Below are 55973 nucleotides of genomic sequence, written 5' to 3' on the forward strand. Positions count from 1 at the left end.
CCTTCCCGCCCCGCCGCTCCCTGCCGCAAGGCGCCTCTGCCGGCCCTGCCGGCACCCCGCGCAACTATCGCGGAGATCACTCTAAACCTTTGCCTTGCCCGGTCGATAACCCAAGCAACGGAGGCACTCTACGCCCTGCAAAGCAGGCCGCCAACGTTACGGCACTAGCCGGAATGCCCAAAACTTTGCATATAGGAGTCGTACCATGGCGCAAGTCATTAACACCAATTCGTTGTCTCTGATGACTCAGAACAACATGAATGCTTCGCAATCGTCGCTGAACACGGCGATCCAGCGCCTGTCGTCGGGCCTGCGCATCAACAGCGCCAAGGACGACGCCGCTGGTCAGGCGATTGCGAACCGCTTCACCGCGAACATCCGCGGCCTGACGCAAGCCCAGCGTAATGCCAACGACGGCATCTCGCTGGCGCAAACGACGGAAGGTGCGCTGACCGAAGTCAACAACAACCTGCAACGTATCCGTGAACTGAGCGTGCAGGCTGCCAACGGTTCGAACTCGGCTTCGGACCTGAAGTCGATCCAGGATGAAATCACGCAGCGCCTGGCAGAAGTCGACCGCACCTCGCAACAGACGGACTTCAACGGCGTGAAGGTGCTGTCCTCCAGCGCCAAGCCACTGACGGTCCAGGTTGGTGCCAACGACAGCGAAACCATCACCATCGGCCTGAAGCAGATCGATTCCAGCACGCTGGGCCTGACCGGCTTCACCGTCGCCAAAAATAACCTGAACGTCAGCAACGCCATTACTACCGTTTCGGCAGGCAGCGGCGCCCCCGTCAACGTTGACCTCTCCGCCGCAGCCACCTCCCTGGGCGTGAACGCTGCCGACCTGTCGCTGCACAATGTAAGTGGCGGCAGCAACTACGTGGTCAAGAGTGGCCAAGATTACTATGCTGCCTCGATCAACAAGACCAACGGCGCCGTTTCGCTGAACAAGGTGGACATCAATGTAGCCGACGCCGCCAACGGCAACGCAGCGGGCTCGAACGTAACCGGCATGCTGGTCAAGGTCGGTGCTGACTCCCTCGGTGCTGCCACCGGTTACATCACGATCCAGAACAAAAACTACGCAGTCGCCGTCGGCGCTCTGACCGACGGTGGCAGTGCCGGCACGACCAGCAGTCAGACTGGTACCACCATCAACCTGAGCCAGAACGGCGCCACCGCCGCCACCGCCCAGTTCACCGGCGTGGCAAGCGCCAACCCGCTCTCCAAGCTGGACGCCGCACTGAAGATCGTGGACGACCTGCGCAGCTCACTGGGTGCCGTGCAGAACCGCTTCGACTCGACCATCTCGAACCTGGGCACCACCATCACCAACCTGTCCTCCTCGCGCTCGCGCATCCAGGACGCGGACTACGCAACGGAAGTGTCGAACATGACCCGCGCGAATATCCTGCAACAGGCTGGTACCTCGGTGCTGGCGCAAGCGAACCAGACCACGCAAAACGTGCTGTCGCTGCTGCGCTAATTCGCCACAACCTTCCGCAGCAAAGCCGGGCCTGTAGGCCCGGCTTTGCTGCCGGAGTGCTACGCAAGCAGGCCGCTGCTTGCCTAGCGCTTCCAGTTTTTGCGACGAGACCTGACATGGCTACTTCCGCTGCTGCCTTTCCTGCCCTGACTCGCACATTGAGTGGTGAGACTTCCCAGCCACCTGCGCGATCGGCGCCGGCGACGGCTGCCCGAGATGGCCAAGTCCAGGCGGCGCCGGCGCTGGCAACGTTGCCGGCGGCAACGACCGACGCCATCAAGGAACTCAGCGAGGCGCTGCAATCCACTTCGATCAGCCTGCAGTTCAAGATCGACGAGGACTCACACAAGGTCATCACCAATGTCGTGGACCGCGACACCGGCGAGCTGATCCGCCAGATGCCGTCCGAGGAAATGATGCGGGTCGCGCGCGCCATGAACAAATTGCAGGGCCTGCTGGTCGAGCAGACTGCATGAACAAGCAAGTAGAACATTCCTGAACTAGAGCAGACAGCGAGGTATCTGATATGGCATCCGTCTCTTCCATCGGCATCGGCTCCGGCCTTGACCTGTCTGGTCTGCTCGACAAGCTGGCCACCGCCGAGAGCACGCCGCTGACGATGATCAAGAACCGGCAGACAGCCTACCAGGCAAAGCTGTCGGCCTATGGCACCGTAAAGAGCGTCCTGTCGGCGTACCAGGCGGCGGCCAAGAAGCTGGCGGACGTCATCACCTTCGGCGCGGTCAAAGCGACTGCCGGTTCAACCGATGTGCTGACCGTCAGTGCCGCGACAACCGCCATGACCGGCAGCTATTCGGTCAACGTCACCGGACTGGCCCAGGCGCAGTCTCTGGTGGGCGCAGGCCAAGCCAGCCAGACCACGGCGATCGGCACCGGCACGCTGACATTCGACTTCGGCAATGTGACTGGCTATGACAACGACCCTGCCTCGCCCACCTACGGCACCTATGTCAACCCCGCCTTCACCCCCACCGCCGGCTCCACCAAGACCGTTACCATCGACAGCAGCAACAATACGCTGCAGGGTATCCGCGACACCATCAACAAGGCCAATATTGGCGTGAGTGCCAGCATCGTCAACGACGGCAGCGGCACGCCTTACCGCCTAGTGGTAACGTCCAGTGCGACCGGTGAAGCGTCGACCATGCGAATTACCGGCTCGTCTCCCGCGATACAGAATCTGCTCGGCTACGATCCGGCGTCGACTAACCAGCCCAGCGGCGTAAGGGAGACGGTGCGCGCCACCAACGCCAATCTGAGCATCAACGGCATTGCCGTGACCAACGCCAGCAACACCGTCACCGATGCTGCGCAGGGCGTGACCATGACGCTCAACAAAGTAGGTAGCAGCAGCTTGACCGTTACACGCGATACCGACTCGATCAAGACGGCCATACAGGCCTTCGTCACCGCTTACAACAATCTGCAAAGCTCCGCCAGGCAGCTCACCGCCTTCGATACCGATGCACAGACCAATGCCGCCCTCACCGGCGACGGCGTGCTACGCAATATCCAGATCCGTCTACGCGGCATTCTGAATACGCCACAGGGCGGCAGCACCGGCCTGACCACGCTGTCGCAGATCGGGGTGTCGTTCCAGAAGGACGGCACCATGTCGGTAGACGACAGCAAGCTGAGCACGGCGCTGAAGGACAATCTGATCGGCGTGACGCAATTGTTCGGCGGCGACGGCACTACCGGAGGCTATGGGCGGCAGATCTCAGACGCCATTGACGGTTTCAACGCGACCGACGGTGCATTGAAATCCGCCACCGATGGCGTGACGAAGACTTTGAAGGACCTGGCGAACGACTACACCTCGACCGAAGACCGTGTTAACGCCACGATCGAACGTTATCGCACCCAGTTCACGCAGCTCGACCTGCTGGTCGCGCAGATGAACTCGACCAGTAGCTATCTGACGCAGCAATTTAACGCCCTGAGCAACTCGACCAAGAAGTAAACGAATATCCCTAAACAAGGTCCAACCATGTACGCACGCCAAGCCGCAAATGCCTATGCGCAGGTCGGGGCACAGACTGGCGCTATGAGCGCAAGCCCCCACAAGCTGATCGTCATGCTCTACGACGGCGCACGCTCGGCCATCGCTCAGGCCCGCTTCCACCTTGAATCGGGCAATGTGCAGGACAAGGGCAAGTCCATTTCCAAGGCCATCGAGATCATCGACAACGGCCTGCGCGCCGTGCTGGACCACGGAGCAGGCGGCGACATCGCGGCCAGCCTCGAGCAACTCTATGACTATATGTCGCGGCGTCTGTTGCAGGCCAACCTGCGTAACGATGTGGCCTTGCTTAACGAGGTCGACCAACTGCTCGAAGGCCTCGCTTCGGCCTGGGTCCAGATCGGTGACCCTACACAGCCCGCTGCCGCTCCGCAAATGGCTCTGGTGGAGAGCTAAGATGCATACCAAAAGCCCAATCCTGCGCTGCTACGAAGAGCTGGAGCTGCTGACCGAGCAAATGCTGGAAATCGTCCAGGCTGGCAACTGGGATGCCATGGAGGAACTCCAGGAGGTCTACGCCGCGCAGGTAGACTGCTTGCGCCGGATGGACCACAGTGCGCCGATCTCCGAGAGCGAACTGACCTGCCGTTATCAGCGGCTGGAGCGCATCCTCGCCTCCGACGCCGCCATTCGCAACCTGCTGACGCCGGAGTGGACCCGCCTGGGCATGCTGTTGGGCAATGCCCGCCGCCAACAGGAACTGGGGCACATCTACGGCATGCGGCCTGAATAGCGCTGCGCCCCCGTCAACCCAGATAACGTCTCCGCCTGCCATGACCGGCATCACCGTCTCGCCGGACCCTTCCCTGTTGCGTGGCGCCGATCCGCAAGGCTTGCGCAACGCGCTATCGGTTTCCAAGCTGGCGGCCATGCTGCCGACCGCCGACCTGGCCCAAAGCGGCGCACAGACCGCCAACGGCATGGCCGTGCAAGGACACGGCGTTAGCCCGATGGCCAGCTCTGGCGCCCGGCCTGACCACCCGGCCTTGACCGGCTCGACCCGCGAGACCTTGAGCTTTGCCGCGCGCGCAATTCTCGATGTGCTCGAGCGGCCAGACGCTCCGGCACCGCGCGCCACCGTGCCGTTGCTGCCCTCACCGCCGGCGGCCACGGCTGGCTTGCGCACTGCCTTGGAGGCGGTGGTCGGACAGAGCGGACTATTCTATGAAAGCCACCTGGCTGAATGGGTGAGAGGAGCGAGATCGCTCGTGGAGCTCCTCAAGGAACCGCAAGCCACGATACGATCGGCTACCAACAGACCGGGTGCTGCCGCAGCGCCGCCACCGCAGCATGCCACCGTCTTCAGCCCGGCGGCGCAGGCGCCGCTACCCTTGCTGCCGGCTACTGCCAAACTGGTTGACACGGGCATCAAGAAGGCGGTGGATCACGACCAAGACTTGCCTTCTCCTCCTCAGTCGCGGTTTCCCGGAATCGGGGAGGACCAACCGGCCGCGCCGCCTGCCATCTCGCGCGCCACGTCCGCCACGCAGCCCCATGCACGTGGGTCTATGCTCCCCAGCCAGGCGGCGCAAGCCTATGAGGCAGTGGCCAGGGAGGCTGAGCACCCGGTGGTTCAAGACTCACGGGTAAATCTCCGCGCAGCCTCGCACGTGAGCGACGACAGCCGGGAGCCATCCACGCATGCCGGCGGTGCAGGCCCCATCATGCACCCCGCCAGCGAGGGCATAGTGCGCCAGCAACTCGAACTGTTGGCCACCCAGCAGTTCCGCTGGGCAGGTGAAGCTTGGGCCGGCGTGCCGATGGCCTGGGAAATCCAGCGCGACTGCGAACGTAGCGGCGCCGGCATCGCGGAATGCCCGGAGGGCGCGTGGACCACGCGCCTGCTGTTGAGCCTGCCGGAACTCGGCCCGGTAGAGGCAAGCCTGACGCTGAACGGCACAGGACTGGAGGCACGCCTGCTCTCACCCGACCGCGCCATCGTCTCGCGCATGAACGCGGCGCGCTCAGCGCTCTCGGGCAACCTTGCCGCCAACGGCATCGTGCTGATGCGGTTGGCGGTCGATACCGGCGAGCCCGCGTGGCCAGGAGCGCAGCCTTGAGCGGCAACGGACCTGACGCGCCGCGTGGCACTGCCGTGGCGCTGCGCTACGAGAGCGACAGGGCGGCCCCGCGCGTCGTTGCCAAGGGCTATGGCGTAGTTGCTGAGTCGATCGTCGCGCGCGCGCAGGAAGCCGGCGTCTATGTGCATGGCTCGCCGGCGCTGGTGGGCCTGCTGATGCAGGTGGACCTCGATTCGCAGATCCCGCCGCAGCTCTATGTGGCGGTGGCCGAACTGCTGGCGTGGCTGTATAACCTCGACGCCGGAGACGGCACTGCATAGCAGGATGTAGTGGCGCCAAGCGGCCGCGTGCCGATGGTATCGCTGAATTGACGCCATTTTTGTTCTGTGTTCGCTCGTTGCCTACCGACGCGGCGAGGCTATCGTAATGGCGTTTCCCCTCCTGTCCGCTAGTTCAAGTCGGCCAACCGGGGAGCGCCCCGACCACTCAGTCGCCCAAAATTCATGCAACGTCAGCAACCCGCCTCCAAGGCGCAGCATTTGATCCGCAAGGCAAGCGCCAGCTACCAGACGGGCAACTATGCCGATGCCATCAAGGCCGCGCGCAACGCCGAGAAGCTCGACCCCAAAGCCTGCCACGCCTACTATTGGCGTGGCATCGCCACGCTCCAGCTAGGCGACGTCAACGGGGCCCTCGATCTCGTGCAGGAGGCACTAGCGAGATTTCCCGGAAACTTCGACGTCCTCTCGCTTAAGAGCCAAGTCTTCCTCGCAATGGGGAACTACCAGGAAGCCGCCGAGGTGCTAAGGACTTGCCTGGATATCCGGGACGACTACGTCGAGGGATGGGTCAACTATTCCGCGGCGCTGTTTAATCTGCAGCAATACTCAGCGGCGCAGGACGCCGCGGCGCGCGCCATTGCCTGGTCGCCCGACAATGTTGCTGCTTTGGGCAACTCGGCAAATAGCCTGAAAGAGATAGGGCGTGTTCCCGAGGCCATCGCGGCGTTGCGACGCGCATGCGGTTTGATTCCGGCGCATCACGTCAACCGCACCTCGCTACTGTTCGTCTTGCTATGCGACGAAAAGACCTCGGCAACTGACTTGCTCATCGAAGCCAAATCCTATGCCAAGGTTCTAGAGAGCACCGCGACTCACCGCCGTGTGACGCCGGCAACGTCCGGCGGCCGTATCCGCATAGGACTAATGTCCAATGACTTGAAACGGCACTCCTGTGCCTACTTCATCCTGCCGTTCATCGCCAATCTGGATCGCAGCCGCTTCGAGGTCATACTGTTCTGTCTTAACCGGCAGCGTGACGACATAACGCGGCGCCTCAGCCAGTACGCAGAGCACTTTATCGATATCGCCGGATTCACGGCTATCCAAGTCGCCCAAGCCGTGCACAAAGCCATGCCTGACGTACTGATTGATGTTGGCGGCTACACTGGCGTGTCTCCGCTGCAGTTCATGGCCCACCGCCTTGCCCCAATCCAGATGACTTGGCTGGGCTACCCGGGCAGCACCGGCATGAAGTCGATCGACTACCGCATCAGTGACTGGTGCGGCGACCCCGAGGGTTATGAAGCGCACTACACCGAGACCCTGCTCCGCGCGCCGGGCTCGTTCTGCACCTATTCCCCGTTGGTGGCCCGTCCTCTCGAGGCCTATGGCCCGACTTACCGGGTGCATGAGACTCCTGCCCTCGAAGCGGGCTATATCACCTTCGGCTCCTGCAACAACCTCGGAAAGATCACGGACAAGACTTTACGCATGTGGAGTGCCGTACTTGCCCGCTGCCCGCGCAGCAGGCTCCTTGTGGAGGCGATTGGCGTGGACAATGAATCCGTGCGCGACACGCTGCTGGCCCGCATGGAAAATGCAGGCATTGAAGCGCAGCGGGTCCAGTTTATTGCACGCGACAGCAAGAATCAGTACCTGACCTACAACAATATCGATATCGCCCTCGACACCGCCCCGCTGACCGGCGGCACCACCACTTGCGACGCTTTGTGGATGGGTGTTCCAGTGATAACCCTGGCTGGCCGCGCCTTCCATGAACGGCTCACCGCAACGGTGCTGCATCCGGCCGGGCTCGACTTCCTGATCTGCGATAGCGAAGCGGCTTACGTGGAGACCGCTGTCCAATTAGCGAGCGACATCGCCCGGCTTAGCGAACTCAGAATGTCGCTGCGCCCATGCCTGGAACAAAGCAGCATGTTCGATGCGGCCAGCTTTGCCCGCTGGTTCGAGCAACAAACTACCGCGCTCGTACAGCAGTACCGAACGCCGGAGGTAGTGGACAAATTGTCTACCGATGGCATTTTCTTTGCCGGTGAATGGTACTCCCACGCAGCTATCGCCATCGCGATTACTTCCTTACTGGAGAATCGCCTGTATGACGAATTGTGCGGGTTATTGGAGAACATTTCGGCGAAATGGAACAAGCACTGGCTGGTCGCCTATGCGTTGGCAGAAATGAGCTATCTGAACGGCGACAAAGTGGTGTCGCTCGAGTTACTGATAGAAGCCGCCGGCCTACGCAGGTACTCCCTGCAGCTATACCGACTCCTTAGCGCCAGGCTGGACGAATGCCAGGTCGAGAAGGATTTTCTTGCCAATTTGCTACAGGAGCAATTCGGCATCGACCTGGCTTATCTGGATCAATTGCCGATACCCACACTGCTCGAGATAGTGGGCATCCAGGCAGAAGCGGGGCCCGCATGAAAGCCGTTATTCTGGCGGGCGGCCTTGGCACCCGCATATCTGAAGAGTCGCATCTCCGCCCGAAGCCGATGATCGAGATCGGCGGCAAGCCAATCCTTTGGCACATCATGAAGATGTATTCCTTCCATGGCGTGAACGACTTCATCATCTGCCTGGGCTACAAGGGATACGCCATCAAAGAATATTTTGCCAACTATTTCCTGCACATGTCCGATGTCACCTTTGACATGAAGGAAAACACCATGTGCGTGCACCGCCGCAAAGCTGAGCCCTGGCGTGTCACGCTGGTGGATACCGGTGATGACACCATGACAGGCGGGCGGATAAAACGGATCGCCGACTATCTTGAATCCAAGGAGCCGTTCTGCTTGACCTACGGCGACGGTGTTTCCGATATCGATATTAGCGCCGAGATCGCGTTCCATCGCGCACATGGCAATCTGGCCACGGTCGCCGCAGTGCAGCCGCCGGGACGCTACGGCGCGCTTGAACGCGAATCGACCTATGTAAATGGATTCAGCGAGAAGCCGCGTGGCGACGGCGGGTGGATCAATGGCGGCTTCTTTGTGCTGCAGCCGGATGTCATCGAGCTGGTCGACGATGACTTCGCCAGTTGGGAAGACAAACCCATGCGCGAACTGGCCCGCCGTGGCCAGCTCATGGCTTACGAGCACCGCGGCTTCTGGCAACCCATGGACACGCTGCGGGAGAAGAACCTGCTGGAAGATCTCTGGCAAGCAGGAAAGGCACCCTGGAAATCGTGGTAATGGACAACCTCTCCTGCTATGCGGCGTGTCCGGTCTTCCTGACCGGCAACACCGGCTTCAAAGGCTCGTGGCTGACGCTTTGGCTGGCACGCCTCGGTGCGCATGTCACCGGCTATGCGCTCGCCCCCGGCGGCGGACCACAGCTATATTCGCTTGCTCGCATCGGCGAAGAACTGCGCCGGCAGCATCTGTCCGACATTCGCGACCTGGGATCGCTGCGGGAGGCAATGCAGGCAGCGCAGCCCGAAATTGTCTTTCATCTGGCCGCACAGCCACTTGTGCGCGCGAGCTTTCGCGACCCCGTCGATACCTGGTCAACCAATTTGATGGGAACGGTGAACCTTCTCGAGGCCGTGCGCTGCTGCCCTTCCGTCAAGGCGGTGCTAGTGGTCACCACGGACAAATGCTACGCAAACCGGGAATGGGCCTGGGGCTACCGGGAATCGGACCGCTTAGGAGGGCACGATCCCTACAGCGCGAGCAAGGCCGCGACCGAGCTTGTCGCCCACAGTTATCGCCAGGCCTTCCTAGCCGAACGCGGCGTCCTCCTCGCCACTGCGCGGGCGGGCAATGTGATCGGCGGCGGCGACTGGTCGGAAGACCGGCTGATCCCGGATGCGGCGCGCGCCGCCGCGGCGGGGACCGCCTTGCTAGTACGCAATCCACTGGCCACGCGCCCCTGGCAGCACGTGCTGGAATCGTTGCACGGATACCTGCAGCTTGGCGCCCGCCTGCTTGTCGGTGATGCGAGGGCTGCGCAGGCCTTCAACTTTGGACCCGAAACGACCGACAACCTTCCCGTTTCCCAGGTGCTGGATAGCCTGTGCCACCATTGGCCCGAGTTGCAATGGCAGGCCGATCCTGGCCACGAGGACGGCAGGCAACACGAGGCACGCTTGCTGTACCTTGATTCGGCGCTAGCGCGCCAGGCACTATCATGGCGCCCGGTATGGACGCTGGAGCAGGCTCTGGCTGCGACTGCGCAGTGGTACCGCGCTGTGCAGCGCGCCCCCCGGCAGGCCCGAACTGCCACGGAACAACAACTGGATGCATTCACCGCATGAGCGCCGATCTTCTACACGGCCCAATCTGCCGTTCCTGCGGGTTGCAGCTGGAACATAGCTTCGCCGACCTTGGCTTATCTCCCGTTTCCAATGCATTCATCCGACCGGAGAACGCCAACCGAAGCGAACTCTTCCACCCTTTGCATGCCATGGTTTGCCACCATTGCTGGCTAGTGCAATTGAGGGATGTCACCGGCGCGGGAGACCATTTTCACGGCGATTATGCCTACCTCTCTTCCTACTCGACATCCTGGCTAGCACATGCCAAGCATTATGTGGAGCAGATCACGGCACGTCTGCAACTGAGCGCAGCGAGCAAAGTCATAGAGCTCGCCAGCAATGACGGCTACTTGCTGCAGTACTTCGTGCGCGCCGGCATCCCTTGCCTTGGCATCGAGCCGTCGGGCAATACCGCCGCCGCGGCCCGCGAGAAGGGAGTCGCCAGCCGCGAAGTGTTCTTTGGGCGCGACTGCGCGCGAGCGCTGCGCGACGAGGGCTGGTGCGTCGATCTGTTACTGGGCAATAACGTGCTCGCCCATGTGCCGGATATCAACGACTTCGTCGGCGGCATGCCCTACGTACTGAAGGAAGAAGGTGTAATCACACTGGAATTTCCGCATTTGCTGCACCTGATCGAGCAGACCCAGTTCGACACCCTCTACCACGAGCACTTCTCTTATCTCTCACTTACCGCGCTGCTTCCGGTGTTCGCACGTGCCAGCCTGCGTGTCTTCGACGTCGAGCACCTTACCACGCACGGCGGGAGTTTGCGCATTTATGCTTGCCACAGCAGCGCAAGCCACCGCGCCACCGCCGCGGTGGCCGGCTGTCTGGTAGACGAACGCAATGCAGGCTTAAGTTCGCTGCGCCGCTATGCCGAGTTCGCCGAGCAGGTTCGCGAGACCAAGCGCACGTTGCTCTCCTTTCTCACCTCGGCACGCCGCGCCGGTAGGCGCGTAGTGGCCTATGGCGCGCCGGCCAAGGGCAACACCCTGCTCAACTATTGCGGTATCCGCACCGATTTCATCGAATACACCGTGGACCGCAATCCCCAGAAGCAAGGCAAGCTGTTACCGGGTACGCGCATCCCGGTGTATGCGCCCGAGAAGATCGCCGAGGACTGCCCCGACTATGTGTTGATCCTGCCGTGGAATCTGCGCGACGAGATCATGGCGGAGATGGCACACGTTCGTCAGTGGGGCGGCCGCTTCGTGATTCCGATACCAGAGGTGCAGGTTGTATGAAGTTTAGCGAAACCCGGTTGCCCGGAGTCTATCTGGTGGATATCGTTCCGCACGAGGACGAGCGCGGGTTCTTCGCTCGCAGTTGGTGCGCCGACGAATGGCTGGCACAGGGACTCAACCCGTGCCTGGCTCAATGCAATATTTCCCTCAACCGGCACCGAGGCACCCTGCGCGGCATGCACTTCCAGACTGTGCCGCACCAGGAAGCCAAGCTGGTGCGGGTAACGCGCGGCACCATCTGGGATGTGGCGCTCGACATGCGGCCGGCCTCGCTCACCTTCGGCCAGTGGGAAGTCTTTGAGCTTAGCGCAGATGGCCATCGCGCTCTGTACCTGGGAGAAGGGGTGGCTCATGGCTTTCAGACCCTGGTAGACGACACGGAAGTGTTCTATCAGATGAGCACGCCCTACCAAGCCGATGCCAGCCGCGGCGTGCGCTGGGATGACCCGCGCTTCGGCATCGCGTGGCCGCTGCCACAGCCAATCATGAGCGAGCGCGACCGGTCCTACCCGTTATGGTCGGCGCTTCAGGAGAAAAACTGATATGCATCGATTCCATCCCGCGGCACGTATCTCGGCCTTGTGCGACATCGAGGACTCGCAACGAGGCAATAGCGTCACCATCGGCGCCTACAGCACGGTAGACTCCTTCGTCAAGATCAAGTTCGCTGGGGGCGAAGGTAATGTCGAGATTGGCGAGCACTGCTACCTCAATTCAGGCTGTGTGCTCTATTCTGGCAACGGCATCAAGCTCGGCAATCACGTCGCGGTGGCGGCCAACTGCACATTCGCGCCGGTCAATCACGCCTATCGCGATCGCGAGCGCTTAATTGCCGAGCAGCGCTTCGCCCCAAGCAAAGGCGGCATCCTGATTGAAGACGATGTCTGGATCGGGGCCAATTGCGTACTCCTCGACGGAACCACTATCCGCCGCGGCTGCGTGATCGGCGCAGGTTCGCTGGTACGAGGCGAATTGTCAGCTTATTCGATTCACGCCGGCAACCCCTTGCGGCAGGTCGGGAATCGTCAATGAGGTTCACCGTGCTGGGCGCGAGTGGCTATATCGGCCGCCACTTGCAAGCCAAGCTCGATGCCGACGGCCATCAATGCTTCTGCCCCCCACGCGGCAGCGAGCGCATCCTTGCCGATCCGCTTGGGCACGTGATCTACTGTGTGGGCCTGACCGCCGATTTCCGCAGCCGACCCGGCGACGCCATGGAAGCGCATGTCGGCCTGTTGGGCACCATCTTGCGCAAGGCGAGCTTCGACAGCCTCCTCTATCTCTCGACCACACGGGTATATCTGGGTGCCGGCCACGGTCACGAGGATGGCCCGCTGACGGTGTGCCCCAACACGCCGGACGATCTCTACAACCTGAGCAAGCTGGCCGGCGAGGCCCTGTGCCGCGCATACGCGCAACGCATGGTGCGCGTGGCCCGGCTATCAAACGTAGTCGGCGGCACACAAAGCTCTCCGTGCTTCCTCAATAGCCTGCTGGCGGACATTCGGCAACACGGCAGGGTGATGTTGCGCAGCAGCCTGGATTCCGAGAAGGACTATGTCCACTTGGACGATGTCGTTGAGTTACTACCGCGCATCGCCACGCGAGGAAAGCAGTTCCTTTACAACGTCGCAAGCGGCAGTAATGCCAGCAATGCGCAACTCATCGCTATCCTGCGGAAACAGCGTGACTTCGCCGTAGCCCTAGACGAGCACGCCTCTGCCGTGAAGTTTCCCCTGCTCGACGTCGGTAGGATCACCCGCGAGTTCGGCTTTGTCCCGCGCGATCCCTTTGCTGGCCTTGTCCTCTAGCCGCTTCCCGGACAGGCGGCGAACAGACGCCGATTCGGGCCACTGCTTACGGCTTTGACAGCGCAACGCCGGTATACCCTTGCCCCTAGCTCTTTGCATAAGCGCATACAAGCACCAATACGGTGAAGCTATTAGAGGTTAGACAATTGATGAGCATCGATGCTTTCGAAACTCGGGGTTACACAATCGTTCCGGACTTCTTTCGGGACGGTGAGTTGGACGAACTGGATGCCGACCTTGAGGCACTCGGCAAGCTGGTGGTCGGTCCGGACTTCTCCGTCACCAGGATGGAGAGCTACGCGCTGTCGGAGGAAAAGCAGTCGATGCTGTACGACCGCCTGACCTACCTGCCTGCCTTGAGCCGACTTTCCGGCAGCGGTCGGGTTATGCAACTGTGCCGCGAGCTTGGCATGCGACTGCCATCATTGATGGGGTGCTGCAATATGCGACTCGACCGGCCGCATGACGGCAAGCACCTGTTTGACTGGCACCAGGATACGCTTTACCTGCTTGGCTCGCAGAATGCCATCACGCTATGGTTGCCGTTGCAGAAAGTGGACCTGCACCACGGTACGATCCAAGTAGTCGCGGGAAGCCACCAACGTGGCATCTATCCGTTTCAAAAGATCAGCGACAAGCCCATCGCCCCCGACATCCCCATGCTTCAGCGCGACCTGCGCCTGGACTACGAGGTCACCGAGGCATTCGACACGATCGAGGCCAAGCGTGGTGATGCGGTGGTCTTCAAGCAGATGCTGCTTCACCGCAGCACGGCGAATCATTCGAGCCAGATCCGGTGGACGGCGCAGTTGCGCATTATGGACCTTGGCGACGAGCACGCGCGGCGGCAGGGATTCCCTACGGGGGATCGTACCAACATCTATTACGTAGACTACCCCGGCTACCACCCGAACAAGAACAGGATCCCGGCATGAGCGCCCCTACCCAGATTGAAGCGATCGATCAGAACAAGATCGATGCCAGCAAGAACTCCGCGAAGAACCTGGAGTACTATGAGGCGCTTGAACGCTTCTTCCAGGAAGACGACAGCTCGACCTTGCTCAAGCTGCGCTCGTTCAGCCTCTACTCGCCGCGGCAGGTCATTACTGACTTCTTGGTCCGCTACGAACTGTTCAGCAAGATCGTGGACGTGCCCGGCTCCATTTTCGAGCTGGGTGTCTTCAACGGACAGGGATTGATGAGCTATGCACAGTTCAGTGCTGTGCTCGAGCCCAGCAATATCACCCGCAAGATCTACGGATTCGACACCTTCAACGGCTTTGGTGAGCTGAGCGAATCCGACCGAAAGAGCCGATCTAGCTTCATGCATGTCGGCGGCTACGGGATCGACTCGCACGCGCGCGTCGCACGCGCCATCGAACTCTATGATGCTAATCGCTTCATCGGCCATCTGCCCAAAGTGGAACTGGTCAGCGGGGATGTCACCGAATCGCTGCCCGCCTTCCTGGCCGACAATCCCCACGTCATTCCCGCCCTGATCCACCTGGACATGGATGTCTATGCGCCAACTAGGCGCGCATTGGAGTTGTTGCTTCCGCGCATGCCGAAAGGTGGTGTGGTGGTGTTCGACGAACTTAATATGAAGGATTTTCCTGGTGAGACGGCGGCCCTGCTCGATATTCTGCCGATCAACCAGATAGCACTCAAGCGCGTGCCCTTCTGCAGTCGTATCTCCTACTTCGTGGTTTGACTCGGCCCGACCAACTCGCACGCTTGGTCCGAGTGGCCATTTGCCCGCCTCCGGTGCCCCCCTCACTTACCTTTCCAGTCATACACCCATGCAGATCCAAATCGATACCGTTGCCGGCACGGTCAGCAAGATCACCGAATCCGGCAACGAAACACACGCCATCGCGACCGCCGAAGCATTTGGCATTGTCTCGGAAGCCTGGTTACGCTGCGGCTGGGACAACAAGCACGTCTACAGCTTCACCTGGATGGGGCGACCGATCATTCAGTTGCCGGAAGATATGGTCCGCCTGCAGGAGGTGATCTACCAGCTCAAGCCGGACGTGATCATCGAGACCGGCATCGCTCATGGCGGCTCGCTAATTTTCTACGCAAGCCTGTGCAAGGCAATGGGAAAGGGGCGCGTGATTGGCGTCGACATCGAGATTCGGCCGCACAACCGGGCGGCAATGGAAGCGCATGAACTCTACGGCGACTACATCACCATGCACGAGGGCAGTTCGGTAGCGCCGGAGGTCGTCGATTTGGTGGCCACGTCGATCCGTCCAGGGGAAACCGTGCTCGTCCTGCTCGATTCGAATCACAGCAAGTCGCATGTGGCCGCGGAGTTGGCAGCCTACGCGCCGCTAGTCTCGATCGGCTCGTATATTGTCGCTACCGATGGGATCATGGGCCGCCTGAGCGGTGCACCGCGCAGCAATCTCGACTGGACATGGAACAACCCGGAGTCCGCGGCCAGGGAATTCGCGCAGCAAAGCGACGCATTCGTGCACAGCACGCCGCCATTCCACTTCAACGAGAGCAATATCAGCGAAGCCGTCACTTACTGGCCGGGTGCATGGTTGAAGCGGATCAAGTAAGGTGGCGCGGGCTCTACGGCAAATTGCGGGGAGACTTCCCCGGCTGGGCGCAACGCCGACAACCTGATACCCGCGCCGTAAGTGATCGTTCAGGACGGTCCGGCACTTCTGGCCAGGCCAGGCACGGAAATTCCGGCCGGGGTGACCGGCCACGCGGCTGCCGTTACACCGCCATATTCATCATTTCCTGGTAAGCCGCCACCAGCCGGTTCCGCACCTGCACCCCGGTCTGGAACGACACATTGGCCTTCTGCAGGTCGACCATCACATCATTGAGCGCCACGCCGGGCTTGCCCAGCTCGAACGCCTCGGCCTGGCCGTAGGCGCGTTCCTGCGCGGCGTTTATGCGGCCCAGCGAGCGCTGCAGCTCGCCGGCAAAGCCGCCGCCGACCGGCGCGGCGGACTGGCTGGCACTGTTGCCCGAGGCAACCTGGGACATCCCGCGCAGTTGCTGCAGCATGCTCTCGATGGAAGAGATAGTGGTCATTTGGGTCGTTGTATGCCGGTCCACCGGCAGAGTTCGTCTTGTGGTGCGCCCTTGCATCACAGAGTAGCCTGCCGGCAGGCGGGCCTCAGGCGGTTCGCACCCAGTTTCAGCCCCCGCAGAGTACCCGCCGGTGCCGCCCCGCCATGGGCCGAAATCGGACAAAAAACCGCGTCTATTCGCCGGATTGTCGCGCTCAAGTCTGGCCGATCATTGCCACCGTGCCGGAAGAGCGCGGGCTGTCGTCCCGTGCTGGCTCCGGAAATCACCAGACAATCATCGATTCGGGAGTACGCGTGTTTTCTCTGCAGCGTAATGTGAGCCGTGCCGTGAGCCGCGCCGACGACCAAGGCGGTCAGCATCGCCCGTGCCGTCGCCAGCATCGCGGCGCCGGATCCGGAGCACGCGCATGACCGCGACCGTGGCACTGCCCGGGCGCCCGGCAGAAGTGATTGAGCGCCTGAAGGCCAACCCGAAGCTGCCGCTGATGCTGGCCGGCGCCGCCCTGGCCGCGGCCATCGCGGTGGGCGTGCTGTGGTCGCGCAGCCCGGACTACAAGGTGCTGTACAGCAACCTGTCCGAGCGCGATGGCGGCGCGGTGCTGCAGTCGCTGCAGCAGATGAACGTGCCGTACAAGTTCGCCGAAGGCGGCGGCGCGGTCATGGTGCCGGCCGAGAAGGTGCATGAGACGCGCCTGCGCCTGGCATCGCAGGGCCTGCCCAAGAGCGGCACGGCCGGCATGGAGCTGATGGACAACCAGAAATTCGGCATCAGCCAGTTTGCCGAGCAGGTCAACTACCAGCGCGGGCTGGAAGGCGAGCTGGCGCGCTCGATCGAGTCCATCGCCGCGGTGCAGTCCGCCCGCGTGCACCTGGCCATCCCCAAGCCGACGCTGTTCGTGCGCGAACGCCAGAAGCCGACCGCGTCGATCGTGCTGCAGCTTTACCCGGGCCGCGCCATCGATGAAGGCCAGGTCGCTGCGATCAGCCACCTGGTGTCGTCGAGCGTGCCGGAGCTGACGCCCAAGTCGATCTCGATCGTCGACCAGCACGGCAACCTGCTGTCGAACACCGGCAACGAGCGCATGCTCGACGCGACCCAGCTCAAGTACGTCCAGGCGCTGGAGCAGAACTACCTGAAGCGCATCGAAGCGATCCTGACGCCGATCGTCGGCAAGGACAACGTGCGCGCACAGGTGACCGCCGACGTCGACTTCTCCATCGTCGAGCACACCGACGAGAGCTACAAGCCCAACCAGGACCCGACCCGCTCGGCGATCCGCAGCCAGCAGACCAGCGAGTCGACCCAGCAGGGTGTCACGCCGCCGGGCGGCGTGCCCGGGGCGCTGTCGAACCAGCCGCCGGCTGCCGCCGCCGCGCCCGTGACCACGCCGCAGACGCCGCGTGCGGGCCAGGCGCCGGGACAGGCCGGTGCTCCGGCTGCCGGGCAACCGGGACAGGCGGGGCAAGCTGCCCAGCCAGGTCAGGGCGCCCAGGTCGCCAATGCCACCGCTTCCAGCGGCCCCAGCAGCAATCGCCGTGACTCCACCGTCAACTACGAACTGGACCGCTCCGTGCGCCACGTGCAGCAGGCACCGGGCGGCGTGCGCCGCCTGTCGGTGGCGGTGGTGGTCAACTACCGTCAGCAGGCCGATGCCAAGGGCAAGCTCGTGGCCGAACCGCTGCCGCCGGCACTGCTGGCGCAGATCCAGAACCTGACCAAGGAGGCGATGGGGTTCTCGGCCGACCGCGGCGACTCCATCAACGTGGTCAACAGCCCATTCACCGCCGAGCGCGAGAAGGCCGCGCCCGAGGTGCCGCTGTGGAAGCAGCCCGACATGATCGAGCTCGGCAAGACCCTTGCGGGCTACCTGCTGCTGGCACTGCTGGCGCTGTTCGTGTGGTTCAAGGTGGCGCGGCCGGTCCTGCGCCGCTACACCTCGCCGCCGCTGCCGGCGCCGGAACCCAGGGACGAGACCGAGGCAGTGCTGCTGCCGCCGGACGAGCCCGCCAACCCGGAAATCCTGCGGCTTGCCGCCAAGTATGAAAGCGACCTCGCGCTGGTGCGCGACGCCGCACAGCGCGACCCGCGCCTGGTCGCCAGCGTGATCAAGAACTGGATTGCCAATGACAACCGCTAAGGGCATCTCCGAATCCGGCCTGCAAAAGAGCGCCGTCCTGATGATGGCGATCGGCGAGGATGCCGCGGCCGAGGTGTTCAGGCACCTGTCGCAGCGCGAAGTGCAGGAGCTGGGCTCGGCCATGGCCACGCTCAGCTCGGTCACCCGCGAGGAAATGGCCGAGGTGCTGGGCGAGTTCCGCACCGAGACCGAGCAGTACCTGGCCCTGAACGTCGATTCCAACGCCTTTATCCGCAGCGTGCTGAACAAGGCGCTGGGCGAGGAACGCGCCCAGTCGGTGATCGAAGACATCCTGGAGTCGCGCGATCCGGGCGGCGGCATCGATTCGCTGAACTGGATGGACGCCACGGCCATTGCCGAGCTGATCCGCGACGAGCATCCGCAGATCATCGCCACCATCCTGATCCACCTGGACCGCCAGAAGTCGTCCGAGGTGCTGGCGCTGTTCACCGACCGCCTGCGCAACGACGTGATCCTGCGTATCGCCACCTTCGGCGGCGTGCAGCCGGGCGCGCTGCAGGAACTGACCGACGTGCTGACCAAGCTGCTGGCGGGCCAGAGCCTGAAGCGCAGCCGCATGGGCGGCGTGCGCACCGCGGCCGAGATCATCAACCTGATGAGCACCGCGCACGAAGAGGCTGTGATCGACGGCGTGCGCCTGCACGACGGCGACCTGGCGCAGAAGATCATCGACGAGATGTTCCTGTTCGAGAACCTGCTCGAGGTCGACGACCGCGGCATCCAGCGCGTGCTCAAGGAAATCGCCACCGAGTCGCTCATCGTCGCGCTCAAGGGCGCGCCGCAGGAACTGCGCGACAAGTTCATTCGCAATATGTCCACCCGCGCCGGCGAGATGCTGCGCGAGGACCTGGACGCGCTGGGCCCGGTGCGCGTGTCGCAGGTCGAGGCCGAGCAGAAGGCCATCCTGCAGGTGGTAAGGCGCCTGGCGGATGCGGGCGAAGTGCAGATCGGCGGAGGCGACGATGCCTATGTCTGAGGCAAACCCTGAGCGCGGCCAGGCCGCACGCCGCGCGCCGCGCGGCGACCCGCTCTCTTCCCTTGCCGGCAACGGCGCGGCCGCCGATCCTGGCGGCTTTGCGCCGTTCGAGCCCCCGCGCCGCGCGCGTGGCGGCGCGGCCGGCTGGCAGCGCTGGCAGATGGGCTCGCTCGATCCCCGCGAAAGCGAGCCGCCCGAAGCCCTGGCCGCCATGCCATCCGAGCCCGCACCGCCGCCGATCGATTTCGAGGCGCTCGACGCGATGCGCGAAGGCGCGCGCAAGGAAGGCTATGCCCAGGGCTACACCCAGGGGCAAACCCAGGGCTACGGCGACGGCCACCGCGAAGGCTACGCCCGCGGCCTGGAAGCCGCACGCAACGAGGCCACGCAGCTGCAGGCGCTGGCCACCAACTTCCGCAGCGCGCTCGGCGGCGTAGACGACCAGGTCGCGCGCGCGCTGGTGTCGCTGGCGCTCGACGTGGCGCGCCAGCTGGTGCGCACCGCCCTGGCAAACGACCCCGCGGTGCTGCTGCCGGCCGTGCGCGAGCTGCTGACCAGCGAACCCGCGCTGTGCGGATCGCCCAGCCTGCTGCTGCATCCCGACGACGTGGCGCTGGTGGAAACCCACCTGCATGGCGAACTGGCGGCCGCCGGCTGGACCGTGCGCGCCGACCCGTCGGTGGCGCGCGGCGGCTGCATCGCCAGCGCCGCCAGCGGCGAGCGCGATGCCACGCTGCCTACGCGCTGGACCCGCGTGGTCAAGGCGCTGGGCCGCGACGATCCATGGGAGCCGCCACATGCCTGATGCCGCCGAGCAAGCCACGCCCGCGCCGGATTCCGCGCTGGCCCACGCGCAACGCTGGATCGGCGCGCTGGACAGCGCCGCGGCCGGCATCGCCGGGCTCGACAGCAAACGCAGCTGCGGCCGCCTGACGCGCGCCGCGGGCCTGGTGCTCGAAGCCGTGGGCCTGCGCCTGCCGGTGGGCAGCGACTGCCTGATCGAGCTGCCCGCCGGGCAGTTCACCACCGACAGCAATGCCCCGCGCACCGCGGAAGCGGAAGTGGTGGGCTTTGGCGCCGACCGGCTCTACCTGATGCCGCAATCCGATGTGGTGGGCTTGCTGCCGGGCGCGCGCGTCTACCCGCTGGAACCATCGCCGCAGCCGGCCGGCATCACCACGCCGCGCGAGCCGGGCTCCAAGCGCCTGCCGGTTGGCGCCGGCCTGCTGGGCCGCGTGCTGGATGCCGCGGGCCGCCCGCTCGACGGGCTGGGCCCGATCACCGCCGCCATGGAGGTGCCGCTGGCCGGCGAGCAGATCAACCCGCTGATGCGCGCGCCGATCGAGACTGTGCTCGATACCGGCGTGCGCGCCATCAACGGCATGCTGACGGTAGGACGCGGCCAGCGCATGGGACTGTTCGCGGGCTCGGGCGTGGGCAAGAGCGTGCTGCTCGGCATGATGGCGCGCTATACCAGCGCCGACGTGATCGTGGTCGGCCTGATCGGCGAACGCGGCCGCGAAGTGAAGGAGTTCATCGAGAACATCCTTGGCCCCGAAGGCCGCGCACGATCAGTCGTGGTGGCCGCGCCGGCCGATACCTCGCCGCTGCTGCGCATGCAGGGCGCCGCCTATGCGACGCGGCTGGCCGAGTATTTCCGCGACCAGGGCCAGCATGTGCTGCTGATCATGGACTCGCTGACGCGCTACGCCATGGCGCAGCGCGAGATCGCGCTGGCCATCGGCGAGCCGCCGGCCACCAAGGGCTATCCGCCCTCGGTCTTTGCCAAGCTGCCGACGCTGGTCGAGCGCACCGGCAACGGCCCCGAAGGCGGCGGCTCGATCACGGCGTTCTACACGGTGCTGACCGAAGGCGACGACCAGCAGGACCCGATCGCCGATTCCGCGCGCGCCATCCTGGACGGCCATATCGTACTGTCGCGCAGCCTGGCCGAATCCGGCCACTACCCGGCCATCGACGTGGAAGCATCAATCAGCCGCGCCATGACCGCGCTGATCCCGAATGAGCAGTTCGGCTCGGTGCGTCGCTTCAAGCAGCTGATGTCGCGCTACCAGCGCAACCGCGACCTGATCAGCGTAGGCGCCTATGTGCCGGGCAACGACCCGGAGCTGGACCTGGCGATGCGCCTGCACCCGCGCATGGAAGCCTTCCTGCAGCAAGACATCCACGAGCGCGCCGGCTACGACGACGCCATCGCCCAGCTTCACAGCCTCTTCGACAGGAGTGAACATGCTCAAGCATTCACCGCTTAATACGCTGGCTGACCTCGCCCAAAACGATACCGATGCCGCCGCGCGCGAGCTGGGCAGGCTGCAGGGACTGCGCACGCAGGCTGAGCAGCAGCTCAACCAGCTCACCGAGTACCGCCATGAGTACCGCGCGCGCATGCAGGTGGTGGCCGCCGAAGGCATGACCTCCAGCCGCTGGCAGGACTTCTCGCGCTTTCTCGATTCGCTCGACCATGCCATCCGCCAGCAGGGCGCGGCGCTGGCCAAGGCCGAAGCCGACCTGCTGGCGGGGCGCAACCACTGGCAGCACCAGAAGCGCCGCCTGAACTCCTTCGACACGCTGATCGCGCGCGCCGAAGCGAAGGAAGACCAGGTTGCCGCGCGCCGCGAACAGCGCGCCAACGACGAATACGCAGCCCGCCTGGCCCGCAGCACGGCCAGCCGTCTCAGCGAAGCCTGACCCAGGCCACCCCCGTAGCCAACTCCATGATCGATATCAGCCAGATTGTCAGCAGCGCCGCCAATGCGGTCGAGGGCGCCAGGCGCGCCAGCGCCGACGCAACCGCGAGCGGATTCGGCGACGCGCTGTCGCGCGCCCGCGAAAGCAGCAAGGCGCCCGCGCCGCCGGCCGGGGAAACCGCCGCGCGCGACCAGCCCGCATCGCGCCAGCCCGCGGCGCAGGCCGACGCCGGCAAGCCGCAGCCAGCCGCCGCGGCCGGCAAGAAGCCCGCGGCCGGCCACAAGGATGAAAACCAGGACCAGGATGACACCGCGGCGGCCACGCCGACGGATGCCGCAGCCGCTGCCGCAGCGGCCCTGGCACTGATGCTTCCCGCCGCAGCCCCGGCCAGCCCCGCTGCCGCGCCGGCCGGCGCGGCGGGTTCCGCCCTCGCCGGCGTTGCCGACACCGGCGCCGCCGCACTGCAGGCGGCACTGGCAAATGCCGCGCAGCCGGCCACGGCAGATGCCCAGGCCGAGGCCATGCCGGCGGCCGCCACGCCGCTGCCGGACACGCTGCAGGTCGTCACCACCGAAGCCCGGCCCGCACAGCCTTCGGTTGCCGACACGCTGGCCACCATCGCATCCCAGCGCGCCGCGATGCAGGCCAGCGCCAGCGCAGGTACCGACGGCAAGGCCGGCACGGCGCAGGCCATCCCGGGCGACGTGCTGGCCGTCCAGCAGCAGGACGCCAGCGGCCAGTCTGCCGGCGGATCGGGCAATCGCCCGGAAAGCGGCATCGCCCGGCACCGCGCCGATCCGCTCGCCGCCAACCCCGGCACGGCGGATGCCAGGCCCGTGGCAACGCCGTTCGCCGCCGCACAGGCTGCCGCCCGCACCGGCGAGGCTACCGCGGCCAGCCCCGACAACACACCAGCCGTGGCCGCCGCGCTGGCCGGCCAGGCTACCCCGTCGGCTACTGCAGCCGCTGCGGCCGCCCGTCCCGTGGTCACACCGCAGCTGTACGACAGCCAGTGGCCGCAGGCCCTCGGCCAGCAGATGATCCGCATGAGCACGCAAGGCCAGCAAAGCGCCGAACTGCAGCTGAACCCGCCTGACCTCGGGCCGCTCAAGGTCGTGCTCAACGTGGTCAACGACCAGGCCCAGGCCCAGTTCGTCTCACCCCACCAGGCCGTGCGCGCCGCGGTGGAAGCGGCGCTGCCGCACCTGCGCACCGCGCTGTCGGAAAACGGCATCCAGCTTGGCCAGACCTCGGTGGGCGCAGACGGCTTTGCCAGCCAGGCGGGCAATGGGAACGGGCAGCAACAGCAGGCACCGGGGAATGGGCGCGGGCAAACCGGCTTTGGTAGCGGCACGCTGGCGGCTGTTGAGCCGGCGGCAGGGGCCAGTACGACGGTGCGTCCCGCGCGTGTGCTTGGGCGTGGCGAGATCGATACGTTTGCCTGAGTTCGCGCTGCATAGCGCAGTGTTGATTGCGCCACGGAGAATGCAAGGCCGCCCGACGGGCGGCCTTTGTTATGTCAGCGGCAGGGCGATTCATGTATTTCGCTCACAATCCTGCAACCAGATTTAACGGATTGCTGCTAGAATCGGTAAACATTTTTGCTTACCCTTGACTTTCCCTGAGGTGCAGGAGAATTCGGGTGAAGCAGAGTGAATTCCGGCGATGGCTCGCCGGACAGGGCGCCACCTTCAGTGAAGGCGCGAAGCATGTGAGGGTGTATCTCAATGGCAGGAAGACCACGCTGCCACGGCATCCCAGCCACGAGATCCGGGAGGGGTTGCGCAAGGCGATTCTCAAGCAACTCGGCCTGTCATGAGTCTTCCATCTCACGCCCCAACTTGCCCTTGTCGTCAAAGGAGTCCCAATATGCTGCGTTTCCCTGCCAACATCGTCCCGGACGACGGTGGCTTTGCTGTGTCGTTTCCCGATATCCCCGAAGCCCTGACCAGCGGCGACACCATCGAGCAGGCCCGCGAAATGGCCGCCGATGCGCTCGCCACGGCCATGGAATTCTATTTCGAAGATGGCCGCCCGGTGCCGCTGCCGTCGAAGGCAAAACGCGGCCAGCATCTGGTTGAACTGCCGGCCAGCGTGTCGGCGAAGGTGCTCCTGCTTAACGAGATGATCGCGCAGGGCGTGACGCAGGCGGAACTGGCGCGCCGGCTGAATACGCGCAAGCAAGAGGTGCAACGTATCGTCAACCTGGACCATGCGACCAAGATCGATACGATCGAGGCTGCATTCCGGGCGCTGGGGAAGCGGCTGGAACTGACGGTTGCCTGACCGCGCCAAGGCGTCCGTAAACCTCCACCCATGACTTTCGACCTGTTCGACGACCTGCCACCGAACGGCCCCGCCAGCCCCGCCATCGAACCCCTCGCCGACGGCGCCGTAGTCCTGCGCGGCCTGGCCCGTGCGGATGCCGAAGTGCTGCTGGCCGACGTCCAGGCCATCATCGCGCTTGCGCCCTGGCGGCACATGATCACCCCCGGCGGGCTGACAATGTCGGTGGCGATGGTCAACTGCGGCACGGTCGGCTGGGTCTCCGATGCGCGTGGCTATCGCTATGACCCCGTCGATCCGCTGAACGGAAAGCCGTGGCCGGAGATGCCGGCGAGCTTCCGGAAGCTGGCCACCACTGCCGCGGCGCAAGCGGGTTTTGCCGGTTTCGAACCGGATGCCTGCCTCATCAATCGCTACGAGCCGGGCACCCGGCTCTCGCTGCACCAGGACCGCGACGAGCGCGATTTCAGCGCGCCCATCGTTTCGGTCTCGCTGGGACTGCCCGCGGTGTTCCTGTTCGGCGGCATGCGCCGCGCCGACCGCCCGCAGCGGGTGCGGCTGGCGCATGGCGACGTGGTGGTGTGGGGCGGGCCGTCGCGGCTGGCCTTCCACGGCGTGGCGCCGCTGGCCGACGGCGACCATCCGCTGCTGGGGCGGCTGCGCATCAACCTGACATTCCGCAAGGCGCTTTAGCCATCACCGCCGCCTTGGCACTTTGCCGGGGGTTTTCTACAGTCAATGGACTGTCCTGAACGCCACCGTGCAAAGGCCCACACCATGCATCTCGACGGCTCCTGCCATTGCGGCGCGATCCACTTCTCGCTTGAATCCGACTCACCCAGTCCGTATATGCATTGCCATTGCTCGATCTGCCGCAAGACGGCCGGCGGTGGGGGCTACGCGATCAACATCGGCGGCGACGCGGCCACGCTGCGCGTGCGCGGGCGCAAGCACCTGGGCATTTACCACGCCGTGCTGCGCGAACCCGGCAAGCGCGTGCGGCGCTCGCCGGCGCAGCGCCATTTCTGCGTGAAATGCGGCAGCGCGCTGTGGCTTTGGGACCCGCGCTGGCCGGAGCTGGTGTATCCGCATGCATCGGCTATCGACACGCCGCTGCCGCGCCCGCCGGAGGTGGTGGAGGCCTCGCTGGAATCGGTCGCGCCCTGGGTCGACGTGCCCAAGGGCAAAGGCCATGTGCACTGCGACACCTGGCCGGAGGAATCGCTGGCGGACTGGCACAAGCGGCACGGCCTGTCGTCGCGCTGAAAGACTCCCGTTCGCGATATGAACGTTTTCATCGGCCGGCCTTGGCAGCTCAGGCGGGCAGGAACCCTTCGACGGTCAGGTAGCGCTCGCCGGTGTCGTAGTTGAAGCCCAGCACGCGCGCGTTGGCCGGCAGCCCGGGCAGCTTCTGCGCGATCGCGGCCAGCGTGGCGCCGGACGAGATGCCGACCAGGATGCCTTCCTCGCGCGCGCAGCGGCGTGCCATCTCGCGCGCGGGCTCGGCATCGACCTGGATCACGCCGTCGAGCAACGAGGTATCGAGGTTCTTCGGGATAAAGCCCGCGCCGATGCCCTGGATCGGGTGCGGCGCCGGCGCGCCGCCGGAGATCACCGGCGAGGCCACCGGCTCCACGCCAAAAACCTTGAGCTGCGGCCACTTGTCCTTGAGCACGCGGGCGCAGCCCGTCAGGTGGCCGCCGGTGCCGACGCCGGTGATCAGCACATCCAGCCCCTCGGGGAAGTCATTCAGGATTTCCTGCGCGGTGGTGCGAGCGTGCACGTCGACATTGGCGGGATTCTCGAACTGCTGCGGCATCCATGCGCCCGGCGTGGCCGCAACCAGTTCCTCGGCGCGAGCGATCGAGCCCTTCATGCCCTTCTCGCGCGGGGTCAGGTCAAAGGTGGCGCCATAAGCCAGCATCAGGCGGCGGCGCTCCACCGACATGCTGTCCGGCATCACCAGCACCAGCTTGTAGCCCTTGACCGCGGCCACCATGGCCAGGCCGATGCCGGTATTGCCCGAGGTCGGCTCGATGATGGTGCCGCCCGGCTTGAGCACGCCACGGCGTTCGGCGTCTTCCACCATCGACAGCGCGATGCGGTCCTTGATCGAGGCGCCGGGGTTGCTGCGCTCTGACTTGATCCAGACCTCGTGGCCGTTGCCGAACAGCCGGTTGATGCGGATATGCGGGGTATTGCCGATCGTCTGCAGGATGTTCTGGACCTTCATCGTGTTCTCCGTGGCGGGCGCGGTGTCGCAGGCTTGGAAGCCGCTGGCACCGCAGGATCGAATGACGGGATGATTTTAGAGCAAGGCGCCGCTCGGGCTGCCCGACTGCCACCGTGATCGTGATGCTGGTGCGCGGCTGAAGCGCGCGCAACGGGTTACTTGCGGAACACCAGGCTGAAGTTGTTGGCCGGCATCGGCACCGGGTCGTCGCAGCGCATGCCCTGCGCCTCGCCCAACGCGATCACGGCTTCCATGTCGCGCACGCCCCAGTCGGCATCGGTGGCGCGCAGCTGCGCGTCGAAGGCGGCGTTGCTGGGCGCCGTATGCGCGCCGCCGCGGCGATAGGGGCCGTACAGGAACAGCACGCCGCCCGGGCCCAGCAGCTTGCCGGCGCCTGCGAAGAGCGCCTCGGCCGCAGCCCACGGGGCGATATGGATCATGTTGATGCAGACCACCGCATCCGCGGCGTCGATGCCCCACGGCTGGCGGCAGACATCCAGCGCCAGCGGCGCGCGCACATTGGCCAGGCCCGCATGCGCGGTCCACGCGGCGATCGACGCGCGCGCGGCGGCTTCCGCATCGCTTGGCTGCCAGGTCAGTCCCGGCAACGCTGCCGCGAAGTGCACGGCATGCTGGCCGGTGCCGCTGGCAATTTCCAGTACCGTGCCGCTGGCGGGCAGCACTTTGCGCAATACCGCAAGGATCGGCTCGCGGTTGCGCTCGGTGGCGGGCGCCATGCGGCGTGCATCGGGGTCTTGGGTGGAGCCGGTCATGATGGCATGCTCAGCGGGGGAAAGCGCCTAGCGTAGCAGAATCGGCGCGCCGGGGGGCGCGCTGCCGCAGTGCGTCAACGGCCCCCCGGAATCCGGTAGATCAAGCGCTCAAACTTGCGCGTCGTGGCCTGGCCCACGACCGTGCCGCCAAGCGACTCTGCGATCCGGCGGCTGGGCCAGTTCGGTTCGGCCACGGGATAGACCAGGTGCGCCGGCGACAGGTTGTCCTGCGCCCATTGCGCCAGCGCAGTGACCGCTTCCAGGCCGAAGGCATGGCCGTGGCAGTCCTCGCGGATCCAGATGCCGAGTTCCGGCGCGGGCGTGTCGGCATGGTGCAATCCCGCCAGCCCCAGGAACAGCCCGTCGTCGGCACGCCGGATAGTGAGCACGAATTCCGAGCCTCGCGCCATGCCTGCCAGCCAGCCTTGCCACACGGTCTCGAAAGCCGCCGGCGAGGGCGACGGATCCCAGTCCATGAATCGGGCAAGCGTCGGGGTGATGCAGGCAAACGCCTCGGCTGCGTCGTCGCCACGAAAGGGCAGCAGGCTGAGGCGCGCGGAGTGGATGTGCGGAAGCTGGTCAGGCATGACGGGCGGGAGGCTGGGCGTGGTGCCGGAGTTGCCATGTTAAACGATCGCGCGCCAACAAAAAACGGCGGGCCGAAGCCCGCCGCCCTCATCCTGGCACTGCGCGACGCGTCAGGCCTTGGCCAGCCTGACGCCGGTCGGATCGGCCGTCAGGTAGCCCACGGCGGCACCGAAGCGGTCCTTGTAGTTGGCCATCACCTTGGCTTCAAGCGTCGGCCGGACCTTGTCGTGCAGCGGCGATTCCCAGTCGCCAACGTGCTGGAAGTTGCTCATCACATAAGTCCAGCCGTTGATCTCGTCCACCGCGTGCAGGCCCGTGGATTCGGCGCCGACCGGGCACGACAGCACGCGGCTGAGCACCTTGGTATCGACGTTGTACGCCCACAGGAAGTTGTTGACGTGGGTGTTGCTGTCCTCGCCGACAAACAACGTGCGCAGCTTTTCCGAGAACTTCAGGTTGTCGGGCGTGGCGACCTTGTCCGGGTTGGCAAAGTTGCCCAGCGCATCCTGCTGCTTCATCTTGCCGCCCCCCAGGTCTTCGCTGACCAGCGCGGGCACCGCCGCCATGTCGACCGGCACCCATTCGCTGTTGATGGCCGTGCCGGTCTTGTCGGCCTGGCCGCCCTTCAGGTTCAGCTCATAGACCGCGCCGGAGTACGGGCCTTCCACCTGGATATCACCGGCGTTGGCGGCATTGCCCGTGAGCATGCTCGACTCGATGCGGGACATGGCCGAGTAGGCCTTCTTGTCTTTGATGTTGACCGTGGTGCCTTCCATCTTGGTGAAGCCCAGGCTGCCGCCGACCAGGGCGGCGTAGCGGTGCGTTTCCAGGAACGCCGCGGCCTTTTCCATGCCCGGCATCAGCTTCACCCAGTTCGGCTTGCCGTTGTAGATGATGCGGGTGTAGCTGACGTCAGCGGGATCGGTGGTCTTGACATCCATGATGTCGGCCAGCCTGATGCCGCCGTCGACCAGCGCGCGGATTTCGGCACTGGTGGCGCTGCCCAGCCTGATCCACGACAGCGTGGCGCTGCCCGGGCCCACGCCCGAGGTCTGGTGCCACTTGGCCACGTACAGCGTGCCGGACGACAGGTCGCGGGCGCGGTCGGCGATAAACAGGAACAGGCCGCCGTTGGTGGCATCGTCGCCCATCAGCACGGTGCGTTCGTCGGGCATGACCTGTACCAGCTCATGCGAGATGCGGCCCAGGCAGTAGTGCTTCTTGATGGTGCCGGTGCCGTCCGGGTTGACCGTGACTTCCGGCAGGTGGCCGTAGTTGTAGGCGTTGGCGCGGGCCGGGTCGCCGTACAGGTTCTGGCTGTAGCCCTGCAACTGCGTGACCGCGCTGGCGTTCAGCAGGTCGGTCTCGTACTCCTCGCTCGACAGGTGGGTGTTCCACGGCGACAGGCTGGCGCCGCAGGTGATCCACAGGCCGTTGACGCCCGAGGTATCGACATTGTGGTACTTGAGCGGGGTCAGCTTGCCGGTGGCCGGGTCCTGGTCCAGCGTCACCACGGCGATCGGCGACGGCAGCAGGCCGTACATGCTGACATTGCCCTGGTTGCGCGTGGTGTACTCGAACTGCACCACCGCAAACACCGTCTTGCCCTTGACGCCGGGCACGGTCGGGTTGGCCAGGGTCAGCAGCGAGCTGCCGTCCGGCGCGTCGGAGAAAAACTGGCGCTCCTTGCCGGCCACGGAGGTGTCCATGATCGGCTTGTTGTTGATGTCGTAGTAGCCGCCGGCCAGGATGGTGCCGCCCTTGCCGTCGGGCAGGGTGTCGCCGGTGATGAAGAACGGCTGGTAGGCCAGCTTGTAGGTCTGGCTGCTGCCGTCGCTGAACGACACCTTGAGGCTGGAGCCCACCGTGGTGGTCGCCATGGCGTCGGGCGTTGCCAGCGTCGGCGCGCTCATGCCAACGAATTCGGCCGTGGTGAACGTGGCCGCCTGGGCCGGCGGAAGCGGCGCGGCGACAGCGTCGTCGCCACCGCCGCAACCTGCCAGCAGGCTGGTGGAGGCAAGACCAAGCGGCAGCATCGGCGCGCCGGCCAGGAGCTTCAGGGCCTTGCGGCGGCCTGCATTGGGTTGTTCAAGCATGTTCTCGATCCGGGGAAGAGGAAGGGATATGTTGTTCACTGCGTATTTGCGCCGGTCCCGCGGGCGGGGCCGGGCACCTGTTGGCACAGGCGGGCGGCGGGCGGCATTGCGCATGGCCGGAGCGGATCGTAGGCGCTGTTTGTGACACCAAGTTGACGATACGACACAAAAGCGGCGCTTTCGGCTGAGCCAGGATGCCGCTGCGGTACACTCGCCCTTTGCATCCGCGGCTCCACAGGCGCGGACCCATTGAATGCCGGCAGCCGCCGTTTCTGCCTACTTCCGCCCTTCCGCTTGCCCACCTACACGCTAGCCAACCCCGTCCGGGCCGAGATCGAAATCCGCAAGAGCCGCTTCCTGGCGCTGGCACTGCCCGTTGCCGACCGTGACGCCGCCATGGCGGCGCTGCAGGCGCTGCGCGCCGAGCACCCCACCGCCACCCACGTGTGCTGGGCCTTGCTGGCTGGCGGCGCCTCGGGCATGTCCGACGATGGCGAGCCCTCCGGCACCGCCGGCCGGCCCATCCTTGAAGTGCTGCGCCACCATGACCTGGACGGCGTGCTGGCGGCGGTGGTGCGCTATTACGGTGGCGTCAAATTGGGGGCGGGCGGGTTGGTGCGCGCTTACACCGATGCCATCGCGGCCGCGCTGAAAACGGCCGAGCGCGTGGAACGCATCGCCTACGGCACCCTGACGGTGTCCGTCGACTATGCCGATGAGCCGCGCGTGCGCCGCTGGCTCGACTACGAAGCGCAGCCGGGCTGCACGCTGGCCGACACCGCCTATGGCGCGCTGGCCACGCTGGTCCTGCGCATGCCCGCAACCCAGCTCGACGCCGCACGCGACGCCCTGCGCGACGCGACCCACGGACGCGCCCAATTCCCGGAAGCGGAGGATGAGGCCCATGGCTGAACGCGAGCTGGTGGCGCCCGACGACCGCGCCGAATTCACCGCAAGCGTGCTGCCAGGCAATACCCGCTTCGCCGCGCCGGCGGAGCTGAGCCTGCTGGAAGCTGCCTTGCTCGAAGGCGTGGCGCTGCCCAACTCCTGTCGCAACGGCACCTGCCGCGCCTGCGCCAGCCGGCTGCATGCGGGGACGATCCGCTATCGGATCGAATGGCCGGGGTTGAGTCTGGATGAGAGGGAAGAGGGGCTGATCTTGCCGTGTGTGGCTTGTCCGGCCAGTGATGTGGTGATTGAGCCGGTAAGCTTGGGGTAGGGGTCAGTCGAAGGTACTATTCGACACTTTTGTCGAGGTCGGGCAGCCGTGTCAGGTCTTGCAGGAAGCCGAGACGAGACTTCGCCGTTCGCTCGCTCGGAGAAAACGCGATCACCTTCGTAACCGGATGACAGCGCGATATCCATGAGGCGTCAAGCCTGCCTCACCCCCCAACCGCCAGAAAAAATCGCAACGCCAGCTTCAACCCATCCGGCCCCGCCGGATCGGAGAACGCCTGCCCGCCTGCCCCGCCGCTCCAGGCGTGACCCAGGCCCTCGATCCGCACCAGGCGCACGTAAGGCGACTTTCCCTCCGTCCAGTCGAACACATCCATGGCACGGCGCATGCCGCGCTGGATGCGCCGTGCCGGCGCCGCGGACAGCGCGTGCGCATCCTCCGGCTGCAGGTGCATCCACATGCCCGCCGCGGCGGTGGCGTTGCTGAAGTCGACCACGTGGTCGGAATCGCCATGCAGCAATAGCAACGGCGGCGGGCGGCGCCCTGCCAGTCCGAACCGCAGCGCCTGCATGGCCTTGGCATCGGGCCCGTGCCCCCCGCGCATGGCGCGCGCTGCCTGGGCGGCATTGCTGGCGCTCCATGGCACCGCGCCGGAGTGCGACCCCACTGCGGCAAAGCGTCCCGGATAGCGCAGCCCCAGCATCAGCGCCATCGCGCCGCCCGCGGACAGCCCCAGCACGCTGATGCGGTCCGCGGCAACCGGATGGCCGCGGCAAGCCTGGTCGATCAGCGCCATCAGCAGACCGGCCTCGACGCCACCCTGCGCGCCGGGCCGGAACCAGTTCCAGCAGCGCTGTGCGTTGGCCTGCGAGGTCTGTTCAGGCAGCAACACCACCCAGCCGGCTTCGCGCGCCACCGCGGCGGCGCGCGTGACCGCGGCAAAGCTGGCGGCATCCTGGCCGCAGCCATGCAGCAGCACCAGCATCGGGGCGCGCCGCGACGCCGTGACGCCGGCCGGCACAAAGATGCGGTAGCGGCGCGGCGCCACTGGTGCGCCCCATGCGCCTTCTTCCCAGCGCCCGCTGCCGCGGTTCTGCGGCGCCTGCACCGGCGATACCACGCCCGACAGTGCGCGCTGCGTGGCGGCCGTGACTGCAGCCGATTGCTTCACCGCGTTGCGCACGATGGCCTCGGTCATCGGCCTGGTCAGGTTCTGGTTGACGGCGCGCTGCATGCGGCGCGCATTGCGGGCCGCGGCCTTGTTCAGCGTGGACCAGAGTTTTGCACCAGATGAGCGGGGCATGCGGCGTCCTGTCGGCTGGGGTAACCCGTACATCATATGCGCAAGCTCAGGCCGCCTTGCATGCAACGCGTGCCGGATCACTGCCTACAATGCAAGGGCCGTGTCGCCCCGAGACATGGACAGGAGGCAAGCATGAGCGATGTGACAAACGAGTTCAGGCCTTTGGATCCTGGCCGCATCAACCTGATGGATCCGCTTGAAGTGCAGTACTGGTGCCGGGAGCTGGGCTGCAGCACCAGCGACCTGGAGAACGCCGTCGATGCCGCGGGCGACCATATCTCCGCGGTACGCGCGCAACTGGAGTCGAACCAGGCCGGCGCGCGGCCTGGCTGAAATCCCGAGACAAACGGTGGCAGGCAGGCATCCCCGGCTGAGCGGGGATGCCTGTGGAGCGTGCCACGTGAGATGTCGGCGCCGTGTCCGTTCCATGCCGGCATGCGCGGCACGCATCAATCGCATGCGTGCATGCAGTCCGTACCCTTGTTAAACGCTGTGCAGACCGGAATTCAGCAATGCCTTATTCGCTGGACGGTAGTTTTGCTGCATGATTTCCGGCCCGGGCAAAAGACCCGGCACTCAAGACGGGGACAGCTTGACAACACCACGTCGGAAACCAAGGGGTTACCAACACTAGGACGCATCGACAATGAACACCAGGCTGCCGATTATCACGGTTTGCACCGCCTTGCTTGCACCTGCCGCGTGGGCCGGCAATGACCCGCACTGGAGCTACACCGGACCGACCGGTACCAGCCACTGGGCCGAGCTCGACCAGGACTACAAGACCTGTGCGCTGGGCAAGCACCAGTCGCCCATCGATATCCGCACCAGCAAGGCCCGGCCTGCGGACCTGAAGCCGATCGGCTTTGGCTACGCCGCGGCGCCCGCCACCGTGGTCAACAACGGCCACACCGTACAGGTCAACCTGCCCGCAGCGGGGCAGATCGAACTCGACGGCGTGCCCTACAAGCTGCTGCAGTTCCACTTCCATACGCCCAGCGAAGAGAAGATCAACGGCAAGGCCTATCCGCTGGTCGCGCACCTGGTGCACCAGAATGCAGAAGGCAAGCTGGCGGTGGTGGCGGTGCTGTTCAAGTCCGGGCGGGAGAATGCGGCGCTGAAACCGGTCTTCGCGAGCCTGCCGGCCAAGGCCGGAGAGTCGCGCGAACTGACGGCGCCGCTGGATGTGGCGGCGTTGCTGCCGGCCCGGCAGTCGTACTGGGCCTTCACCGGCTCGCTGACCACGCCGCCGTGCAGCGAGGACGTGCGCTGGCAGGTGCTGAAGACCCCGGTGGAAGTGTCGCCGGCGCAGTTGGCCGCATTCCGTCAGCTTTATCCGATGAACGCCCGCCCGGTGCAGCCGCTCAACGGCCGCACGGTGCAGGTCAGCCACTAGAGGACGGCGCCCGATAGAAGTACCAATCGGGCGGCAATGACCGACTGTGCGCTCCCTCTCCCGCTTGCGGGAGAGGGGAGCAAGCCAGCGGCAGGGTCAGGACAGCCCGCGCAGCGCCAGCTCGCCGCCCAACACCAGCAGCCCGCAGAAGAACAGCTTGCGGAAGCGCTCGGCGCTGATCCGGTGGCGCAGCCACTGGCCCAGGAACATGCCGCCGAGCGCCGGCACCAGCGCCAGCGCCGAGGCGCCCAGCACCGGCATATGCAGCAGCGACCCGCCCATGGCCAGGCTCACCGCCAGCGCAATGGTCGATACCGTGAACGACAGCCCGAGCGCCTGCACCAGGCTTTCCTTGTCCAGCCCGAGTCCCTGCAGGTAAGGCACGGCGGGAATCACGAACACACCGGTCACCGCCGTAATGCCACCCGTGACCAGCCCGATCAACGGCCCGAGCCACCGCTCCGCCCCTGCCGGCACCACCAGCTTCACCGCTGCCAGCCCGACCACCGCGTACAGCACCAGCGCCACACCCAAGGCCGAGGTCGCGTGCGTCGTCATGCCGGCCGGCACCCATGCCGCGCACAGCCAGGTGCCGGCGCAGATCGCCACCAGCATCGGCCACAGCCGTAGCATCAGCTGCCCGAAGCGCGGGCCGCTGAACAGCTGCACCACGTTGGTCACCATCGACGGCGCCACCAGCAGCGCCGCCGCCTGCGCGGGCGGCATCACCAGCCCCAGCATGCCCACCGCAACCGTGGGCAAGCCCAGGCCCACCACCCCCTTGGCAAAGCCTGCCAGCAAGAACGTCAGGCCGATAAAGGCGGCTTGGGTGGCGATTGCTTCCATCGTCATCGCTGCCCCCCCTCAGCCCGCCTTGTGGTCATGCACCGCGCGGCTGTCCGCCGGCGCCTGGTCGCGCTCGTTCAGCCCGTAGTCGCGCAGCACCTGCGCCACGCGCAGCCGGTAGCCGGCAAACACGCCGCCGCGACCGGCCGCCTGCGCCTGGCGATGAGCCAGCGTATTGCGCCAGGCGATCACCGCGGCCTCGTCGCGGAAGAACGACAGCGACAGCAGCTTGTTGGGGTTGGTCAGGCTCTGGAAACGCTCCACCGAGATAAAGCCGTCGATGGCCTCCAGCTGCGGGCGCAGGTGCGCGGCGATGTCGAGGTAGTTGTCCTGCCGGCCCGGCGCGGGCTCGACTTCGAAGATGACTGCGATCATGTTGTCTCCTGGGGGCAATGGCGGGAATCAAAGGAAATGCGGAATGCGTGCGTTCAGCGACGGACGATAGCGGAATGCCTGCGCCAGCGCGGCCGGGTCGGCCCCACGCGCACGCAGCGCCGCCACCGTGGCGGCAGCCAGCGCCTGCGCCAGGCGGTCGCCGGGACAGGCATGGCGGCCGTGGCCGAAGGTCCATGGCCGTTCGCCGGCCGCGGCACCACTGCCCGACGCCGCGGCCAGCAGCACCAGCACCGCGTCGCCGGCCTTGACGGCGTGGCCGCACAGTTGCGCATCGGCGGCCAGGAAGCGCCGCGTATTCTGCACCGGCGGATCCTCCCGGGCGACCCGCGCCACCACGGCATCGAGCGGCAGCCCTGACTGCGTCGTGTCGCGACCCAGCCGCAGCAGCGTATTCCCGGCCAGCGCCGCGGTGGCTTCGCAGGCTTGCACCAGCAGGCCGATGATGTTGGCGGCGACCGCCTGCGCGTCGATGCCGGCGGCACGGGCTGCCTGCCGCAGCGCCGGCAGCGGCCCTGCGCCGTCCGCCGCATCGGCAAGCCAGTGCCCCAGCCATTGAGCGGCCTCGGCGCCTGCGCGCACGGCCGGTGCATCGGCCAATGGCGACTGCGCGCCGGCGAAGGCCGCAACCCGTTGTGCGGCTTCGGCCGCGCTGCTGCCTTCGTTGGCAACCGGCAGGCCAAGCAGGTCGGCGACCGTGACGACCGGCAGCGTGAACAGCCAGCGATTGATGCACTCGCCGGACATGGCGGCCCAGGACGCTTCGCCGGCATCGAGCACCGCCGCCAGCACCGTTGCGCGCTGCGCCGCGGCGGCCGGGTCGATACCCGCCAGCATCGGCATCAGCAGGGCCTTGAGCGGCGCGTGCGCGGCGCCGTCGTTCATCCGGACCAACCGGCCGTACAGCTCGCCGGCGGCGGTGCCGGCCAGCGCGGGCGGCACCGGCTGTGCGGGCGGCCGCACGCGGCAGTCGGAGTGGGCAAGCACGTCGGCCACTTCCTGCGGGCCGGCGGCAACCCACAGGCCAAGGCGGTCATCGCGGAAGAATGGCTGGCTGGCGGCCAGCTCCCGGTAGTACGGGTACGGGTCGGGATGGGTGACGGCGCTGAGCGGATCGATATCGGTATCGGGCATGGCGGCACAGTGGATGGAAGTGCTGAGTCCTTGCAGCGAACCCAGCGCCCGGGGGCGGGCGGACAGTCACATCATGCCGCCGCGGCGCAGGCCGAAGGTTCATGGTGACATGAACTATCGAATGAAGTGACGCAACGCCGCCACACCCTGGGACTTCACGCATCCATTCGCGCCAGCTCCCCTTCCCCTTGCGCCGCTTCCGTCGCCGGCTCGTCGTTCCGGTGCGCCAGCCGGTACAGCACCGGCAACACCAGCAAGGTCAGCGCCGTCGACGACAGGATGCCGCCGATGACGACCGTCGCCAGCGGACGCTGCACCTCGGCACCCGTGCCCGTGGCCAGGGCCATCGGCACGAAACCAAGCGACGCAACCAGCGCGGTCATCAGCACCGGCCTCAGCCGCGTCAACGCCCCATCGCGGATCGCCGCATCCAGCCCATGGCCTTCCTCGCGCAGCGAGCGGATAAACGACAGCATCACCAGCCCGTTGAGCACCGCCACGCCGCACAGCGCGATAAAGCCCACCGCCGCCGAGATCGACAGCGGAATGCCGCGCAGCCATAGCGCCAGGATGCCGCCGGTCAGCGCGAACGGGATGCCGGTGAAGACCAGCAGCCCGTCCTTGACGTTGCCGAACATGGCGAACAGCAGCACGAACACCATCCCCAGCGCCAGCGGCACTACTATGCGCAGCCGCGCGGTGGCGGACTGCAGCTGCTCGAAGGTGCCGCCCCAGCTGGTCCAGTAGCCCGCCGGGATCTGCACGCGCGCGCGGATGGCGGCCCCGGCCTCGGGCACGAAGCTGCCGATATCGCGCCCGCGCACATTGGCGCTGACCACGATGCGGCGCTTGCCGTTCTCGCGCGAGACCTGGTTGGGGCCCGGCGCGATCTCCACGCTGGCGACTTCGCTCAGAGGGATATAGCTGGTGCGCGCTGCGGCTTCCTTCGGCAGCGGCACCGGCAGGCGCCGCAGCGCTTCCACGTCCTCGCGCACGGCATCGGGCAGGCGCACCACGATGTCGAAGCGCCGGTCGCCGCTGAAGAAGGTGCCAGACACCTTGCCACCGATGCCGATCGCCACCGCATCCTGGATATCGCTCAGGTTCAGGCCATAGCGCGCCGCCTTGTTGCGGTCGATCTGGACTGTCAGCATCGGCAGGCCGGTGGTCTGTTCGACCCTCACCTCGGCCGCGCCGGGGATGCCCTGCAGCACCGCCGCGATGCGATTGGCGGTCTGCTCCAGCACGGCGTTGTCGTCGCCGAACACCTTGACCGCCACGTCGGAGCGCACGCCCGAGATCAGCTCGTTAAAGCGCAGCTGGATCGGTTGCGAGAATTCATAGTTGTTGCCCGGCAGCTTGCCCACCTCATCGCGGATCGCGGCGATCAGCTGGTCGCGCGTGCGGCGCGGCTCGGGCCATTGCGACATGGGCTTGAGCATGATGTAGCCGTCGGAGATATTCGGCGGCATCGGGTCGGAGGCGATCTCCGCGGTGCCGGTGCGCGCAAAGATGCGCTCGATCTCCGGGAACCTGGCCTTCAGCGCGGTTTCCACCTGCTGCTGCATCGCCACGGATTGCGTCAGGCTGGTGCCGGGGATGCGCAAGGCCTGGATCGCCAGGTCGCCTTCATTCAGGCTGGGCACGAACTCGCTGCCCAGCCGCGTGGCAATGGCCAGGCACAATGCCACCGCCACGCCGGCAAACGTCAGCACCACTGGCGTCGCGGCCAGCGAGCGCTCCAGCAGCACCGCGTAGCGGCGGCGTGCCCAGGCCATCAGCCGGTTCTCGCGCTCGGCCACGCGGTTGCCGATAAACTGCGCCACCGCGGCCGGCACGAAGGTCACCGACAGCACCATCGCGCCCAGCAACGCCAGCACCACGGTGAAGGCCATCGGGTGGAACATCTTGCCCTCGACCCCGGTCAGCGCAAAGATCGGCAGGTACACCACCATGATGATCAGCTGCCCGTACAGCAGCGGCCGGCGTGCCTCGCGCGCCGCGGCAAAGACTTCATGCAGGCGTTCCCTGCGCGTGAGGGGCCGGCCGTGGCGCTCCTGCGCATGCGCCAGCCGGCGCACGCAGTTCTCGACGATCACCACCGCGCCGTCGACGATGATGCCGAAGTCCAGCGCGCCCAGGCTCATCAGGTTGGCGCTGATGCGGTAGTGCACCATGCCCGTGAAGGTGAACAGCATCGACAGCGGGATCACCAGCGCGGTGATCAGCGCCGCGCGCAGGTTGCCCAGGAACAGGAACAGGATGGCGATCACCAGCACCGCGCCTTCCAGCAGGTTCTTCTTGACCGTGGCAATGGCCTTGTCGACCAGCGTGGTGCGGTCGTACACCGTGACCGCCTGCACGCCCTTGGACAGCGTGCGGTTGATCTCGGCCATCTTGCGGTCCACCGCCTGCGAGACCGTGCGGCTGTTCTCGCCGATCAGCATGAACACGGTGCCCAGCACCACCTCGCGGCCGTTCTCGGTGGCCGCGCCGGTGCGCAGCTCGCCGCCGGTCTGCACGGTGGCCACGTCGCGCACGCGGATCGGCAGGCCCTGCGCGGTGCCGACGATCACGTCGCGGATATCCTCAAGCGAGCGCACCTGCCCCGGCACGCGCACCAGGTACTGCTCGCCGCGGCGCTCGATATAGCCGGCGCCGACGTTGTCGTTGTTCTTCTCCAGCGCGCTCACCACATCGGCCAGCGACAACCCGTACGACGCCATGCGCTCCAGACTGGGCGCGACCACATAGGCGCGCGCATGGCCGCCGATGGCATTGACCTCGGTCACGCCGGGTACGTTGCGCAGCTGCGGGCGGATCACCCAGTCCTGGATCTCGCGCAGGTCCGACAGCGTATAGGGCGTGCCATCCGGCTTGCGCGCTCCGGGGTCGGCCTCGACCGTCCACAGGTAGATCTCGCCCAGCCCGGTCGAGATCGGGCCCATCGCGGGCGTGATGCCGGCAGGCAGCTTGTCGCGCGCTTCCTGGATGCGCTGGTTGACCAGCTGGCGCGCAAAGTGGATATCGGTGCCGTCGCGGAAGATCACCGTCACCTGCGACAGCCCGTAGCGCGACAGCGAGCGCGTCTGCTCCAGCCCGGGCAGGCCCGCCATCACGGTCTCGACCGGATAGGTGATGCGCTGCTCGGTCTCCAGCGGCGAATAGCCCGGCGCGGCAGTGTTGATCTGCACCTGCACGTTGGTGATATCCGGCACCGCGTCGATCGGCAGCCGGGTGTAGCTGTACAGGCCCAGCGCGGCCATGCCCAGCACCGCCAGCAGGACCAGCCAGCGTTGCTCGATGGCAAAGCGGATCAGACGTTCAAACATGCACGCCTCCCGCTCAGTGCTCATGCCCGGCGCTGGCTTTGCCCAGCTCGGACTTGAGGATGAAGCTGTTGGCCGCGGCGTAGCGCGCGCCGGCCTGCAGGCCCTCAGTCACCTCCACCAGCTTGCTGCCGGCGCGCCCGGTCTTGACCGGCTGCACCGCAAACCCACCCGGCACGGCGATGAACACCACGCTCTGGCCGTCGACCTGCTGCACCGCGTCGGCCGCCACCGTCACCGGCACCTGCGCCGGCGCGCCCAGCACGCTGACCGTGACGAACAAACCCGGGCGCCACGCCATGCCGGGATTGGCCAGCGTCACGCGCGCCTTGGCCGTGCGCGTCTGCTCGCCCAGCAGCGCGCCGACGTAGGACACCTTGCCCTCGGCCTGCGTGTCCGAGGCGCTCGAGCGCACCGTGACCGCTTCGCCAACGCGCACCTGGTCCAGGTCGCGCGCGGACACCACGAACTCCGCCCATACCGAACTCAGGTCGGAGACCGTGAACACGCTGGTGGCTTCCTGGACTGCTTCGCCCAGCGCCAGGTGCTTCTCGACCACGATGCCATCGAACGGGGCAAGCAGCGCAAACTGGTTCAGGCTGCCGCCCTTGCCCGCGCTGTTCTCCGTGGCGCCAATCGCGGTCAGCTTCTGGCGCGCGTTCTGCACCGCGATCTGCGCTTCCTCCAGCGCTGTGCGGGCCTGCTGGTAATCCTGCTCGGCGGAGATCTTCTCCTGCCACAGCGTCTTCTCGCGCGCATAGGTGGCACGCGCCAGCCCCTCGCGCTTCTGCGCCGCCAGCAGCTCGCTGCGCTGCTCGGCCAGCGTCGTGCTGGCGAGCAGCGCCAGCACTTCGCCCTTGCGCACCTGCTGGCCAAGGTTGGCCGGCACCGCCTGCGCCACGCCCGCCACGCGCGGCACCACGTGCGCGGTGCGGTCTTCATTGAAGCGGATCTCGCCCGGGAATTCGACGCTGCTGCGCAGCGGCGCCGCGGCGGCGGTGGCGATGCCGATGCCGGCCTGCTGGATCTGCGCAGGCGTCAGCGCGATCAGGTGCGGCTTGCCTTCGGCTTCCGGTTTCGCCGCGGGGGCGCTGGCGTCAGCGTGCGCGGCCGCCTTGCCTCCTTCCTTGCCATGTTCGTGCTCCTCGGCATGCCCGTGCCTGGCCTCGCCGGTGGCGCCGCCGCCCTTGCTGGTGGACAGGATCGCCGCGCCGCCCAGCAGCCCCGCGACCAGGATGGCCACCACGGCGGCCCGTTGTTGCTTGCTCATTGCCATGTCTGCAGCTTCCGTATCAGTGTCCGAGGATGCGGTCGATGCTGGCCGCCGCGTCATAGGTGCGGGCCAGCACGTCCAGGTAGCGGATGCGCGCCTGGAACAGCGTGCGCTGGGCATCCAGCACATCGAGGAAATTGAATTTGCCGGCCTCGAACCCGCGCGAGGCGGCGGCATAGGCCTGCTCCGCCGCGGGCAGCACCGAGGCCTGCAGCGTCTGCGCCGCGGCGCGCGATACCGACAGCTGCGTCGATGCCTGCTGCAGCTCACCGACCAGGCGGATGCGCGTGGCCGCGTGCGTGTCCTGCGCCTTGTCGGCGCGGCGCAATGCGGCGTACAGGTTGCCCTGGTTGCGGTCCAGCGGCAGCGGGATCGCCACGCCCAGCACGGCCATATTGCGGTTGGCCTCGTTGTCGCGCTTGGCGCCCAGGCTCACGGTCACGTCGGGGTACTGGCGGCTGCGCGCCACGGCGACTTCGGCGCGGCTGCGCTCGGCAGAAAGGCGGCTTGCCGCCAGCTGCGGCGAGTCTTCCAGCGCCGCTTGCAGTGCTGCCGGCGCGGGGCGCGAGGGCAGCGCGTCAAGGTCGCCCTGCGCCTGCGCAAAGTGCGGCACGGCACTGCCCCACAGCGCGGCCAGCGATTGCCGTGCGGATTGCAGCGCGCCGGTGGCCTCGGCCAGTTCCAGCTCGGCATTGGCCTGTTCGACCCTGGCACGCGTTTCTTCCAGCGGCGCGACCTTGCCGGCGGCCACGCGCCGCCCGGCCGCCGCGGCCGCCTTGCTGGCGATGCCGACCGAGCCTTCGGCCAGCTTGACGCGCTCCTGCGCCACCAGCACGCCAAAGAAGCGCGTGATCACCGCGGCGCGCAGCTCGACGCGTACGCTGCCCAGTTCGGCCTGCGCCAGCTCGCGCCCGCGCTCGGCCACGCCGATGCGCGCGGCGCGCTTGCCGCCGAGTTCGATCGGCAGGTTGATCTGGCCGGTGGTGGAGCGCGTGGCCTTGCGCGTGTCTTCCATCGACACGGCCAGTTCGGGATTGGGCAGCACGCGCGCCTGCGTGACATCGCCCTCGGTGGCGTCAAGCTCTTTGCCCGCCGCGGACAGCGTGAAGCTGCCGGCTTCGGCCAGCGCCAGCGCGGCGTCGAGCGTGAGCGTGCCGACAGGCTCTTGCCCCGGGGCCGGCGAGGATGCCGATGGCTGCGCCATGGCAGGGGGCGGCGTCTGCGCGACGCCATGGATCGGGCTGGATAGGACGGCCGCCAGCCCAAGCGGCAGCAAAAGTCTTCGCATCGAATTGCACCAGGAAAGGAACCGGGAGAATTCGGCGAGACGCCTGACGTCAGGGACTCAGGAAAACCAGGAAATGGAAGCGTCGTCTCGCCGGCTAAGCGAGACGCGGCCACTGCGGACGGTCGGGCGCCCGCGCACTGTGCGAAGAGAAGCTGGGCTGCGACGCCGGTGGTGCCAGTTCCACCCGGCGCATGGCGTGCACGTCGGGCGCGTCGGCCCGTGCAAACGGCAGCGAAGCGATATGGCAGACGCCGCAGTCGGGATCGGGCAGGCCGAGCTTGGCCTTGTCCTGCGCCCTCTGCGCGGGCTGGTCCTGCTTGCCGCTGTCGGCCTTGTGCTGGTGCTCGTGGTGCCCGAAATGGGCCTTGGCCGAAGCCGCCACCTCATGCCGGCAATACGCGGCGGCTCCCGCCCAGGCGAACTGGAGCGGCAGGACGAGCGCAAGAAGGATGAGGATGAGCCGTTGCATAGGGGAAGTGGCAGCTGCCCTGGCCGCCGAGCATCAGGCGCCGGGGAAGTGCAGCGAGCCGCAAGTTTAACTGAGCCGCACCGGGCATTCCGGCGACGGGGTCATTACATTTGCGTCATGCCACGGATCATTTCCGCCCTCGCCCATTAATTCAATTTTTTTGAATAACTTGTCCGGCAACTGACCTGCTTCCGTATCGATGGCGCCCCTATAGTTCTGTACATGAACGGCACGCACACAACGCAAAGCCTTCTGACAAATTCAACGAGCTTAAGGAGAACCATCATGACCAAGACCACCCGCCTCGCTACCGCCCTGCTCCTGTCGCTGGCCGCCCTGGGCGCCGCGCAAGCCGCCACCGCCGCCGAACAAGTGCCCGGCGACAAGTACGGCTACAGCTTCCGCAGCACCGTGCCCGGCGACAAGTATGGTTATGAGTTCCGCAGCCATGATGTGTTCACGGAAGGCGCCCGCGTCGGCAAGGCCGATCCGTTTGTCGACGGCGCACGCACGCTGGCCGGGCTGGACCGCAGCGGCGTGTCGGCCGCCCCAGCGCGCAGCTTCGACACCTATTCCGAAGGTAGCCGTGCCGGCAAGTTCGATCCCTATGGGGAAGGCGCGCGCGCCTGAGCGATACCGGCACCCAGCCAGCAAGAAGGCCAGCGAATCCGCTGGCCTTTTGTCATTCGTCGCGCCCCAGCCTGTGCATGGCCTCGCGCAGGGTCCGCATCTGGGCGCTGAAGCTGGTGCAGGCGTCGCAGATCGCCAGGTGGGAGCGCATGCGCAGCCGCTCGCCCCATGACAGCGGCCGGTCCAGGCCCTTCATGGTGAGGTGGTGGATCTCTTCGCAGTTCGGCAGCAGGCGGCGGGAAGGGCGGGAATCTGGCATGTTGCTCAGTGGCTTATCCGTTGCATGGGCGGGGGGCCGGGATCAACCGGCCTTGCCGGGCCGGCCGCGCTGGCCGAACCAGTGCAGTTCCAGGCATTCGCGCAGGCGCATGCGGGCGCGGTACAGCATCGCCCAGGCATTGGTCGCGCTGATCTGCAAATGCTGACAGATTTCTTCGGTGTCCAGCTCCAGCCACTCGCGCATCATGAAGATCCGGCCGGTGCGCTCCGGCAGGCGGTCAACGCACAGCTGCAGGATCTCGAAGAACTCGCGGCGCTCAAAGGCGCGTTCCGGGTTGCCCCAGTCGGATGGCGGGTCCTGGTAGTGGCCGTTGCGCGTGAACAGCGCGTCGAAGGCATCGTCGTCGGATTGCCGCTGGCCCTCGGCATCGGTGGCCAGCGCCAGCCTGACCTCACGCTTGCCGCTGCGCAGGGTGTCGATGATCTTGTGCTTGAGGATACCAACCAGGTAGGTGCGCAGCGTTGACTGGCCGGCGAAGCGCTCAGGGTGCTCCAGCGCCGCCAGCAGTGTTTCCGAGACGGCATCCTCGGCCAGTGCCTGGTCGCGCAGCTGCAGGCGGGCAAAGCGCAGCAGGTAGGGGCGTAGGGCCTGGAGTTCGGCGGGGTCGAGACTCATCGGGGATCGGGGCGCGGTTGCCTGGACGGATGGCCCATGATACCCGCGCCTTACCCGATCCCGTGGGATTGCCCGCCGACCGCGCGTCAGCGCCCGCCGGCGATACGCATCGGTCGGCCATTGGGGTCTCTCAGGAATTCGTTCGCGGTATAGCGATGCTCCTGCTTTTCGCCCATGACGAATACATACAGGTTGACGCTCGCCCAACTGCAGGCGAGCCCTTCGCTGGCAAGCACGCTGAGGCAGTTGTGCAGGTTTTCCCGCGTGGGCTTGTAGTGGCCGCTGTTGTTGTCGATCACGCGCAGCGAGCCATTCCTGATGGTCAGCGTACCTGCGCAAATAACATCATTGCCCGCGTTGAACGACGAGTGGTTGAAGAACATGGCGTCATCCAGCGGATCTGCATCTTTAATGAACAAGGAGCCGTACTTGTCCATCGCATAGGCTGTCACCTTGACCGCATGTGTCGTGATGCGCTGGTTATTTACGTCGTACAGAAGTCCGTCGTCTCCGACGATCGCCATATACCGCATGCGTTCGCTCTTTGTCAGATAGTTGACATCGCCTGTGACAAGGTTCTCCCGACCGATGGCATCGAGCAGCTGGAAATCCTCCAGCGTCAGTGCGTGCACATCTTTGCTGGCAATCGCCTCGGCCTCTGCGCGCCGTTGCGGGTTGGCCGGCATCATCTGCGAGAGATTCTTGTGCGTCAGATGGACACCGCTGCCCGAGATCGCCTGGACCTTGCCCGACTGGAGATAGGACAGACGCTCGTTCTGATAGTCCGCGCCCATCGGCCTGAGTTCGCGCACGTAGGGCGAGCGGTCACCGTGGTTGACACCGGAACCGAGCACCAGCAGCTTGCGCCGGTCGAATTTCATCCGCCCGCGCAAGTCCGGGGTGAGAATACCCAGCTGGGTCAGGCGCGCATAGAGTTCCTGCAACGCTTCGCTGCCGAGATTCGTGATTGCACGACGGCGCGTGACGAACAGAGCATTGATCTTTTCAGCGCCGCCAACCAAGCCCTGACGGCTTTCCGGCTTGCCGCGCTTGAGCTTCAGCCAGCCGATGCACGCCGTCACGATCGCGTTCAGGCTGGCGATCTCCCGCCGTGCGTCCCGTGCGCCGTTCATCTCTCGCCAATAGTCTTCCAGCGCGCAATCGACCGCGCGGATATTGCTGCCACGTGCCAGGAACTTCCAGTCCCTGGCGGTGGCGGCGATGAACGTCTGGTATTGGGTCCTCAGCATGTTCCAGCTCCCCTTGTCCACTTGATGTCAGAAAATGCCCGGGCTCGGATGCCGTGCCAGCTAGTTGTCCAGCAGCGCCAGATACCGCCCGATATCCCCGTCCTCACGCAGGATGTCCTGCATCAGATCCGCCAGTGGCATCTGCCCCCAGCGCACCGCGCGCCGCAGCAGGTATGGCGTGGGGCTGTGCGGCTCATGGCGCGCCAGGTAGTCGGCCACATCCCGGATCAGCTGGTAGGCATGCGCACGGTCCTCGATGCGGCCGTGCGCCAGCATGGCGGTCTGCCCCGGCCCCGCGGCGGGCAAGACCGGCATCGGCTCGGGATCGTCCACGGGATCGTTGTTACCGGCCGGCCCCGTGGCGGCGGGTTCGCCACGGTGAGCGCTGCCTGCTTCGTCCCCGCGCAGCGCCGCCACCGCCCGCACCAGCCGCGCCAGCGTGTCGGTTACGCGCGCCAGGCTCGGCGCTTGCGCCCCCAGCAGCGCGTCGATGCGCCGGTCAAACCCAGCCCATTCGGCGCTGGCGCCGTGCAGGTCGCGCCACAACGCATCCAATCGGGCCCGGTCGGGCGCGTGATGCGCGCGCTGCAGCAGCGCCTCGCGGCCCAGGCTGTCGTCGTCATCGACCGGCGCCAGGCTGCGTTCCCACAGGTCCAGCGTGATGTGCAGGGGTTTCTCGTCGGCCAGCGACAACAGCGGGACATGCAGCGCCAGCACCGCTGGCAAGGTCTCGTTGAGCCATGCGATCGGGGCGCAGCGTGCCTCCGCATCGCCGGCTTCCATGCGCGGCCAGGCGCTTTCCCAATACGCGTCCGCCAACGCCCCCAGCAAGCGCACCCCGGCGCAAAAGCCGGCCGCGCCGTGCAGATGGATCCACGCCTCGCACAGCCATGCCGCCAGCTGGAAGTCCTTGCTGCGCGTGGCCAGCGCCTCGCTGGCGAGCGCGGCCACGCGTTTCCAGTCAGCCTTGACCAGCGGGCGCTCCCATTCCCGCATCGGCAAGGACTCGTCGTCGTGCTGGCGCGCTTCGGCGATGGCGCGATAGACCGCGTCGTAGCGCAGCGAAGCGCCCGCGGGATCGTCGCCCGGCACCGGCGCAAGCAGTGCCTGCGCGGCCGGGATGCGGTCTTGCGTTGGCGTCGTCATAGGTTGGTCCATTCAGGAGCCCGGGTGGGAAAGCTTTGCGGCCACGGCAGCGGCATCTTCCTGCCCGCGGCCGTCAGCACCAGACGCAGGAACACACGGCCGCGCACCGGCCTGGGCGCCGCCGTGAAATCCGGCGCGGCGCTGCCCAGCGGAAAGTCGAAGCGCAGCAGTTGCGCCGTGCTGTCGGCGCGCCCGCCCGGATCCGCGATGCGATGGCGCGCAATGAACGACAGCAGCGACCACGGGTCGGCAAAGCGCCAGGTCATGGTCTTGCCGTCGGCGGCCAGCGCGCGCTGTTCGGCGTCAGGCAACGCGACCATCGGTGAGTCCTTGGCAAAGCGCAGCGTCAGCGTCACCGGACTGCCGTAGTCCCAGTGCAGCGAGCGCGGCGCATCGCGCATCGACAGGCTCTGCGCGCCGATCGTCAGGGTCCAGTCGATGATCTGGTTGCCGGCCAGTTCCGCGCCGCGGTTGACGCGGAACTCCGCGCTCACGTCATAGCCTGCGGGCGCGCCCTCCTCGACCGGATACAGTGGCGCGAGCAGGGTCCTGACCTGGTCGAAGCTGTCGATGAACTGGTGCACCGGCACGCCGGACGCGATATTCCTGAGCGGCCCGTCGCCACGCGCGGCCCGGTACGTCGCCGAGAGCGGTTCATAGCGCTTGAGCACCCGGCCAAGCTCGGCATAGTCCGCCGTGCGCACCTCGCCGGCATTGGCGGCGCCGCCAAACGGCGCGCGCCCGGCCAGCCGTTCATTGAACGTGGCCGAGAACCCGTCCCACTGCCGCTGCAGGTCGGCAAAATAGCCTTGTGCACAGCGCGCGAGCAGGCCGTCGTACAGGCGCACGTGCAGCGCGGCAAAGTAGTCATCCCCGCCGGCAGGCCGCGCCGCAAAGCGCGCCAGGCACACGCCCTGGCCGGACTCGGCCGCCGCGGCCTGCACGAACTGCTCCAGCATCAGCAGCCGGCTGTTCGGGTTCTTGAGCCGATAGCGTTCCAGATCGCGGTTCAGCGCCTGCCAGCGCAATGCCAGGCCAGAGCCGGCGTCGGCGGGCGAGAGCGCGGCAAGATACACCGCGGCCTCGCGGCCCAGGGCCTGCGCACGCGCCGACTGCTGGTCCAGGTACGGCCCCAGCGCCGCCGCGTCGTTCAGCCCGAACGCCGTCAGCAGCGGCGAGCGCGGCGCACGGGCCCCGTCGCCGGCGCTGCCCTGCCGGATCGCGTACAGCTCGGACTGCTGCAGCAGCTCGTCCACCGCGCGCAGCCGTGCCAGCGCATCGCGCGAAACCAGCGCATCGAGGTCATCCACGCGCGACATGGCATGCATCTCGCCCAGCATGGTCTTGATGCGCGCGATTCGGCCCAGTGCAGCCTCGAAGCCGGCGCTGCCGCCATCGGCCTGCAGCGGCGCCATGATTGCCGCGGTCGCGACCTGGTCGGTCACCAGCCGCGCAAACTGCTGGTCCACGCTTTGCGCAATCGCATCGCGCCAGGGGCCTGGCAGGCCCGTCAGCCCCTCGTCAAGAAAGCGCTTGCGCATGTCGCCCAGGGCGATGGCCTGGTCAAGCTGCTGGCGATCCCACAGCACCGCCGACCCGGCCGGCACCGACGGCAGCGCCAGGTCGCGCGGCGGCGCCATGAACGGCTGGTTCAGCAGGGCGGCGAGCCGGTCGCGCAAGGCCAGCCGCTCGGGCGTGACCACGAAGCGGCCGTCCTTGTCCTGCCACGCGATCCCGCTGTCGGGTCCGCTGAAGCGCTGCGCCAGCTCGCCGGTGAAGGCCTGGAAGCCGCTTTCAGCGCGTGCGCGCGCGGCTGCCACCAGGTCTTCGCCGAGCAGCCGGTTCTGCGCGGCCTGCGCCAGCGTGCGCGCGTAGACGGTGCCCGCGGCGAACTGGGGCTGCCTGATCCAGCCGCCCTTGCCGGACGCCAGCAGTTCCTGCTGCGTGCCGATCGCCGCGACAATGCCGCGGTAGTCGGCCAGGACCCGGTTGACGCCACTGCCGGCATTGGCCCCGCCGGCCAGTTCATCGAGGCTGGACCTGACGGCGCGCTCGGCCACCAGCAGCGGGTTGTTGTTGAAAAGCCGCTCGTCGAGCTGGCGCGTGCCCTTGTCGAAGGTGCAGCGCAAGGGCGGCACCAGCGCGGTCAGTGCCCTGCCGCCGGTTGCCAGGCTTGCGGCACCACGCCCCTTGCCAGGGTCGCGCTGGAAATACGGCAGGCTGCCCGAGACCTCGCCCTGCAACTCCGCCCCCAGCGCATAGCGCACCACCAGCCGCAGCGCATCGGCGTTGGCAGGCTGCGGCGTTTCCAGCCGGTGCAGCGCTTGCAGCGCAGCGTCGAACTGGTCGACCGCGGCAACGTACTGCTGCAGCGCGCGCATCTCCGGCATGTCTTCCAGCGCCAGGCTGCGTGGCGGCAGGGCCTCGCCCCGTGCGCCCGGCGGCGCCAGGCAGCTGTCGCCGATGATCAGCTGGCCGGTGCTCGGGTCGCGCCCCACGCCTGTCAGCGTGTCGACGCGTGCCAGCAGTTCGCGATCGATGGTGTCGAGCGCGATCTCGCCGAAGGCGCGCTGGAAGCGATCGTGCACGCGCCCGTCCAGGTCGTCGATAAAGGCCCACGAGCCCGGCATGAACCAGGACGAGACCGACTGCGCGCTCAGGCGCTGGTTCATCGCGATCAGCCCCAGCGCCTGGCGCCGGTACCAGTCCGGCGGCAGGTCCTGGCCGCGCTGCGCGGCCAGCGCGCGCTGCTGCGCGCCGGCACGCAGCTCGCCAAGCGCGGCCAGCAGTTCGGCATGGCGATGTCCCATCTGCCATGCCGCGACCAGCAGTCCCCCGGCCCACGCGCACAGCACGGCCATGCCGCCCCAGCGCAGCGCACGGTGCACCAGCGGCCGCGCCAGCTGCTGCGAGCGCGATGGCCGCGTCAGCCCGTACTCCAGGAAGATCTTCTTCTCGAACAGGTCGCGCAGGAACGCCGGTTGCCGCATCAGCTCGTTGAGCAGGTCGGCGGACGAGCTGGCGCTGGCTGCCGGCGCCAGCTCCGGCGCGTGCGCATCCTCTGGCGCCAGTGCGTCAGGCTGCGCCGCACGCAGGCGCGGCGCGGCGAAGGCCGGTGCATGCGCCGCCAGCTCGCCGCTGTCGCCGGTCAGGTAGACGCCGCGCAGATAGAAGGGCTCGTGATAGGCGCTGGGCCGCAGCAGTTCGTCGACATAGCGCGTGAGCTGCCCGCGCATGGCTTCGATGCGCGCCGGCAGCAGCAGCGACTGGCAGGCATCCACCTCCTGCGCCCCTATCGCCAGCAGCTCGGCCACACCGTCCGACACCGCGCGCACCACGCCCGACATGGCCGCATCGATCCAGCCCGACTGGTAGGTGGCCGACAGGTCGTACGGCGAGGACCAGCCCAGCATGCCGGCGCGCATCGGCTCTGGCAGCGCGCGCGCAAAGTGCGCGAAGCCCGGCAGCGACTCACAGCCCGTCACCACCACATAGACCGCGAAACGCACCGCAAAGCGGTTCTGCGCCAGCCATAGCCGCCGGTGGGCCAGCTTGGCCCGGCGCACCAGCTCAAGCTGTGCGTCGGTGTCGTCGGCCAGCAGCATCGCCGCCGGCACCGTCACCACCACGCTGTCGAAGGGCCGTTGCGGGCGATAGCCGCGGCACAGGCCGAGGAACTCGTCCCAGGGCTTTTCATCGGTATCGTCGTCAGGCGAGCCCAGATAGGCCGCATTGATGTCGATGACCACGCCGCGGTCAAAGAAGTGCCATGAAATACCCTGCGTGGCGGCCGCATTGGCAGCGTCGGAGCCCAGCACGCTGGCCACGCCGGACTGAGCGATCGGCAGCGGCCGCGCATCCTCGCCCTCATTCAGGACCAGGATCCACGGAATGTTGTAGCGCTCGGCGCGCGAGGCGATATTGCCCTCGACCAGCTCGATCGCCTGGCGGAACGCGGTGCGCAGCGAATCGGTGCGCAGGCGCACGATCTTGCGCTCGGCCGCCGGCTTGGCGCGGGCCCGCTGCGCAGCGAAATACAGCACCGCGCCGAGCACGGCCAGCGCCACCAGCGTCAGCACGCCGATCGAAATCAGAAACAGGTTGCTGGTCAGCATGCGCCTGCCCCCCGGGCGCGGATGGGCTGCCGGCGCGTCATGGCGTGCCTCCGGCCACGGTGTCGGCCCGCAGCGCTTCGCGCACCGGCCAGGATTGCCACAGCCACGTCACCTCGGACAGCGCCAGCAGGGTGGCCAGGCCCAGCAGGAACACCACGGTCCAGCGCGTCAGCGTGGGCAGCTTGCGCGGCGCGATATGCGAGAGCGTGTGGGCGTACGCGGATTCGCTGAGCACGCGCTCGCGTCCGCCCAGGTCTGGCCGGCGTTGGTAGATGAACTCATACAGTTCCTCGCGCAGACTGCGCAGCCGCGCTTCGGCATCGGCGCCGCGAAAGCGCCCCTGGAAACCAAGCCCGAGCGTGAACAGGTACAGCCGTGCCAGGTTGCGGCGCGACGGCTCGCGGTCCAGCAGCAGCTGCTCGATACGGCGAAACACCTGGTCGCCTGCCACGTTGGTGCGAAACAGCGTCGATTCGAGCAGATGCCCATGCCACGCGGCGCGGCCGGCCCAATCGGCGTTCAGCAGGATTTCATCGGCGAGCACCGCCTTCAGGTAGCGGGCATCGGCCACGTCCTCCATCTCGAAGCGCGAGCTGTCGCGCCGCGATTGCAGGGTCTGCACTTCCAGCAGGTTCAGCAGCTGGCGGTTCATGCCTTGCGCGGCAGCTTCGCCGCTGAGGTCGGGTTGTTCGGAGAACCGCTCCTGCAGCTTGACGAGTTCATCCAGGAACGCCCGGAACTGCCCGGTGGCAAGATCGTCTTCCTCGGTTTCCGGTCGGTAGCGCGCCATAGTCTGTTTGCCTTGATAGTCTGCCGTCAGCCCTTGACGAACAGCAGCATTTCCTGCGGCCGCTGCACGCTGGCGCCTTCATTGGGATTGCCGATCACCATCGCCTCGTTGGCATGGACCAGCGCGGGATCGGCTTCGATCTCGAACAACAGGTAACCCGAGCCGGAACGCACCCCAAGGTCCTCGGCATGCTCGACCACACGGCGCACCGCGCCCAGCACGCGCCGCGTGCGCAGCGACGGGTAGACCGACTGCGAGCCCACCACAGCGCCCGACATCCAGGCCAGCAGGTCGCGCTCTGACTGCCCGCGCAGGCCCACCACCAGGCGCTCGCCGATCCAGTCCGGCTGCAGCACGATGTCGAACGCGCCGTGGCGGAACTCGAACTTGTGCTCGCGGTACTCTTCGCTGACCTCGGCCAGGGTCTCGCGCAGCGCGCGCAGCAGCGGCGTGAACACGGCCATGGGGTCGGCGTGTTCATAGTCGTCCGGCACCGGCGGCAGGCCGCCCGGCTTGAGCAGGCTGAGCGACCCCAGCACCGAGGCCAGCGCCAGGTAGAGTGCAAGCGGGTGCAGATGCGGCGTGCGCAACACCGCCTCCAGCAGCGGCAGCGCGGTCACCAGGCTGCGCAAGCGGTCCTTCAGTTCCAGCTGGGTCAGGCGGTCGTCCGCCCGGGATGACGGGATCGCGGTCTGCTTGGCCACGAACGCGGCCTTGCCGCGCAGCTGGGCCACCAGCGACGCCACCGCCGTCCACAGCGCGCTGCCGCGTGCCACCTCCAGCAACGGCGGCAGGCGGTCGCCGAGCCGCACGATCTCGTTGTCCTTGTAGACCGCGCCCAGGCACAGCGACACATGGAGCGGCGACGGCCTGGCGCCGGCATCGAGTGCCAGGCTTGGCAGCAGGCGCGGAATGTCGGCGGGCGGCGCTTCGGACACCTCATCCTCCACCGGGGCGCCCGCCACCGAGCGGAACCGCCGCACCTGCCCGTCCTTGCGGTTTGCGGCCGCCACCGGCAGGGTCAGGTAAAGCGCCAGCATGCCGCCGGCAAGCGCGTCGGCAAACGGCTCGAGCGCCAGCTCCAGCGGCGGCTGGCGGGCATCGTCGCGCGCGTAGGACACGGCAGTGCCGTCCGGCATGATGGCTTCGAGCTGCAGCACGCGCACCACGCCCGCCGGCAGCAGCCCGGCGTCGAACTCCAGCCGGCGCACGCCCCAGCCAAACGGTGCGGCCGCGAGTGTCTGCCACGCCACCAGCGAATCGAGCCGCCCGGCCAGCAGCTGGAGATGCTGGGGCGCCAGCAGCATGCCCTCATGCCATTCAACCCGATCGACCGGCAGCGCGCGCTCAGACATGGGGGGCTCCCGGGCCGTACGCGGCCGTGGCAGGAAAAACCAGGTTCATTTGGTCACAAGCACGGTAAAGGCGGCGCTGTCGAGCTGCACGGCAAGCGTGCCGTTGAATTGCTCGACGCGGGCGCGATGCGCGCCCGGCGCCTGGTAGTTGGCGAACACATAGGCCGCGGCGACGCGCGGCCCCTCCAGGTCTTCGGCCGGCACGTCCAGCCGCTGGCCGGGCACCAGTTCCCAGCTGCGATAACGCAGCCCGCTCGGATAGGTGCTGCCCAGGTCGCTGCGCCCGGCAAACCACTTGGCCGCGGGCAGGTCCGCCAGCCGGGCCTGCAGGGCCTCGTCGCTGACCAGCACCACGTCGACGGCCACCGGGCTATTGCCGTTGGCATCCGCCGCCGCCGTCAGCGTGACTTGCTTCCATTTGACCTTGTCCCCCTTGAAGCCCAGCCATGAAGAGGCCGCGCAGCCCCCGAGCAGGCCAGCGAGCGCAGCCGCCGCCAGCAGCGTGCCGGCGCGGCGCAGGGATAAGAGATGCACGGGCGTCGTCATCATCAGACTCCTTCGTGGTTGCGGATGCGGCATCATTTCGCACCCACCCCGATGCCCATCAGCACGATCAGCAGACCGGCCAGCAGCGCGCAGGCGCTGGCCAGCGCCAGTTGCGCGCGCGTCAGCACCAGCCGCACCGCCGCGGCCTGTGCGGCGGGCAGCCGTGGGCCCGGCACGTGCGCGCGCCCATCCGCGCCCTCCATCCGCTGCGCCGCGACGCGCTCCATCGGCAGGCCCACCGACACCAGCGCAATCACCGCGCAGGTGCAGACCAGGCTCAAGGCATTGCGCGGCCCATCGCAGATCGGGTCGATCGCCAGCAGCAGCACTGCGGCTGCCTCAGCCGGCAACTGCAGCACCGACAGCGCAACGCCCGCATAGGCGATCGTTCCCAGGCCGCCCTGCCCCGCCGAGAGCCAGGCCGCGATGGTGGCGGCCATCGCGATCCATGCCACGTCGCCGGCGCCCACGGGGCGCCCGTACAGGTTGGCGACGAACACCGTGGCCAGCGCGAAGTACAGCGCCGAGCCCCCGCGCACGAACACCGCGCCCAGGGGCACCACCAGCTCCACCAGCCCGCGCGGAAAACCCAGCCGCGCGCTCATGGCCTCGATTGTGTGCGGGATCGGCGCGGTGGCGCTGCCTGAGGCCAGGCCGACCAGCATGGAGCCATTCAGCTCGGTCACCACCTGCGAGAACGGCAGCCGCGCGCAGGCGGCAATCGCGGCCGCGGCCACGCCGCTGAGCAGCAGGCAGAGCATCAGGAACGTGACCAGCACCCCGGCCATCGCGCCCATGGTGGCGCGGTCGGCATGCATCGACAGATGGGCCGCAAGCCCGAATGCCAGCACCGGGATCAGCAAGTTGGCGTGGGCGATGATCTGCTCGAAGGTGCGGTAGATCCCTTCGAACACATTGCTCAGCATGCCGGTCTGCTCGCGCGACAGCGCCGCGAAGGCAAGCCCGAACAGCAGCGCCCCGGTGAGCACGCCCAGCGTCTGGCCATGCGCCAGTGCGCGGTAGAAGTTGTCGGGAATGATGTTCCCGAGCGCGTGCGGCAGCTTGTCCGTATTGGCCTCTGCCTTGCCATGCAGGTCCACGCGCACCTCGCCGCCATCGGCCACGCCGCTGAGGATCAGCGCGCCAAGCTTTTCGCTGGCCTGTGCAGGGAGTTCCGCGCCCGGCGCGGTCAGCAGCCCCGCCAGCGCGCCGGCCAGCGCGCACACCCCCACCACCCCGGCAGCCGTGCCGAAGATGGCGCCGAAACGCGCCCCGGCGCGCGGCAGCGCCAGCACCTGGCGCAGGCCGAAGAAGGTGGCCACCACCAGCAGCGGCACCGCGGCCATGTTCACCACCGACAGGTAGAGCTGTCCGACCAGCCAGGCGAAGCGGCCCAGCGGCCCGGCCACGGTGCCGGCGAGCGCGCCCGCCACCAGGCACAAGAGCAGCCCGGGCACGCTGTGCGAGAGCCAGTTCAGGGCTTTCATGCGGCCTTGTTCCAGCCGCGCGCCAGCGCGAACGCCACCGTCGCCCGTGCCAGCTCGTTGGTGCTGTCGACCAGCATGAGCGGCGGCGCGGCCAGGCCGCGCGCCGCCACCGGGATTTCCGTGCAGCCCATGATCGCGGCGCCGACGCCGAGCGCCGCGATCCGCGCCAGCGCGCTGCCAAGCGCCTCGCCGGCCTGGTCCAGGGCGCCGGCCTTGACCGCCCGGATGCAGGCATCGACCTGCAGCTGCACCGGCTCCGGCGGCACCACCGCCGCGATCCCGCGCGCGTCGAGCGCTGCCTGGTAGATGCCGGAGGCCAGCGCACCGCGCGTGGCCAGGATGGCCACGCTGCCGGTATCGGCAGGCAAGGCCGCCACGCAGATCCGCGCGATATGCAGGATCGGCGCCGCGCTGTGCGCGCTCAGTTGCGCATACCAGTGGTGCGAGGTATTGCACGGGATCACCACCAGCCCCACCTGGTTGCGGTTGAGCAGCTCGATGCCGCGCAGCAGGTAGGGCAGCGGCAAGGCATCGCCAGCCAGGATCGAGCGCGAGCGGTCAGGAGTCTGCGGCAGGTGCGCCACCACCATCGGCAGGTGGTCCTGGTCACGCACGGCATCGGTAAGCCGAACCACGCGATCGAGAAAATCCACTGTCGCCAGCGGCCCCATGCCGCCCAGCACCCCGATCATGGTCATGCCAGTACTTCCGTTGTTCATATGAGCCGACCCTAAAGCTTCAGCGGCCGCGGGCAGATCACCGACACCGCCGCGGTATTGCCGACCACCAGGATCAGCGTGCGCAGCATGTCGCAGACCGGGTCGACGGCAAGGAAGAGAATGAATGCGGCCTCGAATGGCAGGCCAAGATAGGCACAGGTCATGCCGACCAGCGAAACGATCACCAGGCCCGTCATGCCGGCCGAAGCAAAGCCCGCCAGCACCGAGGCCAGCAGCACCGTGGCGATATCGACCAGGCCCAGCGGATGGCCGTACAGCTGCGCGATGAACAGCGTGGCGCAGACGTAATAGACCATCGGCCCCACGCGCAGCAGCGAGATCGCCAGCGGCACCAGCAGTTCCACGCGCACCCGGGCAAAGCCGAGC

The 55973-nt window shown here is 66.8% G+C and carries 56 protein-coding genes (1 of these 56 running past the window's edge); 32 read left to right on the forward strand and 24 right to left on the reverse strand.

All coding sequences use genetic code 11. The annotated features are described in order from the left end of the window. The first annotated feature begins 205 nt into the window (after positions 1-205). From AC3WRR_RS10570 to AC3WRR_RS10650, 17 genes are all read left to right on the forward strand, one after another. A complete protein-coding gene (locus AC3WRR_RS10570; protein WP_492296883.1) occupies positions 206-1492 on the forward strand; it encodes a FliC/FljB family flagellin in 1287 nt (428 codons plus the stop codon). Positions 1493-1608: 116 nt separating this feature from the next. Then, the gene (locus AC3WRR_RS10575) at positions 1609-1968 is read left to right on the forward strand and encodes a flagellar protein FlaG (RefSeq protein WP_492296885.1); all 360 of its coding nucleotides are present in this window, start codon (positions 1609-1611) and stop codon (positions 1966-1968) included. A gap of 50 nt (positions 1969-2018) precedes the next feature. Then, entirely contained in the window at positions 2019-3476 is a 1458-nt protein-coding gene (gene fliD / locus AC3WRR_RS10580) for a flagellar filament capping protein FliD (RefSeq protein ID WP_492296887.1), read from the forward strand. 27 nt (positions 3477-3503) lie between these two features. Next, positions 3504-3932 carry a flagellar export chaperone FliS gene (gene fliS, locus AC3WRR_RS10585; protein ID WP_492296888.1) on the forward strand — a complete coding sequence of 143 codons (429 nt, stop codon included), beginning with the start codon at positions 3504-3506 and terminating at the stop codon, positions 3930-3932. Between the two features lies 1 nt (position 3933). Next, positions 3934-4269: a flagellar protein FliT gene (locus AC3WRR_RS10590; RefSeq protein ID WP_492296890.1), complete on the forward strand. Its 336-nt coding sequence runs from the start codon at positions 3934-3936 to the stop codon at positions 4267-4269. 40 nt (positions 4270-4309) lie between these two features. Continuing rightward, positions 4310-5596, forward strand: coding sequence for a flagellar hook-length control protein FliK (gene fliK, locus AC3WRR_RS10595; protein WP_492296892.1), 1287 nt, complete (start codon positions 4310-4312; stop codon positions 5594-5596). Further along, positions 5593-5877 carry an EscU/YscU/HrcU family type III secretion system export apparatus switch protein gene (locus AC3WRR_RS10600; RefSeq protein WP_492296894.1) on the forward strand — a complete coding sequence of 95 codons (285 nt, stop codon included), beginning with the start codon at positions 5593-5595 and terminating at the stop codon, positions 5875-5877. The genes fliK and AC3WRR_RS10600 overlap by 4 nt, the downstream gene beginning before the upstream one ends. 183 nt (positions 5878-6060) lie before the next feature. After that, entirely contained in the window at positions 6061-8283 is a 2223-nt protein-coding gene (locus AC3WRR_RS10605) for an O-linked N-acetylglucosamine transferase, SPINDLY family protein (RefSeq protein ID WP_492296895.1), read from the forward strand. Next, positions 8280-9050 carry a glucose-1-phosphate cytidylyltransferase gene (gene rfbF, locus AC3WRR_RS10610; RefSeq protein ID WP_492296896.1) on the forward strand — a complete coding sequence of 257 codons (771 nt, stop codon included), beginning with the start codon at positions 8280-8282 and terminating at the stop codon, positions 9048-9050. The genes AC3WRR_RS10605 and rfbF overlap by 4 nt, the downstream gene beginning before the upstream one ends. Further along, on the forward strand, positions 9050-10114 hold the full coding sequence (gene rfbG, locus AC3WRR_RS10615; protein ID WP_492296898.1) for a CDP-glucose 4,6-dehydratase: 1065 nt from the start codon (positions 9050-9052) through the stop codon (positions 10112-10114). Before rfbF ends, rfbG begins: the two co-directional genes overlap by 1 nt. Further along, positions 10111-11358, forward strand: coding sequence for a methyltransferase domain-containing protein (locus tag AC3WRR_RS10620; protein WP_492296899.1), 1248 nt, complete (start codon positions 10111-10113; stop codon positions 11356-11358). The genes rfbG and AC3WRR_RS10620 overlap by 4 nt, the downstream gene beginning before the upstream one ends. Continuing rightward, on the forward strand, positions 11355-11900 hold the full coding sequence (rfbC, locus tag AC3WRR_RS10625; protein ID WP_492296901.1) for a dTDP-4-dehydrorhamnose 3,5-epimerase: 546 nt from the start codon (positions 11355-11357) through the stop codon (positions 11898-11900). Before AC3WRR_RS10620 ends, rfbC begins: the two co-directional genes overlap by 4 nt. 1 nt (position 11901) lies before the next feature. Then, positions 11902-12390: an acyltransferase gene (locus AC3WRR_RS10630; protein WP_492296903.1), complete on the forward strand. Its 489-nt coding sequence runs from the start codon at positions 11902-11904 to the stop codon at positions 12388-12390. Beyond that, complete coding sequence (locus tag AC3WRR_RS10635; RefSeq protein WP_492296905.1) at positions 12387-13169, forward strand: NAD-dependent epimerase/dehydratase family protein; 783 nt, start codon at positions 12387-12389, stop codon at positions 13167-13169. Before AC3WRR_RS10630 ends, AC3WRR_RS10635 begins: the two co-directional genes overlap by 4 nt. Before the next feature lie 149 nt (positions 13170-13318). Beyond that, a complete protein-coding gene (locus tag AC3WRR_RS10640) occupies positions 13319-14104 on the forward strand; it encodes a phytanoyl-CoA dioxygenase family protein (RefSeq protein ID WP_492296906.1) in 786 nt (261 codons plus the stop codon). Further along, positions 14101-14880 carry a class I SAM-dependent methyltransferase gene (locus AC3WRR_RS10645; protein WP_492296907.1) on the forward strand — a complete coding sequence of 260 codons (780 nt, stop codon included), beginning with the start codon at positions 14101-14103 and terminating at the stop codon, positions 14878-14880. Before AC3WRR_RS10640 ends, AC3WRR_RS10645 begins: the two co-directional genes overlap by 4 nt. Before the next feature lie 88 nt (positions 14881-14968). Further along, on the forward strand, positions 14969-15739 hold the full coding sequence (locus tag AC3WRR_RS10650) for a cephalosporin hydroxylase family protein (RefSeq protein WP_492296909.1): 771 nt from the start codon (positions 14969-14971) through the stop codon (positions 15737-15739). Between the two features lie 163 nt (positions 15740-15902). On the opposite strand, the gene fliE is transcribed toward AC3WRR_RS10650, so the two are convergent. Then, positions 15903-16226, reverse strand: coding sequence for a flagellar hook-basal body complex protein FliE (fliE, locus tag AC3WRR_RS10655; protein WP_058697366.1), 324 nt, complete (start codon positions 16224-16226; stop codon positions 15903-15905). A 406-nt stretch (positions 16227-16632) separates the two neighbouring features. Between fliE and fliF the strand changes: the two genes are divergently transcribed. From fliF to AC3WRR_RS10705, 10 genes are all read left to right on the forward strand, one after another. Continuing rightward, positions 16633-18363: a flagellar basal-body MS-ring/collar protein FliF gene (fliF, locus tag AC3WRR_RS10660; protein ID WP_492296911.1), complete on the forward strand. Its 1731-nt coding sequence runs from the start codon at positions 16633-16635 to the stop codon at positions 18361-18363. After that, positions 18350-19360: a flagellar motor switch protein FliG gene (fliG, locus tag AC3WRR_RS10665; RefSeq protein WP_010810688.1), complete on the forward strand. Its 1011-nt coding sequence runs from the start codon at positions 18350-18352 to the stop codon at positions 19358-19360. Before fliF ends, fliG begins: the two co-directional genes overlap by 14 nt. Next, the gene (fliH, locus tag AC3WRR_RS10670) at positions 19347-20165 is read left to right on the forward strand and encodes a flagellar assembly protein FliH (protein ID WP_011617819.1); all 819 of its coding nucleotides are present in this window, start codon (positions 19347-19349) and stop codon (positions 20163-20165) included. Before fliG ends, fliH begins: the two co-directional genes overlap by 14 nt. Further along, a complete protein-coding gene (gene fliI / locus AC3WRR_RS10675; RefSeq protein ID WP_058697368.1) occupies positions 20158-21633 on the forward strand; it encodes a flagellar protein export ATPase FliI in 1476 nt (491 codons plus the stop codon). Before fliH ends, fliI begins: the two co-directional genes overlap by 8 nt. Then, positions 21611-22069 (forward strand): flagellar export protein FliJ, encoded by a 459-nt coding sequence (gene fliJ, locus AC3WRR_RS10680; protein ID WP_010810691.1) that lies wholly within the window; start codon positions 21611-21613, stop codon positions 22067-22069. The genes fliI and fliJ overlap by 23 nt, the downstream gene beginning before the upstream one ends. A 26-nt stretch (positions 22070-22095) precedes the next feature. Then, positions 22096-23514, forward strand: coding sequence for a flagellar hook-length control protein FliK (locus AC3WRR_RS10685; RefSeq protein ID WP_010810692.1), 1419 nt, complete (start codon positions 22096-22098; stop codon positions 23512-23514). A 197-nt stretch (positions 23515-23711) separates the two neighbouring features. After that, the gene (locus AC3WRR_RS10690) at positions 23712-23888 is read left to right on the forward strand and encodes a type II toxin-antitoxin system HicA family toxin (RefSeq protein ID WP_010810693.1); all 177 of its coding nucleotides are present in this window, start codon (positions 23712-23714) and stop codon (positions 23886-23888) included. A 50-nt stretch (positions 23889-23938) separates the two neighbouring features. After that, the gene (locus AC3WRR_RS10695; protein ID WP_010810694.1) at positions 23939-24355 is read left to right on the forward strand and encodes a type II toxin-antitoxin system HicB family antitoxin; all 417 of its coding nucleotides are present in this window, start codon (positions 23939-23941) and stop codon (positions 24353-24355) included. 30 nt (positions 24356-24385) lie between these two features. Continuing rightward, positions 24386-25048: a DNA oxidative demethylase AlkB gene (gene alkB, locus AC3WRR_RS10700; protein WP_011617823.1), complete on the forward strand. Its 663-nt coding sequence runs from the start codon at positions 24386-24388 to the stop codon at positions 25046-25048. 84 nt (positions 25049-25132) lie between these two features. After that, a complete protein-coding gene (locus tag AC3WRR_RS10705) occupies positions 25133-25621 on the forward strand; it encodes a GFA family protein (protein WP_492296914.1) in 489 nt (162 codons plus the stop codon). 49 nt (positions 25622-25670) lie between these two features. On the opposite strand, the gene cysK is transcribed toward AC3WRR_RS10705, so the two are convergent. From cysK to AC3WRR_RS10725, 4 genes are all read right to left on the reverse strand, one after another. Then, entirely contained in the window at positions 25671-26588 is a 918-nt protein-coding gene (cysK, locus tag AC3WRR_RS10710; RefSeq protein ID WP_010810697.1) for a cysteine synthase A, read from the reverse strand. 155 nt (positions 26589-26743) lie between these two features. Continuing rightward, on the reverse strand, positions 26744-27361 hold the full coding sequence (locus tag AC3WRR_RS10715; protein ID WP_492296916.1) for a DUF938 domain-containing protein: 618 nt from the start codon (positions 27359-27361) through the stop codon (positions 26744-26746). A gap of 74 nt (positions 27362-27435) precedes the next feature. Then, positions 27436-27948: a GNAT family N-acetyltransferase gene (locus AC3WRR_RS10720; protein ID WP_011617843.1), complete on the reverse strand. Its 513-nt coding sequence runs from the start codon at positions 27946-27948 to the stop codon at positions 27436-27438. A 111-nt stretch (positions 27949-28059) separates the two neighbouring features. Next, positions 28060-30045 carry a PhoX family protein gene (locus AC3WRR_RS10725; RefSeq protein ID WP_492296918.1) on the reverse strand — a complete coding sequence of 662 codons (1986 nt, stop codon included), beginning with the start codon at positions 30043-30045 and terminating at the stop codon, positions 28060-28062. A gap of 294 nt (positions 30046-30339) precedes the next feature. Between AC3WRR_RS10725 and AC3WRR_RS10730 the strand changes: the two genes are divergently transcribed. Both AC3WRR_RS10730 and AC3WRR_RS10735 read left to right on the forward strand, forming a co-directional pair. Beyond that, positions 30340-30957 (forward strand): IMPACT family protein, encoded by a 618-nt coding sequence (locus AC3WRR_RS10730; protein ID WP_492296920.1) that lies wholly within the window; start codon positions 30340-30342, stop codon positions 30955-30957. Further along, entirely contained in the window at positions 30950-31264 is a 315-nt protein-coding gene (locus tag AC3WRR_RS10735; RefSeq protein WP_439672186.1) for a 2Fe-2S iron-sulfur cluster-binding protein, read from the forward strand. The genes AC3WRR_RS10730 and AC3WRR_RS10735 overlap by 8 nt, the downstream gene beginning before the upstream one ends. A gap of 163 nt (positions 31265-31427) precedes the next feature. On the opposite strand, the gene AC3WRR_RS10740 is transcribed toward AC3WRR_RS10735, so the two are convergent. Then, positions 31428-32525 (reverse strand): extracellular catalytic domain type 1 short-chain-length polyhydroxyalkanoate depolymerase, encoded by a 1098-nt coding sequence (locus AC3WRR_RS10740; RefSeq protein WP_492296921.1) that lies wholly within the window; start codon positions 32523-32525, stop codon positions 31428-31430. A gap of 132 nt (positions 32526-32657) precedes the next feature. On the opposite strand from AC3WRR_RS10740, the gene AC3WRR_RS10745 reads away from it, so the two are divergent. Both AC3WRR_RS10745 and AC3WRR_RS10750 read left to right on the forward strand, forming a co-directional pair. Beyond that, positions 32658-32858 (forward strand): DUF3606 domain-containing protein, encoded by a 201-nt coding sequence (locus AC3WRR_RS10745; RefSeq protein ID WP_010810704.1) that lies wholly within the window; start codon positions 32658-32660, stop codon positions 32856-32858. A gap of 313 nt (positions 32859-33171) precedes the next feature. Further along, complete coding sequence (locus AC3WRR_RS10750) at positions 33172-33921, forward strand: carbonic anhydrase (RefSeq protein ID WP_010810705.1); 750 nt, start codon at positions 33172-33174, stop codon at positions 33919-33921. A gap of 96 nt (positions 33922-34017) precedes the next feature. Here AC3WRR_RS10750 and AC3WRR_RS10755 read toward each other — a convergent pair whose 3' ends face one another. The 7 genes from AC3WRR_RS10755 to czcI all read right to left on the reverse strand — a co-directional run bounded on the left by AC3WRR_RS10755 (position 34018) and on the right by czcI (position 42653). Then, on the reverse strand, positions 34018-34773 hold the full coding sequence (locus tag AC3WRR_RS10755; protein WP_492296923.1) for a sulfite exporter TauE/SafE family protein: 756 nt from the start codon (positions 34771-34773) through the stop codon (positions 34018-34020). Positions 34774-34785: 12 nt separating this feature from the next. Further along, positions 34786-35142 (reverse strand): antibiotic biosynthesis monooxygenase family protein, encoded by a 357-nt coding sequence (locus AC3WRR_RS10760; protein WP_010810707.1) that lies wholly within the window; start codon positions 35140-35142, stop codon positions 34786-34788. Positions 35143-35169: 27 nt separating this feature from the next. After that, positions 35170-36294, reverse strand: a complete 1125-nt coding sequence (locus AC3WRR_RS10765; protein WP_492296924.1) for a cytochrome P450 — start codon at positions 36292-36294, stop codon at positions 35170-35172. Between the two features lie 155 nt (positions 36295-36449). After that, positions 36450-39626 (reverse strand): CusA/CzcA family heavy metal efflux RND transporter, encoded by a 3177-nt coding sequence (locus AC3WRR_RS10770; protein WP_492296925.1) that lies wholly within the window; start codon positions 39624-39626, stop codon positions 36450-36452. Positions 39627-39639: 13 nt separating this feature from the next. Continuing rightward, complete coding sequence (locus tag AC3WRR_RS10775; RefSeq protein ID WP_492296927.1) at positions 39640-40899, reverse strand: efflux RND transporter periplasmic adaptor subunit; 1260 nt, start codon at positions 40897-40899, stop codon at positions 39640-39642. A 16-nt stretch (positions 40900-40915) separates the two neighbouring features. Next, positions 40916-42184 carry a TolC family protein gene (locus tag AC3WRR_RS10780; RefSeq protein WP_492296929.1) on the reverse strand — a complete coding sequence of 423 codons (1269 nt, stop codon included), beginning with the start codon at positions 42182-42184 and terminating at the stop codon, positions 40916-40918. Positions 42185-42278: 94 nt separating this feature from the next. After that, on the reverse strand, positions 42279-42653 hold the full coding sequence (czcI, locus tag AC3WRR_RS10785; protein ID WP_492296930.1) for a cation efflux protein, CzcI family: 375 nt from the start codon (positions 42651-42653) through the stop codon (positions 42279-42281). A 285-nt stretch (positions 42654-42938) separates the two neighbouring features. Between czcI and AC3WRR_RS10790 the strand changes: the two genes are divergently transcribed. After that, positions 42939-43283, forward strand: coding sequence for a hypothetical protein (locus AC3WRR_RS10790; protein ID WP_010810713.1), 345 nt, complete (start codon positions 42939-42941; stop codon positions 43281-43283). A 52-nt stretch (positions 43284-43335) separates the two neighbouring features. Here the strand turns inward: AC3WRR_RS10790 and AC3WRR_RS10795 are convergent, their stop codons facing one another. The 11 genes from AC3WRR_RS10795 to AC3WRR_RS10845 all read right to left on the reverse strand — a co-directional run. Continuing rightward, entirely contained in the window at positions 43336-43542 is a 207-nt protein-coding gene (locus tag AC3WRR_RS10795) for a zf-HC2 domain-containing protein (protein WP_010810714.1), read from the reverse strand. A 42-nt stretch (positions 43543-43584) separates the two neighbouring features. Beyond that, positions 43585-44178 (reverse strand): sigma-70 family RNA polymerase sigma factor, encoded by a 594-nt coding sequence (locus AC3WRR_RS10800; protein ID WP_010810715.1) that lies wholly within the window; start codon positions 44176-44178, stop codon positions 43585-43587. Between the two features lie 86 nt (positions 44179-44264). Then, positions 44265-45428, reverse strand: coding sequence for an IQM protein middle domain-containing protein (locus AC3WRR_RS10805; protein WP_011617854.1), 1164 nt, complete (start codon positions 45426-45428; stop codon positions 44265-44267). Positions 45429-45488: 60 nt separating this feature from the next. Further along, positions 45489-46574 carry a type VI secretion system protein TssA gene (gene tssA, locus AC3WRR_RS10810; protein WP_010810717.1) on the reverse strand — a complete coding sequence of 362 codons (1086 nt, stop codon included), beginning with the start codon at positions 46572-46574 and terminating at the stop codon, positions 45489-45491. Further along, on the reverse strand, positions 46571-50689 hold the full coding sequence (locus tag AC3WRR_RS10815; protein WP_492296932.1) for a type VI secretion protein IcmF/TssM N-terminal domain-containing protein: 4119 nt from the start codon (positions 50687-50689) through the stop codon (positions 46571-46573). Before AC3WRR_RS10815 ends, tssA begins: the two co-directional genes overlap by 4 nt. A gap of 37 nt (positions 50690-50726) precedes the next feature. After that, the gene (locus tag AC3WRR_RS10820) at positions 50727-51479 is read right to left on the reverse strand and encodes a DotU family type IV/VI secretion system protein (RefSeq protein WP_010810719.1); all 753 of its coding nucleotides are present in this window, start codon (positions 51477-51479) and stop codon (positions 50727-50729) included. Positions 51480-51505: 26 nt separating this feature from the next. Further along, positions 51506-52834, reverse strand: coding sequence for a type VI secretion system baseplate subunit TssK (tssK, locus tag AC3WRR_RS10825; protein ID WP_010810720.1), 1329 nt, complete (start codon positions 52832-52834; stop codon positions 51506-51508). Between the two features lie 45 nt (positions 52835-52879). Continuing rightward, complete coding sequence (locus tag AC3WRR_RS10830) at positions 52880-53383, reverse strand: hypothetical protein (RefSeq protein WP_011617857.1); 504 nt, start codon at positions 53381-53383, stop codon at positions 52880-52882. Between the two features lie 29 nt (positions 53384-53412). Then, complete coding sequence (locus tag AC3WRR_RS10835) at positions 53413-54867, reverse strand: dicarboxylate/amino acid:cation symporter (RefSeq protein WP_010810722.1); 1455 nt, start codon at positions 54865-54867, stop codon at positions 53413-53415. Further along, the gene (gene cuyB, locus AC3WRR_RS10840) at positions 54864-55565 is read right to left on the reverse strand and encodes a cysteate racemase (RefSeq protein ID WP_010810723.1); all 702 of its coding nucleotides are present in this window, start codon (positions 55563-55565) and stop codon (positions 54864-54866) included. The genes AC3WRR_RS10835 and cuyB overlap by 4 nt, the downstream gene beginning before the upstream one ends. Positions 55566-55597: 32 nt before the next feature. Further along, positions 55598-55973 carry the end of a dicarboxylate/amino acid:cation symporter gene (locus AC3WRR_RS10845; protein ID WP_492296980.1) on the reverse strand. It continues 905 nt past the right edge of the window, so 376 of the gene's 1281 nt are visible here — the last part of the coding sequence; its start codon lies beyond the right edge, outside the window; the stop codon is at positions 55598-55600.

Source organism: Cupriavidus sp. FW305-3-2-15-C-LB2 (assembly GCF_058787575.1).

Excerpts from the sequence above, each read along its gene's own strand:
- rfbC (WP_492296901.1), top strand. The coding sequence starts at position 11,355 with ATGAAGTTTAGCGAAACCCGGTTGCCCGGAGTCTATCTGGTGGATATC.
- AC3WRR_RS10605 (WP_492296895.1), top strand. The coding sequence starts at position 6,061 with ATGCAACGTCAGCAACCCGCCTCCAAGGCGCAGCATTTGATCCGCAAG.
- AC3WRR_RS10590 (WP_492296890.1), top strand. The coding sequence starts at position 3,934 with ATGCATACCAAAAGCCCAATCCTGCGCTGCTACGAAGAGCTGGAGCTG.
- AC3WRR_RS10635 (WP_492296905.1), top strand. The coding sequence starts at position 12,387 with ATGAGGTTCACCGTGCTGGGCGCGAGTGGCTATATCGGCCGCCACTTG.
- AC3WRR_RS10645 (WP_492296907.1), top strand. The coding sequence starts at position 14,101 with ATGAGCGCCCCTACCCAGATTGAAGCGATCGATCAGAACAAGATCGAT.
- AC3WRR_RS10800 (WP_010810715.1), bottom strand. The coding sequence starts at position 44,178 with ATGAGTCTCGACCCCGCCGAACTCCAGGCCCTACGCCCCTACCTGCTG.
- czcI (WP_492296930.1), bottom strand. The coding sequence starts at position 42,653 with ATGCAACGGCTCATCCTCATCCTTCTTGCGCTCGTCCTGCCGCTCCAG.
- fliG (WP_010810688.1), top strand. The coding sequence starts at position 18,350 with ATGACAACCGCTAAGGGCATCTCCGAATCCGGCCTGCAAAAGAGCGCC.
- alkB (WP_011617823.1), top strand. The coding sequence starts at position 24,386 with ATGACTTTCGACCTGTTCGACGACCTGCCACCGAACGGCCCCGCCAGC.
- cuyB (WP_010810723.1), bottom strand. The coding sequence starts at position 55,565 with ATGACCATGATCGGGGTGCTGGGCGGCATGGGGCCGCTGGCGACAGTG.
- AC3WRR_RS10570 (WP_492296883.1), top strand. The coding sequence starts at position 206 with ATGGCGCAAGTCATTAACACCAATTCGTTGTCTCTGATGACTCAGAAC.
- rfbG (WP_492296898.1), top strand. The coding sequence starts at position 9,050 with ATGGACAACCTCTCCTGCTATGCGGCGTGTCCGGTCTTCCTGACCGGC.
- fliD (WP_492296887.1), top strand. The coding sequence starts at position 2,019 with ATGGCATCCGTCTCTTCCATCGGCATCGGCTCCGGCCTTGACCTGTCT.
- AC3WRR_RS10630 (WP_492296903.1), top strand. The coding sequence starts at position 11,902 with ATGCATCGATTCCATCCCGCGGCACGTATCTCGGCCTTGTGCGACATC.
- fliF (WP_492296911.1), top strand. The coding sequence starts at position 16,633 with ATGACCGCGACCGTGGCACTGCCCGGGCGCCCGGCAGAAGTGATTGAG.
- AC3WRR_RS10760 (WP_010810707.1), bottom strand. The coding sequence starts at position 35,142 with ATGATCGCAGTCATCTTCGAAGTCGAGCCCGCGCCGGGCCGGCAGGAC.
- tssA (WP_010810717.1), bottom strand. The coding sequence starts at position 46,574 with ATGACGACGCCAACGCAAGACCGCATCCCGGCCGCGCAGGCACTGCTT.
- AC3WRR_RS10830 (WP_011617857.1), bottom strand. The coding sequence starts at position 53,383 with ATGATGACGACGCCCGTGCATCTCTTATCCCTGCGCCGCGCCGGCACG.
- AC3WRR_RS10715 (WP_492296916.1), bottom strand. The coding sequence starts at position 27,361 with ATGACCGGCTCCACCCAAGACCCCGATGCACGCCGCATGGCGCCCGCC.
- fliS (WP_492296888.1), top strand. The coding sequence starts at position 3,504 with ATGTACGCACGCCAAGCCGCAAATGCCTATGCGCAGGTCGGGGCACAG.
- AC3WRR_RS10770 (WP_492296925.1), bottom strand. The coding sequence starts at position 39,626 with ATGTTTGAACGTCTGATCCGCTTTGCCATCGAGCAACGCTGGCTGGTC.
- fliI (WP_058697368.1), top strand. The coding sequence starts at position 20,158 with ATGCCTGATGCCGCCGAGCAAGCCACGCCCGCGCCGGATTCCGCGCTG.
- cysK (WP_010810697.1), bottom strand. The coding sequence starts at position 26,588 with ATGAAGGTCCAGAACATCCTGCAGACGATCGGCAATACCCCGCATATC.
- AC3WRR_RS10620 (WP_492296899.1), top strand. The coding sequence starts at position 10,111 with ATGAGCGCCGATCTTCTACACGGCCCAATCTGCCGTTCCTGCGGGTTG.
- AC3WRR_RS10705 (WP_492296914.1), top strand. The coding sequence starts at position 25,133 with ATGCATCTCGACGGCTCCTGCCATTGCGGCGCGATCCACTTCTCGCTT.
- AC3WRR_RS10725 (WP_492296918.1), bottom strand. The coding sequence starts at position 30,045 with ATGCTTGAACAACCCAATGCAGGCCGCCGCAAGGCCCTGAAGCTCCTG.
- fliK (WP_492296892.1), top strand. The coding sequence starts at position 4,310 with ATGACCGGCATCACCGTCTCGCCGGACCCTTCCCTGTTGCGTGGCGCC.
- AC3WRR_RS10720 (WP_011617843.1), bottom strand. The coding sequence starts at position 27,948 with ATGCCTGACCAGCTTCCGCACATCCACTCCGCGCGCCTCAGCCTGCTG.
- AC3WRR_RS10650 (WP_492296909.1), top strand. The coding sequence starts at position 14,969 with ATGCAGATCCAAATCGATACCGTTGCCGGCACGGTCAGCAAGATCACC.
- fliJ (WP_010810691.1), top strand. The coding sequence starts at position 21,611 with ATGCTCAAGCATTCACCGCTTAATACGCTGGCTGACCTCGCCCAAAAC.
- AC3WRR_RS10755 (WP_492296923.1), bottom strand. The coding sequence starts at position 34,773 with ATGACGATGGAAGCAATCGCCACCCAAGCCGCCTTTATCGGCCTGACG.
- fliH (WP_011617819.1), top strand. The coding sequence starts at position 19,347 with ATGCCTATGTCTGAGGCAAACCCTGAGCGCGGCCAGGCCGCACGCCGC.
- AC3WRR_RS10695 (WP_010810694.1), top strand. The coding sequence starts at position 23,939 with ATGCTGCGTTTCCCTGCCAACATCGTCCCGGACGACGGTGGCTTTGCT.
- AC3WRR_RS10775 (WP_492296927.1), bottom strand. The coding sequence starts at position 40,899 with ATGGCAATGAGCAAGCAACAACGGGCCGCCGTGGTGGCCATCCTGGTC.
- AC3WRR_RS10795 (WP_010810714.1), bottom strand. The coding sequence starts at position 43,542 with ATGCCAGATTCCCGCCCTTCCCGCCGCCTGCTGCCGAACTGCGAAGAG.
- fliE (WP_058697366.1), bottom strand. The coding sequence starts at position 16,226 with ATGACCACTATCTCTTCCATCGAGAGCATGCTGCAGCAACTGCGCGGG.
- AC3WRR_RS10780 (WP_492296929.1), bottom strand. The coding sequence starts at position 42,184 with ATGCGAAGACTTTTGCTGCCGCTTGGGCTGGCGGCCGTCCTATCCAGC.
- AC3WRR_RS10805 (WP_011617854.1), bottom strand. The coding sequence starts at position 45,428 with ATGCTGAGGACCCAATACCAGACGTTCATCGCCGCCACCGCCAGGGAC.
- AC3WRR_RS10575 (WP_492296885.1), top strand. The coding sequence starts at position 1,609 with ATGGCTACTTCCGCTGCTGCCTTTCCTGCCCTGACTCGCACATTGAGT.
- AC3WRR_RS10765 (WP_492296924.1), bottom strand. The coding sequence starts at position 36,294 with ATGCCCGATACCGATATCGATCCGCTCAGCGCCGTCACCCATCCCGAC.
- rfbF (WP_492296896.1), top strand. The coding sequence starts at position 8,280 with ATGAAAGCCGTTATTCTGGCGGGCGGCCTTGGCACCCGCATATCTGAA.
- AC3WRR_RS10640 (WP_492296906.1), top strand. The coding sequence starts at position 13,319 with ATGAGCATCGATGCTTTCGAAACTCGGGGTTACACAATCGTTCCGGAC.
- AC3WRR_RS10790 (WP_010810713.1), top strand. The coding sequence starts at position 42,939 with ATGACCAAGACCACCCGCCTCGCTACCGCCCTGCTCCTGTCGCTGGCC.
- AC3WRR_RS10685 (WP_010810692.1), top strand. The coding sequence starts at position 22,096 with ATGATCGATATCAGCCAGATTGTCAGCAGCGCCGCCAATGCGGTCGAG.
- AC3WRR_RS10820 (WP_010810719.1), bottom strand. The coding sequence starts at position 51,479 with ATGGCGCGCTACCGACCGGAAACCGAGGAAGACGATCTTGCCACCGGG.
- AC3WRR_RS10750 (WP_010810705.1), top strand. The coding sequence starts at position 33,172 with ATGAACACCAGGCTGCCGATTATCACGGTTTGCACCGCCTTGCTTGCA.
- AC3WRR_RS10735 (WP_439672186.1), top strand. The coding sequence starts at position 30,950 with ATGGCTGAACGCGAGCTGGTGGCGCCCGACGACCGCGCCGAATTCACC.
- AC3WRR_RS10745 (WP_010810704.1), top strand. The coding sequence starts at position 32,658 with ATGAGCGATGTGACAAACGAGTTCAGGCCTTTGGATCCTGGCCGCATC.
- AC3WRR_RS10835 (WP_010810722.1), bottom strand. The coding sequence starts at position 54,867 with ATGAAAGCCCTGAACTGGCTCTCGCACAGCGTGCCCGGGCTGCTCTTG.
- tssK (WP_010810720.1), bottom strand. The coding sequence starts at position 52,834 with ATGTCTGAGCGCGCGCTGCCGGTCGATCGGGTTGAATGGCATGAGGGC.
- AC3WRR_RS10740 (WP_492296921.1), bottom strand. The coding sequence starts at position 32,525 with ATGCCCCGCTCATCTGGTGCAAAACTCTGGTCCACGCTGAACAAGGCC.
- AC3WRR_RS10815 (WP_492296932.1), bottom strand. The coding sequence starts at position 50,689 with ATGCTGACCAGCAACCTGTTTCTGATTTCGATCGGCGTGCTGACGCTG.